Here is a 54,953-nt window from a genome sequence, read left to right as displayed (position 1 = left end):
ATCGCCCGGGTGGACCCCGTCACCGCGCTGGGAGAGAACCGATGACCACCACCACGACCCGCACCGGGCTCGACCTCACCGACGTCACGCTGACGTTCGGCGACGGCGACACCCAGGTCACCGCGCTCGACCACGTCGACCTCACGGTCACCCCCGGCGAGATCGTCGCCGTCGTCGGGCCGTCCGGCGCCGGCAAGTCGAGCCTGCTGGCCGTCACCGGCGGCCTGACCCGCCCCACGTCGGGGTCCGTGGTCGTCGGCGGGACCGACCTCACGGCGCTGTCCGGCGCCGCCCTGGCGCGCTTCCGGCGCGAGAACCTCGGCTTCGTCTTCCAGTCCGGCAACCTCGTCCCGGCCCTCACGGCGATCGACCAGCTGCGGCTCGTCGAGAAGATCACCGGACGCCGCGCCGCGACCCCGCCCGAGCAGCTGCTCGCCGCCGTGGGCATGGCCGAGCACGCGGACCGGCGCCCCGGGAGGCTGTCCGGCGGTGAGCGGCAGCGCGTCGGCATCGCACGGGCCCTCGTCGCCTCACCGTCCGTGCTGCTCGTCGACGAGCCGACCGCCGCGCTCGACCGCCGGCGCAGTCATGAGATCGTCGAGCTGCTCGCGCGGCAGACCCACGAGTTCGCCGTCGCGACGGTCATGGTCACCCACGACCACGACGTGCTCGAGCACTGCGACCGCGTGCTCGAGATGGTGGACGGTCGACTCAGCGCCGTCTGAGCCCGGAGGAGGGCAGGTGCCCCGGATCACGGCCCGGTCGGTGCCCGAGCACCGCGAGGCGCAGCGGCGCGCGATCCTCGACGCGACGCGCGCGCTGCTGACCGCCCGCCCGGACGTCGAGCCGACGTTCGCGGACGTCGCCGCCCGGGCGGGCCTGTCGCGACCGAGCATCTACCACTACTTCCCCACGCGGGACGACCTGTTCCAGGCCGTCGTGGTGGAGACGCTGCCGCGGTGGCGTGAGGCGGTCACGGCCGCGACCGCCGCGCAGGACGAGCCGATGGCTCGCGTCGCCGCGTACGCGGACGCGAGCCTGACGCTCGTCGCGCAGGGCGAGCACGCCGTCATCAGCGCGCTCGCGTCGTTCAGCCCGCGCGCGTTCGCCGACCCGTGGGTCGCCCGGATGCACGGCGAGATGGTCGAGCCGCTGGTCGCGGCGCTGCGCGACGCCGGGGTCGAGCACCCCGAGACGCTCGCGGAGCTCGTGAACGCCGTGGTGCACAAGGCCGGGGCGATGGTCGAGGCCGGGGCCGACGTGGCGCTGGTGCGCGGTGCCGTGCGCAGCCTGCTGGCGCCGCTCCTCCCGCAGGGCCCGCAGGTCTGAGCACGCCGGCACGCCGGCGCGGGACGGACGTCCTCGCCCCGGCGCCCCGGACCGCGGGACGCTGCTGCGATGGACGTGCTCACCACCGACCGCCTCACGCTGCGGCCCTTCCGGGTCGACGACGGACCCGCGCTGCACGCGTACCTCGGTGACCCGCAGGTCGTGCGGTTCGAGCCGTACGACGCCCCGACCCCCGCGCAGTGCGAGCTGCTGGCGCGGGAGCGGTCGGCCGACGACCGGTTCGTCGCGGTGTGCCGCGACGACGTGCTCGTCGGGAACCTCTACCTGGCGCCGACGGGCCAGCCGCGGACGTTCGAGCTCGGGGTCGTCCTGCACCCCGCGCACGGCGGCCGGGGGTACGCCACCGAGGCGGCGCGTGCCCTGCTGGACCGCGTGTTCGCCGCCGGTGCGCACCGCGTCGTCGCCGGCTGCGACCCGCGCAACGCGCCGTCGTGGCGCCTCCTGGAGCGGCTGGGCATGCGTCGCGAGGCGCACCTGCTCCGGGCGGTGACGTTCCGCTCCGGGCCGGACGGCCGGCCGCTGTGGCACGACGCCTACCGGTACGCGGTGCTCGCGGACGAGTGGCGGGCACGCGCGGACGGGGAACAGACCGGCCCCCGGTGACCGTTGCGCCCCTCATGCGTGCCATCACCTACGACCGCTACGGCGGCAGCGACGTCCTGCAGCTCACCGACCGGCCGGAGCCCAGGCTGGGCCCCGACAGCGTGCTCGTGCGGGCGCGCGCCGCGTCCGTCAACCCCGTCGACTGGAAGGTCCGGGCCGGCTACCTCGACGCCCTGATGGACGTCCAGTTCCCCGTGGTGCCGGGCTGGGACGTCGCGGGCGTCGTCGAGCGTGTCGGGCAGGACGCCACCGAGTTCGAGGTCGGCGACGAGGTCTACGGGTACGTGCGTCGCGACTGGGTCCACGGCGGCACGTTCGCCGAGCTCGTCGCCGCGCCCGTGCGCACCCTGGCCCGCAAGCCCGCGTCGCTGACGTTCGAGGAGGCCGCAGCGGTACCGCTCGCCGGGCTGACGGCGTACCAGTCCATCGAGCGCGCGGGCGTGCACGCCGGGCAGACGGTGCTCGTGCACGCCGCTGCGGGCGGCGTCGGGCAGTTCGCCGTGCAGATCCTGCGGGCGCGCGGGGCGCGCGTCGTCGGGACCGCGTCGGCGCGCAACCACGACCACCTGCGCGGCCTGGGAGCCGAGCCGGTCGAGTACGGCGACGGCCTCGTCGACCGGGTGCGGGCGCTGGCACCCGACGGCGTCGACGTCGTCCTCGACTACGGCGCGGACGACCTCGTGGGCACCACGCGGGCGCTCCTGGCCGACGGTGGCACGGTCGCCTCGATCGTCGAGGCCGCCGCCCGCACCGAGCTCGGCGGGCACCTCGTGTGGGTGCGGCCCAGCACCGCGGACCTCGACGCGCTCACGCGGCTGATCGACGACGGCGCCGTGAAGGTCGACGTGGCGCAGGTGTTCGACCTCGCCGACACCGCCGCCGCGCACGACCTGGTCGCCGAGGGGCACGTGCGGGGGAAGGTCGTCGTCCGGGTGTGACGTCGTCGAGCGCGGCGATCGAAGGACTGGAGAAATCTGTCGACTGTCGATAGATTCCTCCCGTCCACCGATCGAGGAGTGCCGATGCGCCACCTCACCGTCCTCGCCCTGCGCGTCGTCGTCGTGCTCGCGCTCGCCGGGTCGCTGGCCGTCCAGGTCGTCCTGGCCCCGCTGCTGTGGGTCGACCTGGAGGAGGCGCCGCCCGGCGTCCGGGCGCCGGTCGTCGCGATCTTCGTGCTGGGCCTGGTCACCCTGCAGGTCTGCGCGGTGTGCGTGTGGCGCCTGCTGACGATGGTCCGGCGCGAGGAGGTCTTCACGCCCGCCGCGTTCCGGTGGGTCGACGTGATCGTCGGCGCGATCGCCGCCGCCGCGGTGCTCGCGCTTGCGCTGGGGGTGGTGCTGGCGCCGGGGGAGGCGGTCGCGCCCGGCGTGGTCCTGCTCATCGGGGGTGCGGCGCTCGTGCTCGGGGGCATCGCGCTCGTCGTCCTGCTGCTGCGCCTGCTGCTCGCGCAGGCGGTCGACCGCGACACCGAGGCCCGGCAGCTGCGCGACGAGCTCGACGAGGTGATCTGATGCCGATCGTCGTCGACGTCGACGTCATGCTCGCGCGGCGCAAGATGTCCGTCGGGACCCTCGCCGAGCGCGTCGGCATCACCCCCGCCAACCTCGCGGTCCTCAAGAACGGCCGCGCCAAGGCCGTCCGGTTCACGACGCTCGCGGCGCTGTGCGAGGTGCTCGAGTGCCAGCCGGGCGACCTGCTGCGCTGGGAGCCGGACGGCGAGCCGGACGCGCCGGACCCGGCGTAGCGGCGCCCCGGTACCCTCGCCGCGAACGCCGAGGGGGCACCGATGGTCGACTACACGACGCCGCGGGCGTACCAGCGCAGCACCGGCAGGTTCTTCACGGTGCTGCACCGGCGCGCTGCCGACCACGCGTCCGCAGCGGCACCCCACGGCGGCCGCGTGCTCGACGTCGGCTGCGGTCCCGGGATGCTCGTGCGGACGCTCGCGCGCCGGCGTCCCGACCTGCACGTCGACGGCCTGGACGTCACCCCGCAGATGGTGGAGCACGCGCGGGCCGTCCTCGCGCGCGCCGGGGTGGCGGGCCGCGCGGCCGTCGTCGTCGGCGACGCGGCCGCCCTGCCCTACCCGGACGCGTCGTTCGACGTGGTGACGTCCACCATGAGCTTCCACCACTGGTCCCCGCTGGACCGGGCCGTCCGCGAGGTGCTGCGCGTACTGCGCCCGCGGCCGACGTCCCGGGGTGGACGAGCGAGCGTGTGCTGGTGCGCGGCGTCGTGCTGCCGTCCGTGCTCTACCGGGGGGTGCGGCTGCGGCGCGTCACGTCGTGACCAGCACCTGCCTGTGGTCGTCGCGCACGACGGCGCGCGGGGTGTCCGTCACGTCCAGCTCGACGTGCAGGCGGTGGGCGCCGTCCGCGGACGTCGCGGTGTAGCGGTAGCGCGTGTTGGTCAGCTCGTCGGTGGTGGTGCGGGCGTGGTGCAGCCACGCGTGGCGGCGCCGCAGCGCGATCAGCTCCTGGTGCAGCGCCAGCACGTGCCGCTCGTCGTCGCCCAGGTCGTCGGGGGTGGCGGGCAGCGGGGGCCGCACGGCGTCGTCGCCACCCTCACGGTCCTCCTTGAGGCCCGTCCAGCCCAGCTCGTCGCCGTAGTACACCGACGGCACGCCGGCCACGGTCATGAGGACGACCAGCGCGAGCGCCCCCGCCTGCGGGCCGACGCGCGTGGCGACGCGCGTGACGTCGTGGTTGCCGACGAACGTCTGCGGCACGAACGCCTCGAGCAGCGCGTCGTGCCGCTGCAGCGCGTGGTCGAGCTCCCAGAAGTTGCGGTCGAGCAGGCTGCTCCACACGGCCTTCCACAGCTCGTACTGGGTGACGGCGTCCATGCCGGACGCCGCGACGACGCCCGTGTAGTCGCCGTGGATGACCTCGCCCACGATCCACGCGTCGGGGTGGTGCGCACGCACGGCGGGCAGCACGCGCGCCCAGAACTCCGGCGGTACCGCGTACGCGGCGTCCAGGCGCCAGCCGTCCGCGCCGCGCGTCAGCCAGTGGGACATGACGTCCGCGACGTAGGCGGCCACCGCGGGGTCGTCGTGGTTGAGCGCGACGAGCGCGCGGTGCCCCTCGAAGTCGGCGGTGCGCGGGCCGTCGGGGTGGTCCCAGTCGACGCGGACGAAGCCCGCGCGCGGCCCGTCGGGCCCCTCGGCGAGCACCTGCGTGACCAGCGGGTGCTCCGCGCCGACGTGGTTGAACACGCCGTCGAGCAGCACCCGCAGCCCACGCTCGTGCGCGGCGGCGAGGAACCGCTCGAGGTCGTCGTCCGTGCCCAGGCGCGGGTCGACGCGGAAGTGGTCCGTGGTGTCGTACCCGTGCGTCGACGACGCGAACACCGGGCCCAGCAGCACGCCGTTGGTGCCGAGGCGCACGACGTGGTCGAGCCAGGGGAGCAGGTGGTCGAGGCGCCTGGGCGGGTCGTCGGTGTCGGGGGTGCGGATCGGCGCTCCGACCGCCCCCAGGGGGTAGACGTGCCACCAGATCGCGTGCTCGGTCCATGCCGCGCTCATGCCGCCTCCGTCGCTCGTCCGCCGGCGCCGCCGCACCCGCCCACCCGACCCTAGCCCGCGGGCCGGATCGCTCTCTCACGACCGGGGGTGGGGTGCGGGGCGAGCTGGATCGCTCTCTCACGGTCAGAGGGCAATCCCGCCCACCCCCCGGGGTGAGAGGGCAATCCCGCCCACCCCCCCGGGGTGAGAGGGCAATCCCGCCCACCCCCCGGGGTGAGAGGGCGATCCGGCCCGCCCCCCGGGCGTGAGAGGGCGATCCGGCCCACCGCCCCCGGGGGGTGAGAGAGCAATCGAGCCCACCGCCCCCGGGGGTGGGGTGCCGGATTGCTCTCTCACGCCCAGAGGAGAAGGCGATCCAGCCCGTCCCCCGGGGGTGAGAGGGCGATCCGGCCCACCCCCAGGGGTGAGAGTGCGGTCAGTCGCCGAGGCCTGTCCCGACCTGGCGGGCGGCCTCGACCCACGCGTGGTCCGGGGGGACCAGCTTGACCTTGCCGGCCACGTCGGCGAGCGGCACGGGGACGGCGTCGTCGCCGCGGGCCGCGACCATGACGCCGAACTCGCCGCGGCTGACGAGGTTGGCCGCGGCCGCGCCCAGGCGCGTCGCGAGCAGCCGGTCCGCCGCGCACGGCGTGCCCCCGCGCTGCACGTACCCGAGGATCGTCACGCGGGTCTCCAGGCCGGTGGCGGCCTCGAGCTCGCGCGCGAGCTTGAACGTGTGCTCGCGCTGCGCGTCCTCGACGTGGGCCAGGTGCTTCCTGGCGGCGCGCCGCGACTCCGGGGTCTTCGCGGACTTCACCAGCAGCTGCGCGGCCTGGTAGTCGGCGGTGTCCTCGACGTCCCGCGCGCCCTCGGCGACGGCGACGACCGAGAACGACGAGCCGCGGGCCGTCCGCCGGCGGATCGTGTCCGCGACCGACTCGATCGTGTACGGGATCTCGGGGATGAGGATGATGTCGGCGCCGCCGGCGATGCCCGCCGCGAGCGTCAGCCAGCCGGCGTTGTGCCCCATGATCTCGGTGAGGATGATGCGGTGGTGGCTGTGCGCGGTCGAGTGCACGCGGTCGACGGCCTCGGTGGCGATCTCGGTGGCCGTCGCGAACCCGAAGGTCGTGTCGGTCTCGGCGATGTCGTTGTCGATCGTCTTGGGCAGGTGGATGACGTTGAGGCCGGCGTCGACCAGGCGCATCGCGTTCTTCGCCGTCCCGCCGCCGCCGAGCATGATGAGCGCGTCCAGCCCGAGGGCCTGGTAGTTCTCGACGACGGTCGGCACCATGTCCTGCGGCTCGCCGCCGTCGACCGCGTACCGGTGGACCTTGTCGCGGCTCGTCCCCAGGATCGTCCCGCCGATCGTGAGGATCCCGGACAGCGCCTTGCCGTCGAGCTCGACGTACCGGTTCTCCACCAGCCCCGTGACCCCGTCGCGGAACCCGATGAGCTCCATGCCGTGGTGCCCGATCGCGGTCTTGCCGAACCCGCGGATCGCGGCGTTCAGGCCGGGGCTGTCGCCGCCCGCCGTGAGGATCCCGACCCGCTTCGCCGTGGTCTTGGCCATGCCCGCCTCCGGTGCCCGTGACCGGCGGGGGCCGGCCGTCTGGGCACAGTGTCGTGGGCGGGCGCACCGGCGCACAATCTCGTCGGACGTCGTCGCCGCGCGGTGACGTCCCAGGTCGTCGGCGTGCGCCGGGTCGCGGGACCCGCCGGCCGGCTCAGCCGCGTCGCCGCGAGCGGGCGACGTACGCCTCGCCGCGCGGGCTCAGGGCGTAGCCGACCTCGAAGCTCTGCGTCAGGTCGAGGGCCTTGAGCTTGCGGACGTCGAGCTTGAACGGGTCGCGCTCGCGGCCCAGCTCGGCGGCCAGGTCGGGGGCGCGCACGTGCGGGCGGCGGCGGATGACGTCGAGGGTCGCGGCCGTCCACGGTACGTGGGTGGCAGCGCGGTCGAGACGGTCCAGGCGCGCGTCGATCGCGGCGACGTCGTCGTCGGTGAGGTCGGCGGACTCCCGCAGCGCGATGCGCGGGTCGGGCCCGGCCCAGGCCAGGCCGACGCGGTGGACGGGCCAGGCAGCGGTGTCGGGTGCGTCGGCCCCGCGGTCGGGGGCGGGCGCGCGCCCGTACCGTGCCCGGCTGCGGCGGCGTGCGACGGCACCGGGGTCGAGCAGCGCCCGCAGCGCGGCGGCGTCGGGCAGCCCGGCGGCGCGGGCGTCGGCGTCGGTGAGGGCGGCGGGGTCGACGACGTCGACGGACGTGACCTCGACGACGCCCGCGGACGTCCGGAACCGTGCGCCGGGCTGCACGTCGGCGTGCTGCCAGCGGCGGAACGCGAGCGTCACGGTGCCGTCGGCGACGCCCGCGGCGACCTGGGGTGGCAGGAGCACGCGTCCAGCGTGGCGGGTCGGGGGCGTCGCGTCGAGGGGTGGACGGGGAGCCGTGCGCCAGGTAGCGTATAAGTACCAACTTATACGAACGACGGAGGCGTGATGACCCGGATCGACGCACTGGAGCAGGTCGGGCTCGTGGCACGCGAGCTGCGCCGCGGCGAACGAGACGGCGCCCCGACCAAGGTCGTCGTCGCCCGGCGCACCTACCGCGCCGAGCCGGCCGACGTGTGGGACGCGCTCACCGACGCCGAGCGGCTGCCGCGCTGGTTCGCGCCCGTCACCGGCGACCTGCACGTGGGTGGGCGCTACCAGGTCGAGGGCAACGCGGGCGGCGTCGTCGAGGAGTGCGACGCCCCCCGGCGGTTCTCGCTGACGTGGGAGATGGGCGACCAGGTCAGCTGGGTCGAGGTCCTCCTGGCGCCCGCCGACGGCGGCACCGACCTCACGCTGTCGCACGAGGCCGTCGTCGACCCCCAGTTCTGGGAGCAGTTCGGCCCCGGGGCCGTCGGCGTCGGGTGGGACCTCGCGCTGTGGGGGCTCGCGGCGCACCTCGCCACGGGGGAGGCGATCGCGCGCGAGATCGGCGAGGCCTGGCCGACGACCCCCGAGGGCCGCGCGTTCATCGAGCACGCCGCGACGGGGTGGGCGCAGGCCGACGCCGCCGACGGGCGCGAGGCCGCGTCGGCGGCCGCTGCGGGGGCGCGCACCACCGCGTTCTACACGGGCGACCCCGCCCCCGAGGGATGAGCGCGGCCCGCGCGCCGCGCCCGTCGCCCGACGCGACACCCGACCCGGCCGCCCGCGCGGACGGGGCCGCCCACGGGCGCCCCGTCCCCGTGGACGTCGTGCTCGCGGCGCTCGCGGAACCCGTGCGCCGGCGGCTCGTCGAGCACCTCGGCCGCGCCGAGCGGGCCGCCGGCGAGCTGGTCGCGGCAGCCCGCGAGGAGTTCGGCATCTCCCAGCCGGCGACGTCCCAGCACCTGCGCGTGCTCCGCGAGGCGGGCGTCGTCGTCGTCCGGGCCGACGGGCCGCGGCGGCTCTACCGGGTGGACGTCGCCGCGCTGGACGTCGTCGAGGACTGGCTCGCCGGGTTCCTCGACCCGTTCGCCCAGCCGCTCGACGCCCTGGCCACCGAGCTGGCCCGGGGGAGGCGCGCGCGGCGCGCGGGGGCAGGGGAGGAGTCCGCGGTGACCTCGGCCTGACGGTCGGCGACCGGCGGGCGGTCCGTCCGCAGCCGCTGGTCGGCCAGGTCAGGGCCCGAGGAGCGCGGCGGGGATGACGGCGATCCCGTCGGCCCGTCGGTAGGCCGCAGGCCCCGTCGTGATGACGGCCGCGTCGACGAGGTCGTCGCCCACGTGCTCCCGCAGCCAGTGGAGGTGGCGGACGTCCTGGTCGTCGGCGACGGGAGCGAGCTTGATCTCGAGGGCCACCATCCTCCCGTCGTCACGGGTGACGATGAGGTCCACCTCGTGCTCCCCACGATGCGTACGGAGGTGGCTGACAGCCGCACCGGCGGCGTCGGCGTAGGTCCGGACGCCCAGGGTCACGAGGCTCTCGAAGAGCGCACCGAGGAGGGTGCCGTCGCGCGGGACGGGTGCACCGTCGGGATTCGGCGACGTGAGCAACGCTCCGGCGCCCACGCCGAGGAGCCGAGCAGCCAACGCGGGGTCGGCCAGATGGTGCTTGGGCGCCTGGCCGAGCGAGGTCATGGGGGAGCGGGTGCCGGCCCAGGCCGGGACGGGGTCGAGCAGCCACATCCGTTCGAGTGTGTCGCGGTAGGCCATGGTCGTCGTCTTCGCCGGCTTGTCGGACTGGCCGGGCGTCGAGGCGTCGAGGACTGCGCTGTACGAGGCCGTCGTCGACGTCGCAGCGGCGTAGGCCCGCAACCAGGCGCGGAGCGTCCGGGGGCGGCGCACCACGTGGCCGACCTCGGCGAAGTCGTGCTCGACGACGGCGTCGAGGTACCCGTCGAGTGCGGCGGATCGCGCGTGAGCGGGGACGGCGCGGACGCCCGGCAGGCCCCCGGTCACGATCTCCTCGGCGTAGTCGGCCAGTCCGACCGTGGTCGTCGCGCTGATCGGCGGGCGGGAGCCGGACAGGAGATCGGCGAGAGACACCTCCGGTGCCGGAAGGCCCCTCTCGGCGAGCGTCATGGGCCGCATCCGTAGGCGGACGATCCGCCCGGCACCCGTGTGCGTGGGTGCCGAGGTCGGCGTGGCGGAACCCGTCAGCAGGTAGGACCCCGGCCCGGCGCCTCTGTCGACCGCGCGCCTGACCTGGTCCCACACGTCGGGGAACAGCTGCCACTCGTCGATGAGTACCGGCGGGGGGAGCCGGGTGATGCGTTCACGGTCGGCTCCGAGCAGCACACGCTCCGTCGGGTCGTCCAGGGCGAGGACCGTCGTGGCCCGGCGCGACGCCGTCGCGGTCTTGCCCACCGCCTTCGGGCCGTCGATGACGACAGCGGGGAGGCCCGTCAGCAGGCGGTCGAGCTGCTGGTCGAGGACGCGGGGTATGTACGCCATGCGTCGACACTACCGTTCCGCATCGTCAAACACGACCATTTCGCGATCGCAAACACTACCGTTTCGCGATGTCACACCCTACTGTTCTGCGATCCACCAGCCGAGGTGGCCCATCGCCCACGTGTCCCGTAGGGGACGGCGACGGGCCACGCGACGTCCGCCGTCCTGCCCGCGACCGTCCACGTCAGTCCCGTCGCCGGGTCGTGCCGCGAGGGTCTGGACGCACGCCACGTGCGCACGGGACCCTGGGGGTGATGCGTCCGGCGTCGACGCCGGACGGCGCGACCAGCAGGGGGCTCGCGATGACCACGTCCACGACCGTCGGCACCATCCCCGTCGTCCGCGGCGCGCCCGTCGTCGGCAGCGTCGCCCAGCTCGCGCGCGACCCCGCCGCGTTCTTCGTGCGGTGCTACCGCGAGCACGGCCCGGTGTTCCGCGTGCGGGCGCTGCGCCGCACGCTCACCGTGCTCGCCGGCCCCGAGCTCGCACGCTGGATGGGCTCGCGCGAGGGGCGCGAGAACCTGCGCTCCGCCGAGGTGTGGCAGGGGCTCGTCGACGAGTACGGCGCGACGCGCACCCTCACCGGCGTCGACGGCCCCGAGCACCGGCGGCTGCGTGAGGTCATGCGGCGCGGGTACTCCCGCGAGGCCCTCGACGGGCGCCTCGACGAGCTCGTCGCGATCACCGACGACTGCCTCGACCGCGCGTGGCGGCCGGGCGCCTCGGTGCCGCTCGTCGAGGCGCTGCAGTTCCTCGTCACCAGCCAGCTCGGCACCCTGCTGACCGGCACGGTGCCGACCGAGTACGTGCGCGACATCCGCACGACGATCCTCTACATCCTCAACGCGCTCGTCACGCGCCAGCGCCCGCAGGTCGTGCTGCGCAACCCCGTGTACCGGCGCTCGCGGGCGCGGGTCCAGGAGCTCGGCGAGGAGATGATCCGCGCGCACCGGGCGCGGGGGCCGCGCGCCGACGGCCGGCGCACGCTGGTCGACGACATCATGGACGCCCACGACGCCGACCCCGGGCTGCTGGCGGAGAACGACCTGGTGCTGGCACTCACGGGGCCGTACGTCGCGGGGCTCGACACGGTCGCCAACACGCTCGGGTGCCTGGTGCACGCCGTCCTGGCCCACCCCGACGTGCTCGCGCGCATCCGGGCCGAGGCCGACGAGGTCTTCGCCTCCGGGCCGCTCACCGAGGCGTCCCTCGAGCGCCTCACCGCGACCGACGGCGCGGTCATGGAGACCATGCGCCTGTACCCGATCGCCGTCGCGCAGCCGCGTGTCGCGAACCGCGACTTCGAGTACGCCGGGCACCTGGTCCGTGAGGGCGAGCCGGTCTACTGCGCGATCACCGTGCCGCACTTCCTGCCCGAGTTCTTCCCCGACCCCCTGCGGTTCGACATCGACCGCTACGGGCCCGACCGCCGCGAGCACGTGCCCCCCGGCGCGTACGCCCCGTTCGGCAAGGGCCCGCACACCTGCCTCGGCAAGGGCATCGCGGACGTCCTCATGACGCTCACCGCGGCGCGCCTCTTCCACCGCCTCGACCTCGAGCTCGGACCTCGCGACGCGGTGCTGCGGCGCCGGGCGGCCCCGACCCCGGGGCCGGTGGCGAGCGTGCGCGTGCGGGTCGTGGGGGAGCGGCGGGCGAGCGCGGCCGCGCGGTGAGCGCCGGGCGCGCGACAATCCGGTGTGCGCGCCCTCCTCGCCGTCCTGCTCGCGGCCCTGTGCTTCGGCACCACGGGGACCGCCCAGGCCCTCGGGCCGCAGGTGGACCCCGTGGTGCTGGGCGCGGCGCGGATCGCCGTGGGCGGCCTCGCGCTCGCGGTGGTCGCCGCGCTCGTCGCGCGCCGGCGCCCGTCGACGTCGGACGGTGGCGCGCCCCGGCCAGGCGCGGCCGGGACCTCGCGCGCCCTGCACCCGCGCGCCCTGCACCCTCCCACCCTGCACCCTCCCACCCTGCACCCGCGCACCCTGCACCCGCGCACCGCCGCCGCGGTCGCTCTGGGTGCGCTCGGCGTGCTGGCCTACCAGCCCGCGTTCTTCCTCGGCACGGCCCGCAACGGCGTGGCCGTCGGCACGGTCGTCGCGCTGGGCTCCGCGCCGGTGCTCACGGGCCTGGCGACGTGGGCGGTGCGCCGGGTGCGCCCCGGCGCGCCGTGGCTGGTCGCGACGGCCCTGGCGACGGCCGGCGTCACCGTGCTCGGCCTCGCGCCCGGGGCGTCGGCGGGTGGCGCGACGACGGGCGGGCTCGACGTCGTCGGCGTGCTCGCCTCGCTCGGCGCCGGAGCCGCGTACGCGACGTACACGCTCGCGGGGGCCGCCCTCATCGACGCGGGCTGGACGTCGACCACGAGCATGGGCGCCCTCTTCGGGGTCGCGGGGCTGCTGGCCGTCGGGGTGCTGGTCGTCGTCGGCACCGCCGGCCTGACGACCCCGGCGGGCGTCGCGACCGTCCTGTGGCTGGGCCTGGTGACCACGACGCTCGCGTACGTCCTGTTCGGGTACGGGCTGGCGCGGCTGGGTGCCCCGACGGTCGCGACGCTGACCCTCGCCGAGCCGCTGACCGCGACGGTCCTGGGCCTGGTGGTCCTCGGCGAGCGGCTGTCCGCCGGTGCGTTGACCGGGCTCGTCGTGCTGGCCGCCGGGCTCGTCGTGCTGGCCGCCGCCACGCGCCCGCGGCCCGGCGTCAGGGCAGCAGGGCCGTCCGAGCCGCCAGCAGCAGCACCACGAGCGCCCCGACGACCGACGTCCACCGCCGACCCCGCGGACCGGTGAGCCGCGTCCCCGCCCAGGCGCCCGCGCTGCCCAGCAGCAGCTGCCACGACGCCGACGCCACGAACGCCGCGACGACGAACGCCACCCGCTGGGCGGGCGCGGTGAGCGTGGTCGCCGCCGACCCGGACGTCAGGGCGACGAAGTACACGACGGTCGCCGGGTTCACGGCCGTCGCGGCCAGGACGAGCGCGAACGCGCGGCCCGGGGTCATCGCCCGGCCCGTGACGGCGGGGTCCGGCGCGACCTCGCGGGCCGTCGCGGGGCGCAGCAGCAGCAGCGCGACGACGACCAGCACCGCCGCGGCCGCCCACCGCACCGGCCCGGCCGCGCGCACCAGCACGGGGGCGAGCGCCGACCCGAGCACCACCGCGGCCGTCGCGTACAGCCCGTCGACGACGGCCGCGCCCAGCCCGCCGGCGCACCCGACCCGCCGGCCGTGGCGCGCGCCCAGCAGCACCAGCAGCACGCCGACGGCCCCGACGGGCAGGGCGATGCCGTACCCGGCCAGCAGGCCGGCGACCACTGCGGGCCCCAGGTCGCCGGTCACGGGGTCGGGGCGCAGGTCAGGGGGGTGGGACGACCGCAGCGCATGCCTGGACCCTAGCGACGTCGCGCGCCCCTAGGGTGTGACCGAGTACCCGCCCGAGGCCCCAGAGGACACGACCCGTGACGACCGACAGCACGCCCGCCCCCGGCCCTGCCCCGACGCCGACGGCGAGCGGCGACGCACCTCCCGCGGGCCCCACCGCCTACGGTGCCGCGCCGGTGTTCGGGGCCCCCGCGGCCCCCGGCGACGAGGGCACCCGCGCGCTGCAGCACGACGCCCGCCGCCCGCCGCGCTGGTGGGGCAAGGGCCTGGCCATGGCCGTCGTGGCCGTGTTCGTCGGGATCTTCGCGTGGGACGCGATCGGTGCGCTGCAGAGCCTGCTGGTCAACCTGCTCATCGCCTTCTTCATCGCGCTCGCGCTCGAGCCGATCGTCGTGTGGCTGGTGCGGCACGGGTGGAAGCGCGGTGGGGCGGCCGCGTTCGCGCTGCTCGGCGGCCTCGCGCTCACGCTGGTGGTGCTCGCGCTGTTCGGCAACCTGTTCGTCCAGCAGCTGGTGCAGCTGGTCGGCAACGTGCCGGACCTGTACGCGTCCGCGCAGACGATGGTGCAGGAGCGCTTCGGCGCGCAGCTCCCCGACCAGGAGGAGCTGCTGCAGCAGGCCGCCGAGCAGTGGGGGTCGGAGGTCGCGTCCGGTGCGCTGCTGGTCGGCACGACGATCCTGGGTGGGGTCTTCGCGGCCCTGACGATCCTGCTCGTGACGTACTACCTGCTGGCGGCCGGGCCGCGGTTCCGCGCGTCGATCTGCCGCTGGCTCACGCCGCACCGCCAGCAGGAGGTCCTGCGGCTGTGGGAGGTCACGCAGGTCAAGGTCTCGGACTTCATCAACACCCGCATCGTCCTGGCGGCGATCGCGACGGCGACGACGTTCGCGTTCCTCGCGGTCCTCGGCACCCCGTACTCGCTGCCGCTGGCGCTGTTCACCGGCGTCGTCTCGCAGTTCGTCCCCACGATCGGCACGTACCTGGGGGGTGCGCTGCCGGTGGCGGTCGCGCTGACGTCCCAGGGGGTCCCGCAGGCGCTGGGGGTGCTCGCCTTCATCGTCGGCTACCAGCAGGTCGAGAACCTGTGGCTGGCCCCCAAGGTCTCGGCGCGCGCGCTGGAGATGAACGCGGCGGTGTCGTTCGTCGTCGTGCTCGCCTTCGGTGCGGTGTTCGGCGCGCTGGGTGCGTTCCTCGCGCTGCCGATCGCCGCCACGATCCAGGCGGTCGCGAACACGTACGTGCAGCGCCACGAGCTGGTCGCGTCGCACATGCTGCAGGACCCGGGGCCGGCGAGCGCCGGCGCGGGTGGCGACCCCGCGGGCCGCGGCGACGTGGACAAGGCGCGCGCGGCGGCCGCCGAGGTCGACCAGCGGCGTGAGGACGGCGTCTGACGGCCCGTGCGGCTCAGCGCGCGGGCGCGTGCAGCAGGGCGAGGACCTCGCGCAGGCGTGCCGCGTCCAGCTGACCGGGTGCGCTCGCCGCACCGACGGCGCCGAACGTCATCGCCGAGCCGAACACGCCGCCCGCCAGGCGTGTGACCAGGCCCAGCGCGCCCATCGCCACGGTCACGACGGGGCGGTCGGCGTCGCGGGCGACCGTGCGCGTCGCGCTCAGCAGGGCGAGGACGTCGTCGGGGTCGTGCGGCATGACGGCGACCTTGCAGACGTCGGCGCCGACGGCGCGCTGACGCCGCAGCACCGCGACGATCTCGTCGGCCGGCGGGGTCCGGGCGAAGTCGTGGTGCGACACGACGACGGCGAGCCCGGCGGCGTGCGCGCGATCCACGAGGCCCGTGACGTCCGGGGTCGCGAGCTCGACGTCCACGGCGTCGGCGCCGTCGGGCCCGGCCCCCGCGACGACCGCGTCGACCACGGTGGCGTACGCGGCGTCGTCCGCGGCCTGCGCCCCGCCCTCGCGCTGCGAGCGGAACGTCGCCAGCAGGGGCACGTCGGCGGGCAGCGCGGCGCGCACGGCGGTCACCGCCGCGCGCACCACGGCCGGGTCGCCGGCGGACCCGGCGACGTGGTCCAGGCGCAGCTCGACGACGTCCGCGGCGCCGGCGGGCAGGGACCGGGCCGCTGCGGCAGCCGCGGCGGGCGTCGTCGCCACCACGGGGACGCAGACCTGCGGGGTGCCCGCGCCCAGGGTCGCCCCGCGCAGCCGGAGCACGCCGTCGCTCGTCGTCATGCGCCGATTCTCGCCGCACCGCGGCGTCGGTGCGTCGTGCGTCCGCCGGGAGCGCCCGCTCAGGAGGTCGGCCGGGCGGGGAACGACGCCCACACGTGCTTGCCGGTCGCGTCGGACCACCAGCCGACGTCGCTCGCGAGGCGCCGGGCGATCTGCAGGCCGAACCCGCCCTCGCCGGGCTCGCGGCCCTCGGCGAGGAACGGGGCGTGCGTCGCGTCGCCGTCGGACACGACGACGAGCACCTCGTTCCCGTCGAGCAGCAGCTGCACGTGAGCCGGCGCCCGGCCGTGCGCGAGGGCGTTGGTCGCGAGCTCGGAGGTCACCAGGACGATGTTGTCCGGCAGGCCGTCGTCGTCCGGCGCCGGTGCGACGGAGGCGGCCAGCTGGTCGCGCAGGTCGCTGCGCAGCGCCCTCAGCTCGGCGGCCTGCTCGAGCACCCACCGCCGCACCTGCACGTGGTCGGTCGACGGCCGCGCGGCGGGCAGGGCGCGTCCGAGCACGGTGGGCGACAGGGCGTCGTCGGGGGGGAGAGCCGCGGGTGGGAGGGGTGCGCTGCCGCACGGGGAGCTGCCTCCCCCGGGGCTCGAGGGCGACGTGAGCTGCTGCTCGTCGCTCATGTCCCGCCCCCTTCCTCCTGGTGCGTCCCGCTGCGCCCCGGCTCGTCGCGCGTCCCCCTGGCCCGGCGTCCTCGGCCACCGTAGGCGCCTGCGGGGAATACCACCACAGCGGGCGTGTCGCGCCGCGGGTGGAGGTGGACGGCCGTCCAGGCGGTGCGGGGCGGCGTGTCGGTGGCCGCCGGTAGCGTCGGCACGGGCTGCCGCGCCGGTGGCCGGGCGGAGGGAGCGGTCGTGAGGCTCGGTGTCGTGGGCAGCTTCGGGACGGTGCACGAGGTGGTCGACCTGGCGGTCGAGGCCGAGGGTCACGGCTGGGACGGCTTCTTCACCTGGGACGGCGTGGACCTCGGCGGGATGGACGCCTGGGACCCGTGGGCCGTGCTGGCGGCAGCGGCCGTGCGCACCGAGCGGGTGACGCTCGGCGCCCTGGTCTTCGCTCTGCCGCGCCGCCGGCCGTGGGTGTTCGCCAAGCAGGCGGTGACGGTCGACCACCTCTCGGGCGGGCGGCTGGTCCTGCCCGTGGGGCTGGGGGTGCCGACGGACCGTGCGGTGTCCGGCGTCAGCGGGGAGGCCGCGACGCTCCGGGAGCGCGCGGAGCGGCTCGACGACGCGCTCGCCGTCCTCGAGCGGTCGTTCACCGGGGACCGGTTCGACGTCGACGGCGGGCACCTGCGCGTCGACGGCCTGCAGCTGCGTCCCGTCCCCGTGACCCGCCCCGACGGGCGGTCGCGCATCCCCGTGTGGGTCGTCGGGTCCTTCCCGTCCGCGCGGTCGATGGGCCGCGCCGTCCGGTACGACGGCGTCGTGCCGCAGCACCGTGGCGAGCGTGCCGAGCAGCCGCTCGACCCGCAGGACGTCGCGGACGTCGTCGCCTGGGTGCGTGAGCACCGCCCGGCGGACGCCGGCCCCTTCGACGTGGTCCTGCACGGCGCCCTGCCCGCCGACCGGGGCGCGGCGCGCGAGCACGTGGCGGCGCTCGCGGAGGCCGGGGCGACCTGGTTCGTCGACGCCCTGTGGGACCCCGCCACCGCGACCCCCGAGGCGCTGCTGGCGCGGGTGCGGCAGGGTCCGCCGGTGCCGTGACGGGCGGCGGGGTGCCGGCGACGGACCGGGCGCCGCGGAGGTCAGACGGCGGGTCGGGTCATCGGGTAGATGTGCGGACCTGCGGGGGCCAGGGGGACCGGGGTGTGGGCCTCGGTGTACCCGCGCATCTGGTAGTAGCCGACGTTGACCTCGTTGGTGGTCTCCAGGTACGACCGACCGCGCTGCGCATCGAGGTCCGCGAGGAACCGGCGCATGAGCACGCTCCCACGGCCCTCGCGCTGCAGGTCCGGGCGGACCCCGAACGCCTCGACGTACCAGCAGTCGGCCGGGACGCCGCGGGACGTCAGCTCACCGAAGCGGATGATCCCCGCGCTGTGCTCACGCGTGCGCACCGCGATCCGCGCGATCCGGCCAGCCTGGCGCACCCAGCGCGCGAGCGACATCGGGTACGTCCCCGGCGGGTAGATCGCCAGGACGCCGGTCACCTGGCCGTCGAGCGTGGTGGCCAGGACGCGTCCGTGCCGCAGGCCGTCGGCGAGCGTCATGCGGTACACCTCGCGCAGCTCGCGCTCGCGGCGGGCGCGGACGGGGAACAGGTGCGCGTAGCCCGGATCGTCCGCGAGGGCGGCCGCGAGAACCGCGGCGGCCTGCGAGCGGTCGCGCGGGTCGAGCCGCCCGACCGTGTCGGGCGGGTCGACGCGTTGCGTCCCCGGTGGCCGTCCCCCAGCGTCCATGGGGGCATCGTGACCCGGACGTGCGTCCAGATGCAACCGGTACGCGGGGTTTTCAGCCGCTCCCCGTCCGGGTTGCCCCGGGACGCCACGCGGACCGGGCGCGACCTGCGTGGGGAGGACGGGTGAAGATCCCCCCCGAACCGGCCCGCGAGGGCCTACCGAGGTGACAGGCTCGGCACGTCTCCCGCGCCACCACGCCACGACGTCGTGCGCGCCTGCGCCGCTCCGGTCGGCCGCGACGCGGGGACCGCGACAGGAGGACACGACGGTGCGTGCGGCACGAGCGGCGGGGCGGGCCCCTGCCCGGCAGTGGATGGCGACGGGCGTGCTGGTCGCCCTGGCGGCGACGGCGCTCACGGCATGCAGCGCTGGCGCCCCGGACGCCCGCCCGGCGGCCGAGGCCCTCGCCCGCGCCCTCGAGACGGGTGACTTCGACGCCGTGCCCCTCACGGCGGACGCCCCTGCGCCCGCCGCCCTCGCCGCCACCCGGGCCGAGGTCGTCGAGGGCCTCGGGGAGCAGGCGGCGGCCACCGTCGAGGTCGGCGAGGTGACCCTCGCCGACGACGAGCTGACCGCGACCGCAGGGCTCACCGTCACCTGGGACGTGCCGTGGACGGACGAGGCCTGGACGTACGCCACGACCGCGCAGCTGGTCCGTGACGAGGACGACGACGAGCAGCCGTGGCGCGCGCGCTGGACGCTGCCGCTGCTCGCCCCCGACCTGGTGCCCGGCGAGCAGCTGACGGTGACCCGGCGGCCGGCCGCCCGCGGCGTCGTCCTCGGCCAGGGGGACGTCCCGCTCGTCGAGGACCGACCCGTCGCGCGCATCGGGCTGGACAAGGCCCACGTGGCCGAGGGCGGTCTCGACGCCGACGCCGCGGCGCGCGCCCTCGCCGACGCCCTCGGCACCGACCCCGAGGCGTACGCGCAGCGCGTCGCCGCCGCAGGCCCCCGGGCCTTCGTCGAGGCCATCGTCGTGCGTTCCGGGGACCCGGCGTACGACGTGCCCGCGCTCGACGCCCTGCCCGGGGTGGGCGTGGTGCCCGACGTGCTGCCGCTCGCGGTGACCCGCACCTTCGCGCGGGCGATCCTCGGGACCGTCGGCGACGCGACCGCGGAGATCGTCGAGGCGTCGGAGGGTGAGGTCGTCGCGGGTGACAAGGCGGGCCTGTCGGGGCTGCAGCGGCAGTACGACGCGCAGCTGCGCGGCACACCGGGCGTCGTCGTGGCGGCCGTCGGCGCCGAGACCGGCGCCCAGCGCGTGCTGCTGACGGTCGACGCCGTGCCGGGGCAGCCGCTGCGCACCACCCTCGACGCGACCCTGCAGCAGCGCGCCGAGGACGTCCTCGGCGGCCTCGAGCCCGCGGCGGCCATCGTCGCGGTGCGCCCCTCGACGGGGGAGGTCCTGGCGGCCGCGAACGGTCCGGGCAGCGGCGGGCTGTCGACGGCGACCGTCGGGCAGTACGCGCCCGGCTCGACGTTCAAGGTGGTCAGCGCGCTGGCGTACCTGCGCGGCGGCCTGACGCCGGACTCGACGGTGAGCTGCCTGCCCTCGCTCACGGTCGACGGCCGGACCTTCCAGAACTTCCCGGGCTACCCGGCGGCCGCCCTGGGCGACGTCCCGTTGCGCACCGCCTTCGCGAACTCCTGCAACACCGCGTTCATCGGCGCCCGTGACCTGGCCGCCGACGGTGCGCTGCTCGCCGCGGCCCGCTCCCTCGGCCTGGAGCCGGCGGTCGACCTCGGCTTCCCGGCGTTCCTCGGCACCGTGCCGGACGGAGCATCGGGCACCGCGCACGCGGCGTCGGTCATCGGTCAGGGGGCGGTCCTGGCCTCCCCGCTCGGCATGGCCACCGTCGCGGCGTCGGTCGGGGCGGGGCGCACGGTCGTCCCGTACCTGGTGACGCCCCCCGAGCAGGCCACGGACGACCCGGACGACGCGGACGCGGACGCGGCGACCGACGACGCGGACGGGGCCGACCTGCCACCGGCCGCACCGCTGACGGCCGACGAGGCCGCCGCCCTGCAGTCGATGATGCGGGCCGTCGTCACCGAGGGTGGGGCGACCCTGCTGGCCGACGTGCCCGGCGAGCCGGTCCTCGCCAAGACCGGCACCGCGCAGTTCGGGCAGGACTCCGACCTGCGCAACCACGCCTGGATGATCGCCGTCCAGGGCGACCTGGCGGTCGCGGTGTTCGTCGGTGAGGGAGACTACGGTTCCACGACGGCCGGTCCGCTGCTGCAGGCGTTCCTGGCCGGTTGACCGGCCGGGTCCGCCCCGGGGGACGCTGACGTCAGGAGCGACGATGACCGCACGCCACGTGCCCGGGGGGCCGGGCTGGCTGCGCCCGCTGCCGGGGACGGGTCTGACCGTGAGCGCGCTCGCGCTCGGCGGCAGCCCGCTGGGCAGCATGCCGGAGAACTACGGGCAGGAGGTCTCGCCCGAGCGCGGCATCGACACCGTGCGGGCGGCGCTGCACAGCGACATCCGGTTCCTCGACACGTCCAACGGGTACTCCGGAGGGGAGAGCGAGCGTCGGATCGGTGCGGCCCTGACGGCCGCGGGCGGCGTCCCGGACGGGTACGTGATCGCGACCAAGGTCGACCCCGAGGGGTCCGACTACTCGGGTGAGCGCGTGCGCCGCTCGGTCCTGGAGTCGCGGGAGCGCCTGGGCCTGGACCACCTGCCGCTCGTGCACCTGCACGACCCGGAGTTCCACGAGTTCGACGACCTCACGGGCCCGGACGGGGCCGTGGAGGCCCTCGTGGAGCTCCGCGAGTCGGGTGCGGTGGGAGCGATCGGGCTGGCCGGCGGCCGCGTGCAGGAGATCGCGCGCTACCTCGCGCTCGGAGTGTTCGACGTCCTCCTCGTGCACAACCGCTGGACCCTCGTCGACCGGTCCGCCGGTGCGATCATCGCCGAGGCGCGTGCCCAGGGCATGGGCGTGCTCAACGCGGCCGTCTACGGCGGCGGGATCCTGGCGCACCAGCACGGCGGGCCGACCAGCTACGGCTACCGGCCGGCGCCCCCGCAGGTGCTCGCCGCGGTCGAGGCGATGCGGGCCGCGTGCGCCGACCACGGCACGGACCTGGGGACGGCGGCGCTGCAGTTCTCGCTGCGGGACGACCGGTTCGCGTCGACGATCGTGGGGATGTCCCGCCCCGAGCGCGTCACGCAGACGCTCGCCGCGGCCGCCGCCCCGCTGCCCGACGCCCTGTTCGACGACCTCGAGACGCTGCTCCCGCCGCCCGGCTCCTGGCTCGACGCGCCGTTCGAGGGCTGAGGGGCCGGTCGGGCGGCGTGCCTCGCCCCGGCGGGCATCGATTACCGTTCACCGACGAGGTGGACGTGCGCGCCGCCCGTCGGGGACGGAGCGAGGATGAGCGACGAGGCGAGCGGTGCGGCCCCGGTGCCGGGCCTCGGAACACCCGCAACCGCATCGACGGTCGACCACGACGCGTGCGCGGACGAGCCGATCCGCGTCCCCGGGTCGGTGCAGCCCCACGGCGTGCTGCTGGCCGTCTCGGAGCCCGAGCTGGTGGTGCGGCACGCGTCGACCAACGTCGTCGGGCTGACCGGGCACGACGTGGACGCGGTGCTGGGGTCGTCCCTCGCGGACGTCCTCGGGCAGTCCGCAGCGCGGGCGGTCCGTGCGCACGTGCGCACGTTCGGTGACCTGCGGACCCGCAACCCGCTGGGGCTGGAGGTGCAGGGCCCCGCGGGCCCGGTCGCCGTCGACGCGATCCTGCACCGTGTCGCGGTGGGCGCCGGCACGATGCTCGTCGTCGAGCTCGAGACGGCCGAGGGGCCGCGCCCGTTCTCCTTCCCCAACACGTACCAGGCCGTGCGCGGCGCGCTGGAGGGGCTCAACCGGGCGGTCACGCTCGAGGAGCTGTACGAGGCGGCGGCGCGGGAGGTGCGCACCCTGACCGGGTTCGACCGGGTCATGGTCTACCGCTTCGACGCCGACTACAACGGCGAGGTCGTCGCGGAGGACCGGCGGCCCGACCTCAACTCGTTCCTCGGGCTGCACTACCCCGCCTCGGACATCCCGCCGCAGGCCCGGGCGCTGTACGAGACCAGCTGGGTGCGGATCATCGCCGACGCCCGGTACACGCCGGCCCCGATCGTCCCGGCGTTCGACGAGGTGTCCGGTGAGCCGCTGGACCTGACGCACGCGGTGCTGCGCAGCGTCTCGCCCGTCCACCTCGAGTACCTCGGCAACATGGGCGTGCGCGCCTCGATGTCGATCTCGCTGCTGCGCGACGGCCGGCTGTGGGGCCTGATCGCGTGCCACCACTACGCAGGTCCGCACCGGGTGCCGTACGGCGTGCGGGCGGCCGCCGAGTTCCTCGGCTCGGCGCTCTCGCTGCGCTTGGTGGCGCGGGCGCAGGACCGTGAGCTGGAGCGCGAGCTGCAGGCGCAGGCGGTGGTCGGGCACGTCCTGCGGGCGGCACGGGACCCGGACCGCGGGCTCGCGCAGGCGCTCGTCCGCGACGAGCCGGGCCTGCTGTCGGTCGTCCCCGCGCACGGCCTGGTGGTCGTGGCGGACGGGCAGACCGTGACGGCGGGCGACGCCGACGTCGACGTGGCGGCGCTGCGCTCGTGGGTGCTGGCGCAGCCCGAGGGGGTGACCGCCCGCACCGGGCTGGGGGCGAGCGACCCGACGCTGGCGGCGGCGCTGCCCGACGTGGCGGGCCTGCTGGCCGTGCGCCTGCCCGACGACCAGGTGATCGTCTGGCTGCGGCACGAGCACGTGCGCGACGTCTACTGGGGAGGGGACCCGCAGAACGCGGCCGTCGCGCGCCGCGAGGGCGACGTCGTGCGGCTGAGCCCCCGGGCGTCGTTCGAGCGCTGGCGCGAGGAGGTGCGCGGCCGCAGCGAGCCCTGGGCCGCGGAGCACGTGCGCGCGGTCGAGGACCTGCGCAGCCGGCTGCTCGAGGTCATCATCGAGCGCAACCGCTGGCAGATGGCCGCCGCCCACACCGTGCAGCTCTCCCTGCTGCCGCGGCACCTGCCGACGGTGCCGGGCTGGTCCCTGCAGGCGAGGTACGTTCCGGCGGCGGGCGGGCGGGTCGGCGGCGACTGGTACGACGCGCTCGAGCTGCCCGACGGCCGGCTGGCCGTGGTGGTCGGCGACGTGGCGGGGCACGGCATCGGTGCGGCGGCGGCGATGGGCCAGCTGCGCAACGGGCTGCGGGCGTACCTCCTGCGGTGCGCGGACGTCCGCGAGGCGCTGGTCGACCTGGACGAGCTCGCGCGGCGCACCATGCCGGAGGACATGGCGACGGTGGTCGTGGTGGTGGTGGACCCGCTGACGGGCGCCGCCACGATGGGGGCGGCGGGTCACCCGCGTCCGCTGGCGCTGGCGCCCGACGGTGCGGCCGAGCTGGTCGCGATGCGGGTGGACCGCCCGGTCGGGGTCGGCTCGGGCGACCCGCGGGTCGTGGACCTGCACCTGGAGCCGGGTGGTGGGATCGTGCTGTACAGCGACGGCCTGGTCGACTCGCGGACCACGGCGCTGGCGGAGGGCATCGACCGGCTGATCCGGCACTTCGACCGCCCCGACCCGACGGTGCCGGTCGACATCGACGAGGTCGTGGCGGACTGCTCGGACCCCGACTCGAAGGACGACATGACGCTGCTGCTGCTGTGCCGGGACGTCGACCTGCCCCCGGGTGCGCGCCCGTGAGCGTCCGGCGGGCGGCGGCCCGCGCGTTCTGGCGGGTGAGCCGGTGGAGGCTGCGGACCGAGCGCGTCCCGCGGGACGGCGCGGGGATCCTCATCGGCGCACCGCACACGTCCAACTGGGACTTCGTCCTCATGCTGGCGATCGCGTGGGAGGCCGAGCTGCCGTTCCGGTGGCTCGGCAAGCACACGCTGTTCCAGGGCCCGGCGGGACCGCTGATGCGCGCGCTGGGCGGGATCCCCGTGGACCGGCGCGACCCGGCGGGTCTGGTGGACGACATCGTGGCGCGCATGGCGGCGGGTGAGCGGTTCTACCTCGTCGTGACGCCCGAGGGCACGCGGTCGGGCTCGGGCTGGAAGTCGGGGTTCTACCGCATCGCACGCGCGGTGGACCTCCCGGTGACGCTGGGCTACGTGGACCGCACGACGATGACGGCGGGCCTGGGCCCGACCCTGACGCTGACCGGTGACATGCGCGCGGACATGGACGTCGTGCGCGCGTTCTACGCCGACAAGTCCGGGTTCGTCCCGGCGCGGCGCACCGAGCCGCGGCTGCGGGACGAGGGCGCTCCGGATGCGGTGGAGCCGGACCCGACCTAGCGTCGTGTCACCGACGAAGGGAGCTCTCATGGGTCTGGACGACAAGGTCAAGAACTCCGCGCAGGAGGCCGGCGGCAAGGCCAAGGAGGCGCTCGGCAAGGCGACGGGCGACGAGGAGCGCGAGGCCGAGGGCAAGGCCGACCAGTCCTCGGCCAACCTCAAGCAGGCCGGCGAGAACGTGAAGGACGCCTTCCGCTGACGCCTCGGCGAGCGACGACCGGGCGCCGGTGGCGCTCGCAGCACCCCCGTGCCGAGGACGGCGCGGGGGTGCTGCGCTCTCGGGGGGACGTCCGTCCGTCACCCGGTCGGCCGCGTCGGGAGCGCCGACGGCGCCGACACGCCCGGCCGGGGGTCCCGCAGATACCCGCCGTCCGGGTGAATTGGGCTCCTGTCCAAGACAAGTGACCCACATCACTTCCGTTCCGCGTGAGAGCCGTCTAATGTCGGACTTGTCAGCGAAACGGCAAACCCTCCGCGAGGGGGGGACGCAAAGCCACGGGACCCACGGGGTCAGCCGGGCTACCGAACGAAGGGCCCCGTCATGGACCAGCGCAACTCGGCCGCAGAGCCGCACGAGGTTCGCCCCCAGGTCATCCCGGTCGCCCGTTGGGCCGCCATCGCCGCCCGCCTCGAGGCGTCGGTCCTGGTGCCTGCTCAGCGCGACGCTCTCGCCGCCTGACGCACCCCCCAGACTCGCAGAACGGTCCCTGTCGTCTCCCCCGGTGGCAGGGGCCGTTCTGCGTGACCTTCCGGCTCAGAGCTCGCCGACGCGCGTGAGATAGCGCATCGCGAGCCAGCCGAGCGGGATCCGCAGCCAGAACGTCAGCACGCGGAAGAGCAGCGCGATCGTCCCGGCGACACCGAGGTTGATGCCGACGACGGTCGACAGGCCCAGTGCCAGCGCGGTGTCGACGGTCCCGATGCCACCGGGCGTCGGGATCACGGAGCCGGCGGTGTTGCCGGTGAGGTACACCAGCGCGACCTGCACCAGCGACGCCTCCTGGCCGAGGGCCGCGAGCGCCGCCTCGAACGCCAGCACGTACCCCATCGTCATGAGGACGTTGCCGCCGAGCGCGAGCGCGAGCCGCCAGGGCTGCCCGATGACCTCGATGAGCCGGGGCAGGGTCTGGCGGACCGTCGGCCCCACCGTGCGCTGCGCCCACGTCCGCACGCCGGGGAACAGCAGCGCGACGCCGACGCCGGCCGCCGCCACCGCGAGCACGATCAGCACGGCCGGCGAGACCGGGGACGACGTGGGGGAGCCCACGCCCGCCGTCACGGTCAGCACGAGCAGCAGCAGCAGGGTCGTGACGAACTGGCTGACCTGGACCAGCGCGACGGTGGCGCCCGCGAGCGTCGCGCTCACGCCGCGCCGCGTCAGCATGCGCAGGTTGAGGGCGGCCGGCCCGATCCCGGCGGGGGCGGCCAGCGCGACGAAGGTCGCGGCGGTCTGGACGAGCGTGGCCCGCCAGACCGTCAGCCGCACCGGGGAGAACGCGACGAACGTCAGCGCGGCGCCCACGAGCGTGAGCAGCCCCAGCCCGGCGGCGAGGGCCGAGTAGCGCCAGTCGCTGTCCGCCAGCACGGGGCCGATCTGGGAGACGTTGACGTACGTGAGCACGACGAACACCGCGACGATCGTCAGCACGATCGTCATCAGGGTGCGCGCCCCGAACCGGACGAGCTGCTCGGGCTGGACGTCGGCCTCCGGCAGGCGGGCGACCAGCGCGGACCGCAGCTCGGCGAGGACCTCCTTGTGCACGCGCATCTCGTCGCGCGTGCGCCGGGGCAGGGCCACGGTCTGCAGCAGCGGGCCGATGGCCTCGATGTCGGCAGCGGGCAGCATCTCGGCGGCGGAGCGCACGGCGCGGGCGGCGCCCACGCGCAGGGCGAGCAGGGCGATGAGCTGCATGGTGTCCATGCGGCGCGCGAGGTCCGACGACGCGACGTCCCCCTGCTCCCAGCCGGTGATCCACACCCGCGGCCCGGCGGGTCGCTGCTCGACCAGGATGACGTCGGAGGTCAGTGCTCGGTGGGCGATGCCCGCGGCGTGCGCGAGGCTCAGCTGGGCCCAGATGGCGTGCAGCACGTCGTCGTCGATGTCGTCGGTCTCGACGTCGGACAGCGGGACCGCGGCGTCGGTGCCCTCCTGCAGCAGCAGCATCGAGTCCTCGGCCTCGGCGATGCTCAGCAGCTGGGGCGTGCGGACGCCGGCGGCGCGGGCGGCGTAGGCGAGCAGGGCGGCGCGCTCGGTGGCCTGGCGCAGCGACAGCGCCGAGCGACCCTCGAGCCCACGCAGCCGCAGGCTGCGCCAGAGCCGGGTGATCATGCCGACGACCTGGCGGTCACCGTCGAAGACCAGCAGGTCGAGGTGGCGGCCGTCGTCGGTCGCGACGTCGTAGACGCGGTCGCCGGACGCGCGCACGAGCGCGCGCTGCGCGGGCGCGCCGGCGGGCAGCTGTGCCAGGGCGGTGAGGGTCGCCGGGGTGCGGTCGGCCTCGAGCACGGGGTCGGGGACCCGCACGACGGTGGCGGGCTCGACCCCGGCGCGCCGGATCCCGGCGAGCAGCGCGTCACCGTAGGCGCGCTCGGGGTCGACGCCGCCGAGGTACCGCACGCCCAGCCCGGCGACCCGGCCGACCAGCAGGGCCAGGCCCAGGCCGGCGAGGGACACGGCGGCGGTGATGAGGACGACGCCGGTCGTGATCCACAGCAGGTTCCACGACCACGCGACGCTGCGTCGTCGGCTGCGCGGCCCGGCGACGGTCAGCAGCGCGGTGAGCATCGCGATGTACTCGGGGATCGTGAGCGTCCACTGGCCGCCCAGGCGCACCGACATCCCCTGGACCAGCTCGGCGGAGCCGAACGCGAGGAACGTCCAGTGCAGCGCGGCGACCAGCAGCATCGCGCCGGCGGCGGCGACCACGGACTGCAGCAGCTGGCGGCCGAGCCGACGCAGCGCGAGCTCGGTGAGCACGGCGATCGGCACCACCACGGTGGTGAACCCGACGAGCACGTTGACGGGGACGAACAGGATGCGCCGCAGCAGGGTGGCGAACCCCTGGACGTCCTCCGCGACGCCCGTCGTGGTGTTCTGGGCGTAGGTCGCCAGGACGACGACGACGACGGCGAGCAGCGTGGTCAGCGTAGCGCCGAGCAGGTCGCTGGGGCGGTGCAGGCGGGCTGGCCGGACGTCCTGCACGTCGACCCGGGAGCGCACGGCACGCACGGAGCCCGTGGGGGTGAGCAGCGCCGCGGGCGTCGCGGCGGCGGCGCCCGTGGTCCGCGCGCGCGTGTCGTCGGGGTCGTCGACGGCACCGTCCGGCGCAGGCGTCGACGAGGTGGACATGATGGCGAGTGTAGGCAGGACGCTGCGCGCGCCTCGTCCTCCTCACGGTGGGTCGTGCGGTCCGCGCCCTCCGCCCCGGGAGTCAACACCTGTTGACATGCCGAGGCCAGCGGGTCAACATGTGTTGACGTCAGGACATCGATCGAGGAGCACCGATGACCCAGGAGGAGGCCGACATGTCCGTTCTGGTCGCCCGCGCCGAGGACGACGACCCGCTGGGTGCCCTCCTCGCGCTGTCCCACCTGCGCCGCGAGGTCGCGCGCCGCGAGGCCGTCGCCGTCCGCCGCGCCCGCGCCGCCGGCGTCCCGTGGGTCGCGATCGCCGCGATGCTCGGCGTCAGCAAGCAGGCCGTCCACCGCCGGTACGGCGGTCGACGCCGCGAGGCCTGACCAGCCCGTTCGCCGCGCCGTGCGTGACGGTGCGCGCTACGTTCGTCGCAGGGGTGTCGCCGCGCGGTCCCGCGCCGTGCCGCTCCCGGCAGCAGGTCTGCCCGGCGAGGAGGCGCACATGGTCGACGAGATCTCCACCCAGGTGGCACGCACGCTCAGCAGGCTCTGGTGGCTGCCCGTGCTGCGCGGGCTCCTGCTGCTGATCCTCGGGCTGCTGCTCATGGCGCAGCCGACCGCCTCGGTCCAGGCCATCGTCTGGCTGTTCGGCATCTTCGCCGTCGTCGACGGCGTGGTCGCGCTCGTCCACGGGCTCGCGGACCGCGGTGTCCCCGGGTGGACGTGGTGGGTGGTCGAGGGTCTGGCCGGCGTCGCGGTCGGTGCGGCCGTCGTGCTGTGGCCGGGGCCGACCGTCCGCGTCCTGTTCTTCCTGTTCGCCGCCTGGCTGCTGGTCCTCGGCGTCGTGTCGATCCTCGGGGCCGTCGCGATGTCGCGCTCGCGCGGCGCGGGGTGGCACTGGCCGCTCGCGTTCGGGCTGGTGTGCACGCTGTTCGCGCTGCTGCTCATCGCTCGCCCGCAGGGCTCGCTCGCGGTCTTCGGCGTCCTGCTCGGGCTGTTCGCGTTCGTCGGGGGAGCGCTCAACGTCGTCAGCGGCTTCGCGGTGCGGCAGGTCGCGCGCGACCTGGCGAGCGACCCCGCCGCCTGACCCGCGTCACGTGACGCCGATCGCCTCGAGCCACGCGTCGGGCAGGCTGGCGTAGCCGACGAACGCCACGATGTCGAGCACGGTGTGCGCGACGACGAGCGGCATGACGCGGCGCCGTCGCCGGTAGTACTCGGCGAACACGACGCCCATGACGACGTTGCCGAAGAACGGCCCCCACCCCTGGTACAGGTGGTAGGAGCCGCGCAGCAGCGCGCTCGCCGCGATGATCGCCGGTGTGCTCCACCGCAGCTCGCGCAGGCGCTCCATGAGGTAGCCGACGGCGACGACCTCCTCGATCAGCGCGTTCTGCAGCGCGGCGAGGATCAGCACCGGGACCGTCCACCACGCGTCGTTCAGCGCCGAGGCCTGCACCTCGACCGTGATGCCCACGGCACGGCCCACCGCCCACAGCCCGAGCCCGGGGATCCCGATGACCGCCGCCAGGCCCACCCCGACGCCCAGGTCGCGCCACGGACGCGCCCGGTCGAGCCCGATGCGACGCACGGCGGAGCGGCCGTTCGCGGACAGCAGGTACAGCGCGAGCGCGACGGGCAGCACCGCGAACCCGATCGCCAGCAGCTGGTACGTGAGGTCGAGGTACGGGCGCGGCGACCGGCTCGGGTTGAGCGCGACCGTCTGCTCGGCGAGCGGCGTGCCCGCGGTCAGCATGGCGACCAGGGAGACCACGGCGTACACCGCGGCCTTGCCCAGCGACAGGCCGAGCACGATCCAGATCTCGGTGGTCAGCCGGCGCCGCACGGCCCGGTCGCCGGGCGGGGGAGCGGCGGGGTCTCGCGCGTCGCCTGAGCTGTCCACCCGGGCAGCGTAGAGGGCGGTCCCCCAGGTGTTGACCTCCGACCTGCCCGCGGGCAACCTGTCCACGCACCTGCGCCGCTCCGAGGGAGCACAGGAATGACGACGTCCACCCCGCCTCCCGTGCTCGTCGAGCACGTCACCCGACGCTTCGGCGCGGTCACCGCCCTCGCGGACGTGAGCCTGCGCGTCGACGCCGGGGAGGTCGTCGGCCTGCTCGGCCCGAACGGCGCCGGCAAGACGACGCTGCTGTCCCTCGTCGCGGGCCTGCGGACCCCCGACGAGGGGACGGTCCGCGTCTTCGGCGGCGACCCGCGCGATCCTGCCTCCCGCACGTCGCTGGGCACCACCCCGCAGGAGACGGGCCTGCCCGAGACGCTGCGGGTGCGCGAGGTCGTCGACTTCGTCGCCGGGCACTACGCCGACCCCATGCCGCGCGCCGAGCTCCTGGCGCGCTTCGGCCTCACCGACCTGGGCGAGCGGCAGACGGGCGCGCTGTCCGGCGGGCAGAAGCGCCGGCTCGCCGTCGCGCTCTCGCTCGTCGGCCGCCCGCGCCTGGTCCTGCTCGACGAGCCGACCACCGGGCTGGACGTCGAGGCGCGGCACGTCCTGTGGCAGGCCCTGCGCGACTACCACGCCGACGGGGCCACGGTCATCGTCACGAGCCACTACCTCGAGGAGATCGAGGCGCTCGCCGAGCGCGTCGTGGTGGTCGGGAACGGCACGGTGCTCGCCGACGACAGCCTCGCGCGCGTGCTCGACCTCGTCGCGGTGCGGCGGGTCTCGTTCACCCTCGCGTCCGGCGGGCCCGCCGGCCTGGTCGGCCTGCCCGGCGTCCAGGACGTCCTCGAGGCGGCCGACGCCCCGAGCGGCGCGCGCGTCACGCTCCTCGCGTCCGACGCCGACGCGGCCGTCCGCGCCCTGGTCGAGCGCGGCGTCCCGTTCGCCGACCTCGAGGTCCGCGGCGCGTCGCTCGAGGAGGCGTTCCTCTCCCTCACGCGAGACGACGCCCCGGTCGCCGCGCCAGCCGGGCCCGGTGTGGTCCGGTGACCGTCACGCCCCCGCCGGCCACCGCCGACCTGCGCCCGTGGGTCGCGCTGGTGCGGCTGCACGCGCGCTACCAGTTCCTCGAGACCGTCCGCGTGCCCATCGCCGTCATCGGCAACCTGCTGTTCCCCGGGCTCGCGCTGCTGTTCTTCGTCGTCCCGCAGGGCGCGATCACCACCGACCCGCTCGCGTCGACCGCCGCGATCGCGCAGCTCGGCACCTTCGCGGTCATGTCCGCCTGCCTCTTCACCCACGGCGCGGGCGTCGCCGAGGACCGCGCGCAGCCGTTCGACACGTTCGTGCGGACCCTGCCCGCGCGGCCCGGTCCGCGGCTGGCCGGGCGCGTCGTCAACGGGCTGCTGTGGGCGTACCTGGCGCTGACGCCGCTCGTGCTCATCGGGGTGCTGCTGACGTCCGCGACGCTCACCGTGCCGCGCGCCCTGGGTGCCGTGGCGATGGTCGCGCTGGTGGCGGTGCCGTTCACCCTGCTCGGCATGGCGATCGGGTACGCGATGTCGACCAAGGCGGCGCTCGCGGTGGTGCAGTGCGTGCTGTTCCCGCTCGCGTTCGCCGGCGGCCTGTTCATGCCGCCCGAGATGTTCCCCGGCTGGCTCGACGCGATCTCGCAGGGCCTGCCGTCCCGCGCGGCCCGCGACCTCGTCGTCCAGGTCACCACCGGCATCGAGGGCGGCGCGCTCGCCCTGCCGGTCCTGCTGGCCTGGACCGCGGTGTTCGCGGCGCTCGCGGTCGCGGCCGTCCGCCGTGACGAGGGTCGCCGCTTCCGCTGACGGACGCCCGCTCCATCCCCGGAGCCCGGACGGGTCAGGGGGTGGAGCGGGGCCGCCCCCGGCGGGGCGGGGCGGCAGCCGTGTCGGGCATGCGGCCGGCGTCCTTCAGCGCGCGGCGCAGCAGCAGGTCGATCTGGGCGTTCACGCTGCGCAGGTCGTCGGCGGCCCACTTGGCCAGGGCGTCGTGCACCGCCGGGTCCAGCCGCAGCAGCACCTGCCGCCGCTCGCGCCGCGCTGGTGCCCCGTCCTCGCCCCCCACGGGTCCCGCCTCCGTCACGCGTACAGCGAGCCGGTGTTGACGACGGGCGTCGCGCGGGACTCCCCGCAGAGCACGACGAGCAGGTTGGACACCATGGCCGCGCGGCGCTCGTCGTCGAGCGTGACGACGCCGTCGGCCTCCAGCCGGCTCAGCGCGCCCTCGACCATCGACACCGCGCCCTCGACGATCCGCTCGCGGGCCGCGATGATCGCGCCGGCCTGCTGGCGCTGCAGCATGGCCTGGGCGATCTCGGGGGCGTAGGCGAGGTTGGAGATGCGGGCCTCGACGACCTCGAGGCCGGCGATGACGACGCGGGCGGCGACCTCGGCGGCGATCTCGGCGGAGACGACGTCGGTCGCGCCGCGCAGCGAGTTCTCGCCGTCGTCGGCGTGGTCGTACGGGTGGGACATGGCGACGTGCCGCAGTGCGGACTCGGACTGCACGCGCACGAAGTCGGCGTAGTCCTCGACGGCGAAGGTGGCCTTGGCGGTGTCCGCGACCTGCCAGACGACGATCGAGGCGATGTTGATCGGGTTGCCGTCGGCGTCGTTGACCTTGAGCTCGCTGGTCTCGAAGTTGCGGACGCGCACGGAGACGTTCTTGCGGGTCGTCAGCGGGACGGTCAGGACCAGGCCGGTGCGGCGGACCGTGCCGACGTACCGGCCGAAGAGCTGGACGACCCGCGTCTGCCCGGGGCTGATGACGGCGAGCCCGCTGAGCAGCACGACGCCGAGGACGAGGAGGACGACGCCGAGGATCCCCCACACGTGCTCGTCCGTGCTGTCGGCCCGGGCGATCAGCGCGAACGCCCCGACGACTCCGGCGACCGCGACGAGGATCGCAAGAAGTGCCCCGGCGGCGCCGGTGGCCCAGGCGTCGCGCTCGGCGACGTCGACGCGGGCGCCGGCGTGCCCGACCGGGCGTCCGCTGGGGTCGCCGCCGACGGACTCCTGCGGCGGTGCGGTGTCGGGCATGGGGACCTCCTGGGGACGAGCGCTCGCGCGCTATCAATGTGATAGCAGATTAGCACGGTGGCGCCTCCCCGGTCGTCCGTCCGTGCCGGCCGTCAGGCGAAGCGCCGCAGCCGCAGGCTGTTGGTCACCACCAGCACCGACGAGAACGCCATCGCCGCCCCCGCGATCATCGGGTTCAGCAGGCCCAGGGCCGCCAGCGGGATGGCCGCGACGTTGTACGCGAACGCCCAGAACAGGTTCTGGCGGATGACGCGCAGCGTGCGGCGCGAGAGCCGGATCGCCTGCGGCGCCGACGCCAGGTCCCCGCGGACGAGGGTGAGGTCCGCGGCCTCGATGGCGGCGTCGGTCCCGGTGCCCATCGCCAGCCCCAGGTCCGCGGTCGCGAGGGCGGCCGCGTCGTTGACGCCGTCGCCCACCATCGCCACGCGCGCGCCGCCGGCCTGCAGCCGCTCGACGGCCGCGACCTTCTCGTCCGGCATCACCTGCGCGACGACGTCCTCGTCCGCGATGCCCACGGCCCGCGCGGCGGCCAGCGCCGCACCCCGGTTGTCGCCCGTGAGCAGGACGGGGCGCAGCCCCAGGGCGCGCAGCTCGCGCACCGCGTCGGCCGACGTGGGCGTGACGGGGTCGCGCAGGACCAGGACCCCGCGCGCCCGCCCGTCCCAGGCGGCGACGACGGCAGTCGCGCCGTCGTCCTCCGCGGCGGCGACCGCGGCCGCGACGTCGTCCGTGCGTACGCCCTGCTCGGCGAGCCAGCCGAGGCGGCCCACCAGCACGCGCCGCGCCAGGTCCAGACCGCTGTGCGCGGTGCGGACCACTCCGCTGACGCCCCGCCCGGCGTCCGCGCGGAACTCCCGCACCTCGTCGGCGCCGATCGCGACGCCGTCCGCCCCGAGGGCCACGTCGACCCGCGGGTCAGGCGCTGCCGCGGCGGGGCTGGATTGCTCTCTCGCGGCCGGGGTGGGGTGCGCGGCCGGGGTGGGGTGCGCGGCCGGGGTGGGGTGGGTGGCCGGGGTGGGGTGGGTGGCCGGGCTGGGGTGGGGGGTGGGGTGGTCGGCGATGGCGCGGCCGACGGGGTGCTCGGAGAGGCGCTCGACCGCGGCCGCGAGTCGCAGGACCTCGGCGGCGTCCTCACCTGCGGCGGGCACGACGTCGACCAGGGCCATGCGCCCGGCCGTGACGGTGCCGGTCTTGTCGAGCACCACGGTGTCGACGCGTCGCGTCTCCTCGAGGAGCTCCGGGCCCTTGATGAGGATGCCGAGCTGCGCACCGCGTCCCGTGCCGACGAGCAGCGCGGTCGGCGTGGCGAGGCCCAGCGCGCAGGGGCACGCGATGATCAGCACGGCCACGGCGGCCGTGAACGCCGCCTGCACGCCACCCCCGGTGACGAGCCACACCACGAGGGTCCCGAGGGCGATGGCCATGGCGATGGGCACGAACACCGCCGAGATCCGGTCCGCGAGCCGCTGCACGGGTGCCTTCCCGGTCTGCGCGCGCGCGACCAGCCGCCCGATCTGCGCCAGCCGGGTCTCCTCGCCGACGCGCGTGGCGCGGACCACGAGGTGGCCGGACGTGTTGATCGTCGCGCCGGTGACGTCGTCGCCCGGGCCGACGTCGACGGGCACGGGCTCGCCCGTGAGCAGCGAGGTGTCGACGGCGCTGGTGCCGGACACCACGACGCCGTCCGTCGCGATCTTCTCCCCGGGGCGCACGGCGAACTCGTCGCCCGCGGCGAGCCGGTCGACGGGTACGCGCCGCTCGACACGCCGACCGTCGGCGTCGGTCACGAGCAGTGCCACGTCCTTGGCGCCGAGGTCCAGCAGCGTGCGCAGCGCGTCACCGGCACGGCGGCGCGAGCGGTGCTCCGCGTACCGGCCGGCCAGCAGGAACGTCGTGACGACGGCGGCGACCTCGAGGTACAGCTCGGGCATCGACGCGCCGTGGCCGGCGCCGGCGGCGGGGAACAGCACGGGCGTCATGCGCATCCCGAGCTCACCCGCGCCGCCGAGCAGCAGCGCCCACAGCGACCAGGCGGTCGCGGCGACGACGCCCGTCGAGACCAGGGTGTCCATGGTCGAGGCGCCGTGGCGTGCCGCCCGGACGGCGGCGCGGTGGAAGGGCCACGCCGCCCACGTCGCGACGGGCAGCGCGAGGGCGGCGACCACCCACTGCCACCCGCGGAACTGCGTCGCCGGGACCATGCTCAGCACGACCACGGGCACGGTGAGGACCGCGGCCACGCGCAGGCGGCGCAGCAGGTCCGCCCCGCGGCGGTCGTCGGGAGCCGACGTGTCGTCGGCCGCGTCGTGCTCCATGCCGGCGTGCTGCATGCCGGACAGCGCGTGCTCGAGGTCGGCGCCGCCGTGCCCGGGTCCGCCGTGCTCGGCGCCGCCGTGCTCGGGCCCGCCGTCGTCGTCGACGCCGTGCGGTGCGTGCTCGTGCGGGCCGGTGGTCGGTGACCCGGGGCGCCGGACCGGCCGGGCGTCGTAGCCCGCGGCCTGGACGGCGGCGACCAGCGCCTCGACCGTGGGGGCGGGGCCGTCGTCCGTCGCGGCCACGTCGACGTGCGCGGTCTCGAGCGCGAGGTTGACCGTGGCGCGCGCACCGGGCACCCGGTTGAGGCGCTTCTCGACGCGTGCGACGCACGACGCGCACGTCATGCCCTCGATCGCGAGCTCGATGCCCGCCGCGGCCGTCCCGTCGGGCGGGCCGGTCCGCGGGGTCGCGTCGGTGCTCACAGCAGCGACCGGGTCGGGGTCACGGCGTACCCGGCCTCGACGACGGCGGCCTCGATGTCGGTCGACTCCAGGGGGGCGCCGGACGTGACGGTGACGGGCGACGAGCCGCCGGTGACGAGCTCGACGTCGACGCCGGTGACGCCGGGCAGGGCCGACAGCTCCTCGGTGACGGCGCGCACGCAGTGGCCGCAGGTCATGCCGTCGACGCGGAAGGTCGTGGTGCTCATGGTGGTGCTCCTTCGATCGGGGGTCAGCTGCGGACGAGCCGCGCGATGGCGGCGGAGGCCTCGCGCACCTTCTCGGCGCCGGCCTCGGGCGACTGCCGGGCGGCGTCCACGACGCAGTGCCCGAGGTGGTCCTCGACGAGGCCGAGGCCGACGGCCTGCAGGGCCTTGGTCACGGCGGCGATCTGGGTGAGCACGTCGATGCAGTAGACGTCCTCGTCGACCATCCGCGCGATGCCGCGCACCTGCCCCTCGACGCGCCGCAGCCGGCGCAGGTACTCGTCCTTGGCGGGCGTGTAGCCGTGGCCGGCCGCGGGGTCCGCCGGGTGCTCGTGCGGGGCGTCGACCGGCGGTGGGGGTGGTGGCGTCACGGTCATGCCCAACAGGGTACCCCCGGGGGGTATTCCGTCGCCGGGACGGGCCCGGCGCCGCGCCCTGCACCACGCACCGCGGGCGGCAGGGGAGAATCGGCGCATGCGGGTCTCGGCGAAGGCGGACTATGCGGTGCGGGCGTGCGCCGAGCTGGCGAGCAGGCCGGGGGGTGAGTCCGTCCCGAGCGAGGTCCTCGCCGAGGGCCAGGGCATCCCCACCAGCTTCCTCGAGCGGATCCTGGGCGACCTGCGCCGCGGCGGGGTCGTGGTCAGCGTGCGCGGCCGGTCCGGCGGGTACCTCCTGGCGCGGGGCGCGGACGAGATCACGGTGGCGGACGTCATCCGGGCGGTCGACGGGCCGCTGGTCACGGTCCGGGACGTGCGCCCGCCGGGGCTGACGTACGAGGGGTCGGCCACCGCCCTGCTCGACGTGTGGGTCGCGCTGCGGGCCTCGGTGCGCGACGTGCTCGACGTCGTCACGCTGGCCGACGTCGTCGGCGGCGACCTGCCCGAGGCCGTGCGCGCGCTCGCGGCGCGCGAGGACGCCTGGCAGAACCCCTGACCGTCGCTCTCGCGCGGCGCGCCGGCAGGCGGGACCGCGTCTCAGCATGCGAATGGTGCTTGTAACCCGAGCAGTCGGGTCGGAATTATCAGCGCAGCACGGACGCCGTCCCGTCCGCGCTCGTCGTCCGACCCGACCCGGCCCCGCGCCGGGCACGACCCGAGGTGGTCCCCGTGCCCACGATCGTCCTGCTCGCCCTCGTCGGGCTCGCCGCGCAGCTCGTCGACGGCAGCCTGGGCATGGCCTACGGCGTCACCTCGACGACGCTGCTGCTGGCCATCGGGACCAACCCCGCCGCCGCGTCGGCCACCGTGCACCTCGCGGAGATCGGCACGACCCTCGCCTCGGGCGCCGCGCACTGGAAGTTCGGCAACGTCGACTGGAAGGTCGTGCTGCGGATCGGGGTCCCCGGGGCCGTCGGCGCGTTCGCCGGGGCGACGTTCCTGTCGAACCTGTCCACGGACGCCGCCAAGCCCGTGATGTCGCTGGTGCTGCTCACCCTCGGGGTGTACCTGCTGGTCCGCTTCACGCTCCGGGGCCTGCGCACCGACCGGCAGCACCTGCCGCTGCGCAAGCGGTTCCTCGCCCCCCTCGGGCTGGTCGCCGGGTTCGTCGACGCGACCGGCGGGGGTGGCTGGGGCCCCGTCGGCACGCCCGCGCTGCTGGCCAGCGGCCGCATGGAGCCCCGCAAGGTCGTGGGGTCGATCGACACCTCCGAGTTCCTCGTCGCGATCGCCGCGAGCCTGGGCTTCCTGTTCGCGCTCGGCTCGCAGGGCATCGACTTCACCTGGGTCCTGGCGCTGCTCGTCGGCGGGCTCATCGCCGCGCCGATCGCCGCGTGGCTGGTCCGCAAGGTCCCGGGCCGGGTGCTCGGGTCGGCCGTCGGCGGCGTCATCGTGCTGACCAACACCCGCACGCTCCTGCGCTCCGACTGGGTCGGCGTGGGCGACACCTCCACCGAGGGCGTGGTCCTGGCGGTCATCGCGCTGGTGTGGATCGCCGCTGTCACGTGGTCGGTGCGGGCCTACCGCCACGACGTCGCCGCCGGTCGCGGGGACGTGGCGGCCGTGGGCCACGGCCCGGCCGAGCCCGCACCGGACGACGCCCCCGACCTGGTCGCGGCCGACGCCGAGCCGGGCGGCCCGCGGCGCTGACACCGCGCGCGTCCTCCCCACCGGGGACGCGGGACGGCGAACGGCGGGCCACCCCCCGGGTGGCCCGCCGTCGTGTCGTCAGCCCCGGTGCGCCCGGGGTCCGCTCACTGCTCCGGGCGCTCGGCCTCGGCGGCTGCCCGCGCCGCGTCCGGCAGCGCCTCGATGACGCGGTCCAGCACGCCCTCGTCGTGGGCGGCCGAGACGAACCACGCCTCGAACGGCGACGGCGGCGCCAGGACGCCCGCCGCGAGCAGCGCGTGGAAGAACGCCCCGTAGCGCCAGTGGTCCGACGCCTGCACGGCCGCGTAGTCCCGCGCCCCCTCGGCGGCCGCCTGCTCACCGAACACCACGCTGAACAGGCTGCCCGCCCACTGCAGCGCGTGCGGCACGCCGGCCTCGGCGAGCGCGCCGGTCACCGCGCGGCGCAGGTGCGCCGCCGCGGCGTCGACCCGCGCGTACACCTCGGCGTCCGCGAGCCGCAGCGTCGCCAGGCCCGCGGCCGTCGCGACCGGGTTCCCCGACAGGGTGCCCGCCTGGTACACCGGGCCCACGGGTGCCAGCTGCTCCATGATGTCGGCGCGGCCGGCGACCGCGGCGACCGGCAGGCCGCCGCCGATGACCTTGCCGAACGTCAGCAGGTCGGGCGCCCACTGCTCGGAGGCGCCCTCCAGTCCCCACCAGCCGGCGCGGCTGACGCGGAACCCCGTCATGACCTCGTCCTGGATGAGCACGGCGTCGTGGTGCTGGGTGATGCGGCGCAGCTCGCGGTTGAACCCCGGCAGCGGCGGCACGACGCCCATGTTCGCGGGCGCGGCCTCGGTGATGACCGCGGCGATGGACGTCCCGTGCTCGTCGAACACGGCCTGCAGCGCCTCGACGTCGTTGTAGGGGACGACGATCGTCTCGGCCGCGACGGCCGCGGTGACGCCGGCCGAGCCGGGCAGCCCGAGCGTCGCGACGCCCGAGCCGGCCTGCGCGAGCAGCGAGTCCACGTGACCGTGGTAGCAGCCGGCGAACTTCACGACCTTGTCCCGGCCGGTCCACGCGCGGGCCAGCCGCAGCGCCGTCATCACGGCCTCGGTGCCCGTCGAGACCAGGCGCACGCGCTCGGCGACGGGCACGCGCTCGCGGATCTCGTCGACCAGCTCGACCTCGGTCGTCGTCGGCGCACCGAAGCCCAGGCCGCGCGCGGCCGCCTGCTGCACCGCCTCGACGACCTGCGGGTGCGCGTGCCCGACGAGCGCCGGACCCCACGACCCCACGAGGTCCACGTAGTCGCGGCCCTCGACGTCGCGCACGTACGCGCCGGCCGCCGACGCCAGGAACAGCGGCGTGCCCCCGACGGCCCCGAAGGCGCGCACCGGGGAGTTGACGCCGCCGGGGATCACGGACGTGGCGTGCGCGAAGGCCTCCGCGCTGGTGGTCGCCCAGGCCGGGGCGTACCCCGACGCGACCGTGTCGTCCTCGACCTGCGTCATCACCGCTCCTCCGCCAGCCACCCGGCCAGCTCCGTCGCCCAGTACGTCAGGATGGCATCGGCACCCGCCCGCCGGATGCTGAGCACCGACTCGGTCACAGCACTCCGACGGGCGATCCACCCCTGCGCGGACGCCGCCTCGATCATGGCGTACTCACCGGACACCTGGTACGCCCAGACGGGCACCGGTGAGGTCGCGGCGACGTCCGCCAGCACGTCGAGGTACGACATCGCGGGCTTCACCATGACGACGTCGGCGCCCTCGGCCACGTCGATCGCGACCTCGCGCGCCGCCTCGCGGCGGTTCGCGGGGTCCATCTGGTAGGTCCGGCGGTCGCCGTCGAGCTGCGACTCCACGGCCTCGCGGAACGGCCCGTAGAACGCCGACGCGTACTTCGCGGCGTACGCGAGGACCGCGACCTCGTGGTGGCCGGCCGCGTCCAGCGCGTCGCGCACCACGCCCGTCTGGCCGTCCATCATGCCGCTGAGCCCGACCAGGTGAGCGCCCGCCTCGGCCTGCGCGAGCGCCATCGCCGCGTACCGCTCGAGGGTGGCGTCGTTGTCGACCATCCCCTGCGGGGTCAGGACCCCACAGTGCCCGTGGTCGGTGAACTCGTCGAGGCACAGGTCGGCCTGCACGACGAGCGCGTCGCCCACCTCGGCGACCACGTCGGCCACGGCCACGTTGAGGATGCCGTCCGGGTCGGTGGCCCCGGAACCGACGGCGTCGCGGTGCTCCGGGACGCCGAAGAGCATGATCCCGCCGATGCCGGCCTCGACCGCGCGCGCGGCCTCGTGGCGCAGCGAGTCGCGCGTGTGCTGCAGCACGCCGGGCATCGACGTCAGCGGGCGCGGCGCGTCGAGCCCCTCGCGGACGAACACGGGCAGCACCAGGTCCGCCGGGTGCAGGCGGGTCTGGGCGGTGAGGCGGCGCAGCGCCGGGGTGCGCCGCAGGCGGCGGGGCCGCAGGCGGCCGGGGCTGGTCACGGGGCGTCCTCCGCGGGGGTGGGGGGTGAGCCGGGCAGGGAGCCGGGTGGGGCGCCCGTGCGTGCGACGTGGTCGACGAGCGCGTCGACGAGGCCCGCGAGCGTCTGGCGGCCGGCGACCGCGTCGACGCGCAGGCCGAGCCGCTCGGCCTCGGCGTGGGTGCTGGGGCCGATGACGACGACCCGCGTGCCCGCCGGCGGCGGGCCGAGGTGGTCCAGCAGGGCGCGCACGCTGCTGGCCGACGTGAGGAGCGCGGCGTGGACGTCGCCGGCCGCCCAGGCGTCCGCGACCTGCGGGTCTACCGCACCGGCGGCGACGGTGCGGTAGACGACGAGGTCGTCGACCGACCACCCGGCGGAGGTCAGCCCGTCGGTGAGCGTGGCGGCGGCGAGGTCGCCGCGGGGGAAGAGCGCGCGGGGCGCGGGTGCCGGGTCGGGCGTGGCCGTGGTGGAGGCGACGAGCGCGGCGACGAGGTCGGCGGCCGTCGAGCGCACGGGTGGGACGACGTCCACGTGGACGCCGAGCGCCTGCAGCGCGCGCGCCGTGCCCGGGCCGACGGCGCCGACGCGGACGCCGGCGCGCTCCACGAGGGCCGCGAGCCCGTCGTCGTGCGCCCGGGCGCGCTCCGCCAGGACGGCGACCGCGGCCTGGCTGGTCACCGTGAGCCACGTGTACCAGCCGGCGCCGAGCGCGAGCAGGGCGTCGTCGAGGGGCGTCAGGTCCTCGACCGGGACCGTACGGACCAGCGGCACGACCACGGGCTCGGCCCCGGCGGCCACCAACGCCACCGCCGCCGGGCTCAGCCCTGCACCACCCCCCAGACCCAGACCCCCGTGGCCCCCCACCCCAGAGGCGTGAGAGAGCAATCCAGCCGCTGCCTGCGCCGGGTCCGTCGGGACCGCAGGGTCATCCCCACCCCCAGGGTCATCCCCACCCCCAGGATCCTCCCCACCCCCAGGGTCGTGAGAGTGCGATCCAGCCGTTGCGTGCGCCGGGTCCGTCGGGACCGCCGCGTCCCCACTACCCCGAAGGGCGTGAGAGTGCGATCCAGCCGCTGTGGCGTCCGCGCGCGGGCCCTCCTGCGGGCTGGATTGCTCTCTCACGCCCGGGGGGGTGGGGTCGAGCGGCGGGCGGGGGACCAGGACGCGCCAGCCGGCGAGGGGTCCGGCGGACGGGCCGAGAGCGCTGGTGCCCGGGTCGGTGGTGCCCGGGTCGGTGGGGTGGTGGGTCATCGGGCGGGCCCGACGGGTGCGAGGTCGGCGACGCCGGCGGCGAGGAGGTCGTCGGCGAGCCGGCGGCCCAGCGCGTCGGCCGCGCGGTCGTCGTCCGCGGGTCCCTGCGCGCTCAGGCGCAGCAAGCGGGAGCCGTCCGCGGCGGTGACGACGGCGTCGAGGAGCAGCGTGCCCGTCGCGTCGTCGAGCCGACCCCAGGCGCCGATGGGCGCGGCGCACCCGGCCTCCAGCCGGGCGAGCACGGCGCGCTCGGCGACGACGGCCCGGCGGGTGGGGGCGTGGTCGAGGGCCCGCAGCGCGTCGGCGAGGGGGGTGTCGCCGGACGCGTCGGCGGTGCGCACCTCGACGGCGAGCGCACCCTGCCCGGGTGCGGGTGCGAGGACGTCGGGGGCGAACCACTCGCTGACGGCGTCGAGGCGCCCGAGCCGCTCGAGCCCGGCGGCTGCCAGCACCACGGCGTCGAGGTCGCCCCGGGGGGCGTCCGTGGCGACGCCGGGGTGGGGAGCCTCGGGTCCGACGTGCGTGCCGCCCGCGACGGTCGTGGGGTCCAGGCCGCGCACGCGGCCGAGTCGCGTCCCGACGTTGCCGCGGATGTCGACGACGTCGAGGTCGGGACGTCGTGCGCGCAGCTGGGCGGCGCGCCGCGGCGACCCGGTGCCGACGCGCGCGCCGGCGGGCAGGGCCGCCAGGGTCAGGCCGTCGCGGGCGCACAGCGCGTCGCGCGCGTCGGCGCGGGGCGGGACCGCCGCGATCACCAGGCCGTCGGCCGGGCCCGTGGGCAGGTCCTTGAGGGAGTGGACCGCGACGTCGCAGCGTCCGTCGAGCAGGGCGTCGCGCAGCGCGGTGACGAAGACCCCGGTGCCGCCGAGGCTCGCGAGCGACGCGCGGACGCGGTCACCCTCGGTGCGCACCCGCACGGTCTCGACCGCGAGGTCGGCGAGCGCGGCGAGCGCGTCGGCGACGTGGCCGGTCTGGGTGAGGGCCAGGGCGCTCGCGCGCGTGCCGATCCGCACGTGCTGGGGCATGCGTCCAGTGTCGTCGCCGCGCGGGCGGATGTCGAAACCGGGGAGCGTCCGCGGGATCGTCGCAGGTGGCGGACGGAATTCTGCAGAAAATTGATCTGACAATGCGTCAGAATGCCGCGCGGACGGGGCGAGAATGTGATCCACGCCATGCCGGACCTGACAATTCTGACGCCCTGTCAGGTCGTCTGTCGAGCACGTCAGGGCGCGTCGGGCTCCGGGACGTCGAGCAGGGACGCCGCCGCCGTGCGGGCGTCCGGCACCACCGACGCCAGGCCGTTGCCCGCCGCCCACGCCCCGCAGACCGCGACGCCCGGGAGCGCGTCGACCGCCGCCCGGACCGCGGCCACGGCGGTGCGGTGGGCGGCGCTGGGGCGCGGCAGGGACTGCGTCCACCGCACGACCGCCGACCCGCGCAGCGCGTCGCGGTGCAGCGGCACGCCCAGCAGCGTCGAGGCGTCCGCGAGGGCGAGGTCCACGAGCGCGTCACCGGTCGGCAGCGCACCGGCGTCCGTCGCGCCCGTCGCCGCGTCGGCCCCCGGCACGTCGGCCGGCCCCTCGCCCGCGCGCCCGTACGACAGCCGGACCACGTGCCGGCCCGGTCCGGCCGCGTCCGCGACCCACCCCCACTTGGCGGTCGCGTGCGTCAGCGCCTTGGCGCGCACGTCGGCCACGCCCGGGCCGGTCAGCACGCCGGTGCCCCGCGGTGCCGGGTCCAGCGCGGGCTCGTCGAGCACCAGGGTGACCAGGGTGACCGGGGCGCCGTCGTCGAGCCGGACGTCGCGCAGCCGCGCACCGTCGAGCCCGTCGAGCACGGCCGCCGCACCCGGCGTCGCCAGGACGAGCCGCTGCGTGCGCAGGTCCCGCGACGGGCGCGGGGGACGGCCGCGGTCCTGCGTGCCGACGACGAACGTGCCGTCGGACGCCCGCGTCACGGACTCCGCCCGCGTGCGCGTCAGCAGCACGCCACCGTGGGCCGTGACGTCGGCGACGAGCGCGTCGACGAGCCGGTGCATGCCGCCCCGGACGCCCTCGACCGCCGTGCCCGCGGGTGCCGACGCGCGCAGCCGACGCACCGCACGTGCCAGCGACCCGCCGCTCGCGGCCACCGCCTCGCGCAGCCCGGGAGCCGCCGCGTCCACGGCGAGGTCGTCGGGGTCGGCCGCGTGCACGCCGCCGACCACGGGGTGCACCAGCCGGTCCACGACCGCCCGGCCCATGCGCGCCCGGACCAGCGCACCCAGGGTCGCGGCGTCCGCACCCACCCGCGCCGGCAGGACCAGGTCGAGCGCGGCCCGCAGCGCACCGGCCGTGCCGAGGGTCGCCCGCAGGTCCCGGGCCAGCGGGTACGCCGGCACGCCGAGCAGCCCGGTGCGCGGCAACGGACCGTCCCCGCTGGTCAGGTGCGTCCAGGCACCGCGCGGCTCGGGGGCGACCACGTCGTCGGCCAGGCCCAGGTCGGCCAGCAGGGCGGCCACCGACCCGTTGCGCGTCGCGTAGGAGTCGGCGCCCGCGTCGAGCCGCAGCCCGGCGACGTCGTGCCCGCGCACCGCCCCGCCGGGCGCGTCGCGCTCCTCCAGGACGAGCGTGCGCAGGCCCGCGCGCGCCAGCTCGCGCGCCGCGACGAGCCCGGCGACGCCCGCCCCGACGACGACCGCCTCCCACCCCGACGAGCCGGGGTCCGGTGCGGTCGCGGCGTCGTGGCTCACAGCGAGTGGACGAGCTGCACGAGCCGGGTCAGGACGGTCGGGTCCGTCTCGGGCGGCACGCCGTGGCCGAGGTTCACGACGTGCCCGGGTGCCGCCGCGCCGCGCCGCGCGACGTCGCGCACGTGCGCCTCGAGGACGTCCCACGGTGCGGCGAGCAGCGCCGGGTCGACGTTGCCCTGCAGCGGGGTCGAGCCACCGAGCCGGGCCGACGCCTCGTCGAGCGGGACGCGGTAGTCGACGCCCATGACGTCGGCGCCCGCGTCGCGCATGGCGACCAGCAGCTCGCCCGTCGCGACACCGAAGTGCACGGTCCGCACGCCCAGGGCGCGGGCCTGCGCCAGCACCCGGGCCGACGCGGGCGCGCAGTGCGCCGCGTAGTCGGCCAAGGACAGCGCCCCGGCCCACGAGTCGAAGAGCTGGGCGGCGCTGGCCCCGGCGGTGACCTGCGCGGCGAGGAACGCCCCGGTGACGTCCGCGGTCCAGTCCATGAGCGCGGTCCACGCGGCCGGGTCGGCGTGCATGAGGCGCCGCGCGGCGAGGTGGTCGCGTGACGGCCCGCCCTCGACGAGGTACGCGGCGAGCGTGAACGGCGCGCCGGCGAACCCGACGAGCGGCGTCCCGCCGAGCTGCGCAACGGTCCGCTCGACGCCCGCGGCGACCGGCGCCAGGCGCTCGGCGTCCAGCGGGCCCAGGTCCCGCAGCCGCGCGACGTCGTCGAGCGTGCGCACCGGTGAGGCGATGACCGGGCCCGTGCCCGGGACGATCTCCACGTCGACACCCGCCAGCTTGAGCGGCACGACGATGTCCGAGAAGAAGACCGCCGCGTCCACGCCGTGCCGGCGCACGGGCTGCAGCGTGATCTCGGAGGCCATGTCCGGGTCCAGGCACGAGTCGAGCATCGCCGTGCCGGCGCGCAGCTCGCGGTACTCGGGCAGGGAGCGTCCGGCCTGCCGCATGAACCACACCGGCAGGCGCTCGGGTCGGGACCCGGAATACGCCGTCACCAGCGCGGAATCGGTCGTGCGGCCGTCGCGGAGAGGATGGTGTGGGGGAAGACTCACACGATCGATTGTGCCGGACATTTCCCGGGATGATTCAATCGGGTCCCGTGGTGCTCCTGTCTCTCGTCGCGAGCCACCACTCCCTCGACCTGACCGTGCTGGAGCGTCTGCAGTCGGACGTCCACGCCGTCGGCAGGGAGCTCGTCGCCGCGACCAACGCCGTGACCGGTGCCGTCGTGCTCGCGACGTGCAACCGGTTCGAGCTGTACCTGGACGTGGACGACACCGCGCACACCCCCCGCGCCCGTCGCGCCGTCGCGCAGGCCGTCGCGTCGCGCTCGGGCTACAGCGCCGACGACGTGGCCCAGCACCTGCGGCCGCTGGTCGGTGCCGACGCCAGCGAGCACCTCTTCGCGGTCGCGTCGGGGCTGGAGTCGATGGTCGTGGGGGAGCGGGAGATCGCGGGCCAGGTCCGGCGGGCCCTGACCACGGCACGCCGCGACGGCACGACGACGTCCACGCTCGAGGCGCTCTTCCAGGCGGCGTCGCGGGCGTCCCGCGCCGTCGAGAAGTCGACGGGCCTGGGCTCGACGGGCCGCTCCGTGGTCGGTGTCGCGCTCGACCTCGCCGCACGCACCCTCCCGCAGGCCGACGGCGACGCCGACTGGGCGGCCGTCCGCTGCGTCCTGGTCGGCACCGGCTCGTACGCCGGTGCGAGCCTCGCGGCCCTCAAGGCCCGCGGCGTGGGGGACGTGCGGGTCTTCTCCCCGAGCGGGCGGGCGGGGCCGTTCGCGTCGGCGCGGGGCGTCACGGCGCTGCCGGCGGGCGCCGACCTGCTGGCGGAGGTGATGGCGGCCGACCTCGTGGTCGCGTGCTCCGGAGCCGCCGGCGCCGTGCTGGGCGTGGAGGCGCTCGCGGCGGTGCGGCGCGGCACCGACCGGCCGCTCACCGTGGTGGACCTGGCGCTGCGGCACGACGTCGACCCGGACGTGCGCTCGCTGCCCGGCGTCGCGCTGGTGTCCCTGCAGTCGGTGGCGGAGCACGCCCCGGCCGAGCACGCCGCGCTGGGGCACGCGCGCGACGTCGTGCTGCAGGCGGCCGAGGACTTCGAGGCGGACCGGCGGGTCCGGGACTGGGACCCGGCGGTCGTGGCGGAGCGGACCCGGGTGCTGGGGGGCCTCGAGGCGGCGCTGGCCGACCTGCCCGCGGCCGACGTCGACGGGGCCCTGGCGCGCTCGCTGCGGCGTCGCACGCGCGCGGCCCTGCACGGGCCGACGGTCGCGGCGCGGGCCGCGGCCCGGGTCGGGGACGCGGCGGGCTACGCACGGGCGCTGACCGAGCTGGCGGCCGTCGAGGTCCCCGACGTGCGGCCGACGACGGTCTGACCAGCGCCGTCGCAACGGGCCGCGGCTTCCGGAGGCGGACCTGCCGGGCCCGACGTAGCGTCGGCCGGGCACTGATTCCCGGAACGCAACGTCAGGAGACGACCATGGCCACGATCGACGAGACCGTCGACGTCGACGTCCCGGTCCGCACCGCGTACGACCAGTGGACCCAGTTCGAGGACTTCCCGCACTTCATGAGCGGCGTGGAGGAGGTCAAGCAGATCAGCGACACCCTGACCCGCTGGACCACGTCGATCGCGGGGGTCGAGCGGGAGTTCGACGCCGCGGTGCTCGAGCAGCAGCCCGACGTCGTCGTCGCCTGGGCGAGCGTGGACGGCACGACCCACGCCGGTCGCGTGACCTTCGAGCCGCTCGGCCCCGGGTCCACGCGCGTCACCACGCACATCGAGTGGACCCCCGAGTCGCTCGTCGAGAAGGTCGGTGCCGCTGTCGGCGCCGACGACCGTCAGGTCAAGAAGGACCTGCACCGCTTCAAGGAGTTCATCGAGGAGCGCCGCACCGAGACGGGCGCGTGGCGCGGGACCGTCCACGGCGGTCACCCCACCACCTGACGCAAGAGCCGGATCGACCTCTCACCCGTGGTGAGAGGTCGATCCGGCCCGGCCGTCCCCGCCCCGTGGGTGGTGAGCGGTCGATCGGTCACGCACGCGGGCTGGTGTCAGGTGCGCAGCTGCTGCGTCAGCCGGCCGGGGTCGGTCGTCGGCCGCTCGCACACGAAGCCGCGGCACACGTAGGCCGCGGGGCGCCCGTCGACCAGCGGGCGGTCGCGGAGCAGGGCCGGGGCGTCGTCGCCCAGGTGGCCCGGGTCCCCGACGGCGAGGACCAGGCCGGGGGCGGGCGCGCCGAGTGCGGCCCGGTGCAGCGCCCGCGTCGCCGGGTCGTCGGCCGGCCCGACGACGGCGACCTCGCGCGGCCCGTCGAGCAGCGCCTCGGCCGTCGCCAGCGCCCAGCCGGCGGCCCGCGGGTGCCGCCGCGACACCAGCAGCGGGACGCGCAGCGCGTCGAGCGCGGCCTCCCGCAGCTCGAGCGAGCCGGTCGCGGCCGCCAGCGTGGCGAGCGCCGCCGCGGCGGCCGGCTGTCCGGCGGGAGTGGGGCCGTCCGCGACGTCCTGCGGGCGGCGCAGCGCACCCAGGACGGGGTCGGTCTCGTCGTCGGCGGTGTCGTAGAAGCCCCCGTCGCCGTCGCCGTCGCCGAAGTGCGCGAGGACGGTCGCGAGGAGCCGCTGCGCCCGCGTCGTCCAGACGTGCTCGCCCGTGACCGCGGCGAGCGCGAGGTACCCCTCGGCGACGTCGGCGTAGTCCTCCAGCACGCCGGGTGCGCTGCCGGCTGTGCCGTCGCGGGACGTCCGCAGGAGCCGGTCGCCGTCCGGCGCGGCGCGGGTGTGCAGGTCGGCGAGCAGCTGGGCGCACCGCTGGGCGGCGTCGAGCCAATCGGGCCGGTCGAGCAGCGCACCGGCCTCGGCGAGGGCAGCGACGGCCAGCCCGTTCCAGGCGGAGACGACCTTGTCGTCGCGCGCCGGGCGGGGGCGGGTCTCGCGGGCGTCCCGCAGGCGGGCGCGGACGGACGCGAGCCGCGCCGGGTCGTCGGGGTCGTGGCGCAGCTGCAGCACGGACGTGCCGTGCTCGAACGTCCCCTCGGAGGTGACGCCCAGGACGTCCGCGGCCCAGGCGCCGTCGTCGTCGCCGAGCGCGTCGCGCAGCTGCGCGGGGGTCCACGCGTAGAAGGCGCCCTCGCGGCCCTCGCTGTCGGCGTCGAGCGCGGACGCGAACCCGCCGTCGTCGGTACGCAGGTCGCGCAGCAGCCAGTCGGCGGTCTCCTCGACGACGCGCCGGTGCTGCGGGTCCCCGGTCAGCCGCCACGCGTGCAGGTACACGCGCAGCAGCAGGGCGTTGTCGTAGAGCATCTTCTCGAAGTGCGGGACGGTCCACGTGGCGTCGACGGAGTACCGGGCGAACCCGCCGGCGAGCTGGTCGTACATGCCGCCGCGGGCCATCGCGTCGAGCGTCGAGAGTGCCATCGCCAGAGCGTCCTCGTCCCGGGTGCGCGCGTGGTGCCGCAGCAGCCACTCGACCACCATCGTCGGCGGGAACTTGGGCGCACCGCCGAAGCCGCCGTCGCGCTCGTCGAACGACGTCGACAGGGCGCCCAGCGCGCGGGCGACGACGCGCTCGTCGACGAGGTCACCCCCGGTCGGCCCGTCGCCGCCGCCGGACGCCGGGCGCTGTGCGAGAGCGGCGGCGATGGTGCCGGCGCTGGCCATGACGTCGTCACGGCGCGTCGTCCACGCCTGCGCGAGGGCCGTGAGCACCTCGGTGAACGACGCCATGGTCTGGACCCGCCGCGGCGGGAAGTACGTGCCGCAGAAGAAGGGCCGGCCGTCGGGGGTGGCGACCACCGTCATCGGCCAGCCGCCGCTGCCGGTCATCGCCTGCGTGGCAGCCATGTACACCGCGTCGACGTCGGGGCGCTCCTCACGGTCCACCTTCACGCACACGAAGTGCTCGTTCATGAGAGCGGCCGTGGCCGGGTCCTCGAACGACTCGTGCGCCATCACGTGGCACCAGTGGCACGCGGCGTAGCCGACCGAGATCAGCACGGGCACGTCGCGGCGGCGGGCCTCGGCGAAGGCGGCGTCGCCCCACTCCCACCAGTCGACGGGGTTGTCCGCGTGCTGCAGCAGGTAAGGGCTGGTGGCGCGGGCGAGTCGGTTCGGCACTCCCCCAGCCTGGGTCAGGACGGGCGGGTGGGCGACCGGGCGGGTGTGCCCGGTGCGTGCGGCGGGCACGAAAAAGCGCACCGGGCCTGGTCGGGGGGGAGGACCAGGCCCGGTGCGGTCTGTGGGTCGGCCGCGAGGCCGACCGGGACCGGGGCTCTCCGTGGAGTGCCGCTCGGGTTCGTGCCGGTATGTCTAGGGATGCTACGCGAACGCGGCGCCCCGTGGGTGAAAATTCACCGATCAGATCTTACGAGTGTGCCCAGTGACGCTGCTGCGCCGCAGGACCTGGTGCCCACGTGTGGGGGACGACCTGGTTGGTCTCGATGTCGGTCAGCTCGGCGGCGTACACGATGGCCTCGTAGACCCCGGCCTCGACCCGGTCGAGGTGCAGGCGCTCGGCGCGCTCGATGTCGTCGCCCAGGTGGGAGATGCGCGCCACGACGTACCGCTGCGCGTCCTGCCACTGGTCGACCACGCGCACCGACAGACCGTTCCAGCGGGCCGTCAGGTCGAGCTCGAACAGCTCGCTGACGTCCTCGCGGGCCACGCGCCGGTACCAGCGGCCCGACGGCGACTGGTGGAACCCGGTCTCGGCGAGCGGCGGGTTGGCCAACGCCAGCACGACCGTGTGCCCGCCGTCGACCACGTCGGCCTCGAGGTAGGCACCGTGCCACTTGGCGACGGGGCCGACGCAGCGCGACAGCGAGGCCAGCGCCGGGCGCGGTGCGCCGAGCTGCGTGACGGTCCAGCCGGTCCCCACGTCGCCGTAGCGCGCGAGGAGGGTCGACGTGCCGTCGTCGTGCACGCGGATCAGCTCCGCGCCCGGGGGGATGCGCGAGTGGCGCAGCCACCACAGCGGCACGATGTACCCCGGGACGTCGCGGTACTGCAGCTGCGGGGAGGACTCGAAGCGCAGGATGTCGATGGACCGGTCGTAGGGGCTGAACGGCGAGCCGGGGTAGCCCAGGCCGTGCACCTCGAAGAGCTGGGCCGGCGTGGTCGCGAACGCGACGTCCTCGGCGCGGACCACGTAACCGGCGATGCGGTCGTGACCCTGCGTGAGGTGAGCGCGCGCCAGCGACGGGGTGATCGCCTTCTGCATCAGTGTCACGTGAGGGCTTCCTTGCCGGATCGGACGGACGGGGAGGATTCCGACGACGCCGACGATTCTGTCCCGATCCAGGGCACATGTCCAGGTATCGAAACGTATCGACAGGAACCGCTCCCACTCCGGAGCGAGCAGTTAGGCTGAACGGGTGACGCAACCGGGGGACGTTCCCACCTGATCCGGACGAACCGGACGACAGGCTACTCCAGGTGGGCGACGAGCGAGGCCGCCAGGCCGGTGTACGAGCCCGGCGAGAGGTTTCGCAGGCGCTCGGTGACGTCCTGCGGCAGCCCGAGCGAGTCGACGAAGGCGCGCATGTCGTCCGCCGTCAGCCGCTGGCCGCGCGTGAGCTCCTTGAGACGCTCGTACGGGTTGTCCATGCCGGCCACGCCCGCGACGGACGCGGCGCGCATCGCCGACTGCACGGCCTCGCCCAGGACCTCCCAGTTGGCGTCGAGCTCGCGCGCCAGCATCGCGGTGTCCACGGACAGCGCGCGCAGGCCGCGGCGCACGTTGTCGATCGCGAGCAGCGAGTGGCCGAACGCCGGGCCGATGTTGCGCTGCGTCGTGGAGTCCGTGAGGTCGCGCTGCAGGCGGCTGGTGACCAGCGTGGACGCGAGCGTGTCGAGCAGCGCGCACGAGATCTCGAGGTTCGCCTCGGCGTTCTCGAACCGGATGGGGTTGACCTTGTGCGGCATCGTCGACGACCCCGTCGCCCCCGCCACGGGGATCTGCGTGAACACGCCCCGGCTGATGTAGGTCCACACGTCGGTGGCCAGGTTGTGCAGCACCCGGTTGTAGCGGGCGACGTCCGCGTAGAGCTCGGCCTGCCAGTCGTGCGACTCGATCTGCGTGGTCAGCGGGTTCCACGTCAGGCCCAGGTGCTCGACGAAGGTGCGCGAGACCACCTGCCAGTCCGCGTCCGGCACTGCGGCCAGGTGCGCGCCGTACGTGCCCGTCGCGCCGTTGAGCTTGCCGAGGTACTCGTCCGACGCGATGCGGCGCAGCTGCCGGCGCAGCCGGTGGGCCAGCACCGCGAGCTCCTTGCCGAGCGTCGTCGGCGTCGCGGGCTGCCCGTGCGTCAGCGCGAGCATGGGGACGGCCGCGTGCTCGGCCGCCAGGGCCGCGACCTCGTCGGCCAGCTCGACCGCCGCCGGGAACCACACCTGCGACACCGCGCCGCGGACCATCAGCGCGTACGAGAGGTTGTTGACGTCCTCGCTCGTGAGCGCGAAGTGGACCAGCTCGTTGACCCGCGGCAGCACGGTGTCCGCGCGCAGCGCGTCCGGGGCGGCGGCGAGGCGGCGCTTGAGGAAGTACTCGACGGCCTTCACGTCGTGGACGGTCGTGCGCTCGATCTCCGCGAGCTCCGCGACCTCGTCCGCACCGAACGTCGCGACGACGTCCCGCAGGTACTGCTGCTCGTCGGGTGCCAGCTCCGGCGCGCCCGGGACCACCGCGTGGGACGTCAGGTGGATGACCCACTCGACCTCGACCTCGACGCGCGCCCGGTTCAGCGCCGCCTCCGAGAGGTGGTCGACCAGCGGGGCGACGGCCGGGCGGTAGCGACCGTCGAGCGGGCCGAGGGCGATGGCGGGGGTGACGTCGGCGAGGGGGACGCGGGTGGCGGGGGCGTCGTCGAGCGGCATGGAAGCAGTGTCCCAGAGGGTGCGGGGGTGGTGTGCGGGGCGTCCGGGGCCGCTGGGAAGCGAGGACCGCCCCGGCTCGCTGGGGCGTCGTGGACGTTGGACCCGTTGCAGCGGTTTGCGACGCAGGCGACGTTCGCGTGGGTGGACGGGGTGTGGGCGAGCTCGGCCGAGCAGGTCATCCACTACGACGGTGATGGTGATGAGCCGGGGTGGATCGTGGAGGACGCGACCCAGCCGGAGGAGGTCACGCGGTGGGTGGAGGGTGCTGATGGTCAGGTCGCGGTGAAGACCTCGGCGACCGGGGATCGGGTGCTGCAGCTGGTGGATCTGCACGGGGACGTGGTTGGGACGGTGCCGATCGGTGAGGGTGCGCAGCGGGCGTCGTGGCAGGAGCTGAGGTTCGTGTCGTACGACGAGTTCGGTGCCCCGCAGCCGTTGAGTGGTGCGGCGTCGGCGAACGCGCCGCCGCGGTACGGGTGGTTGGGTGCGGCGCAGCGCTCGGTGGACACCCCGGCTGGTGTGGTGCTGATGGGGGTGCGGCTGTACCACCCGGGTGTCGGGCGGTTCTTGCAGGTCGACCCGGTGCCTGGGGGTAGTGCGAACCAGTACGACTACTGCAATGCCGATCCGGTGAACTGCACGGACCTGTCCGGGACGATCGCCTGGGGCAAGGTGCTGGGGGTCGTGGCGGCGGTCGGGGAGGTCGCCTCGTTCATCCCCGGGCCCGTCGGGGCCGCGGCGGCGGGTGTCTCGGCGGTGGCGTATGCGGCGAACGGGAACAAGGGCAAGGCCCTACTGATGGGGGTCACCGCGGCCGCGACTCTCGTGGGCGCCGGGTTCGCGGTTCGTGCCGTTAACCAAGCGCTGAAGGCGCGTTATGCGACCCGCCTGTCGCGGGTGTACAACGGAGGGAAGGCCCGTGTTCGGGTTCCAGTGAGCCAGACGAAGCGGTTTGACATCGACCTGCATGGAAAGGCGCACTTCGACAAAACGAGACAGCAGTCGATCAAGACTCCACACCTGGTGCGCTCAAGGGTTCATCCCAAGGATCCGAGACCAATTCCGGGCTTTACAAGGGAGCGGCGAACACGCAACGCCTCTTGGGTCTCCCTGATTAGGACACATCGCTACCTAAGGAGTGCGCGGTGATCGAGTTCGTCGGCATCGACGCTCAGGCATCGAAGAAGGTCGCACCTTATATAGTGTCCGATGGCGAGGTCATAGATCTTCGCTACGCGTACTGGATTGATAGATTGTCCGTCTGTCTCTCAGCGCGTTCGCTCAGCGTCTTTTTCAGGAGCGACATCGACTCAAGCGCGGACCGCGTCATGGTGCTGGAGGGAATTCGAGAATTCATGTTCCCCAACGAGCATTTCTCCGATTCTGAGGAAACTTTGCCGCTGTCCGGACCGGCGGGTTTCGATTTCCTTGACATCGCGGGCGGCGATCGCGAGCACGAGGGCGGGAGTGTCAATATCGCCCTTGACGGCGTTAATCTGATAGTCGATCCCGCGACCGTGACGTTGAGGCGCCGTCACCTCTGTGATGAGGCGATCTCGGTCCCGGAGGCATCCAGGGGTGTCACGATGGGATCGCTTCTCGACGCCGTGCACCTGGATTTCTCTTTATCACGTGTGGTCCTGGAGTTGTCTGGTGTAGGGGGCGGATCCGTCGTGATCGACCGAGCGTCCTCCATTTCCTGGGAAGGCATGACTGAACTGCGCGATCCGGGAAGGGCTGAACAGCGGATCGTCCGCGCGGCACGCCGCACCGTTGTCGAGAGCGAGGTGACGCAGTTAGTGGATACGCCAGCCTGGAGGATCTTCGTCACGAGCGGTGTCACCACGTAGTGCATGATCAGAACGCCGATCGGTGCGGCGGCCGCGAACTGGGTGGACGACGGCGATGCCGTCGACCGACGGGTCGGGGGCCGCGACCACGGGGTACTTCGTGAACGATCTGGTGGCCTCGCAGGAGGTGCCGGGGGTGGAGCGGGCGTCGTGGTCGTTGGATCCGTTGCAGCGGTTTGCGACGCAGGCGACGTTCGCGTACGACGAGTTCGGTGCCCCGCAGCCGTTGAGTGGTGCGGCGTCGATCTCGACAAAGCTGGGTGATCGGTGACGGGGCGCAGGGGCCCGCTGGGATCGGGGTGCGGGCGGCGTTCAAGGCGACGTCGAGGTGTCACGGCAAGCGAAGCGCCGTGGGTGCTCGAGCAGATGATCTCCGATCGATTCATCCCGACGATGCGGCTGAATGGGCGATTAGGCTGATAGAACTCGACGAGGATGTAGGTGCGCTCGACGGTTGTCTTTACGAACTTGTGGAGGCGATTTCTCTGGCCGAGATTCAGCCCGAGGAATTCGACGGCCCGGTGTATCGTCGACAAGATTTCGAGAACTGGCTGCGACGGTACCGCGAGTGCGTGCAATCGAACACCGCCTCATCCGGCGCATAGGAGGCGTCAGCTGCTCGTCAGAGAAGATCGCGGAGTGTTGAGCCCGTGGCGCTAGTGGCGCGTCTCTGAAGTCTTCTTCGGGTTGGCCTTCGTGAGGACTTCGTCTGCGGTCTTGGTCCAGACGAACGGGTGGGAGCGGTCGTTCCAGCCGTCGATGAAGGCGCGGATCTTGGCGTTGAGGTCCTTGACGGAGGTGAAGGT

General features: G+C 75.3%; 55 protein-coding genes, 2 pseudogenes and 1 riboswitch (1 of these 58 running past the window's edge). Of the genes and pseudogenes, 32 read left to right on the top strand and 25 right to left on the bottom strand.

Features of this window, described 5'->3' with window-relative positions:
* The 8 genes and pseudogenes from Cph01nite_RS15550 to Cph01nite_RS19335 all read left to right on the top strand — a co-directional run.
* On the top strand, positions 1 to 45 hold the 3' end of the coding sequence (locus Cph01nite_RS15550; protein WP_203675602.1) for an FtsX-like permease family protein. Its footprint begins 1,086 nt before the window's first position; the window shows 45 of its 1,131 coding nt (coding positions 1,087-1,131); its start codon lies off the left edge, out of view; the stop codon is at positions 43 to 45.
* Positions 42 to 725, top strand: a complete 684-nt coding sequence (locus tag Cph01nite_RS15545) for an ABC transporter ATP-binding protein (RefSeq protein ID WP_203675601.1) — start codon at positions 42 to 44, stop codon at positions 723 to 725. Before Cph01nite_RS15550 ends, Cph01nite_RS15545 begins: the two co-directional genes overlap by 4 nt.
* A 16-nt stretch (positions 726 to 741) precedes the next feature.
* Complete coding sequence (locus Cph01nite_RS15540; RefSeq protein WP_203675600.1) at positions 742 to 1,329, top strand: TetR/AcrR family transcriptional regulator; 588 nt, start codon at positions 742 to 744, stop codon at positions 1,327 to 1,329.
* A gap of 69 nt (positions 1,330 to 1,398) precedes the next feature.
* On the top strand, positions 1,399 to 1,953 hold the full coding sequence (locus tag Cph01nite_RS15535) for a GNAT family N-acetyltransferase (RefSeq protein ID WP_203675599.1): 555 nt from the start codon (positions 1,399 to 1,401) through the stop codon (positions 1,951 to 1,953).
* A 14-nt stretch (positions 1,954 to 1,967) separates the two neighbouring features.
* Positions 1,968 to 2,891 carry an NADP-dependent oxidoreductase gene (locus Cph01nite_RS15530; RefSeq protein WP_203675598.1) on the top strand — a complete coding sequence of 308 codons (924 nt, stop codon included), beginning with the start codon at positions 1,968 to 1,970 and terminating at the stop codon, positions 2,889 to 2,891.
* A gap of 84 nt (positions 2,892 to 2,975) precedes the next feature.
* Entirely contained in the window at positions 2,976 to 3,464 is a 489-nt protein-coding gene (locus tag Cph01nite_RS15525; protein WP_203675597.1) for a DUF2975 domain-containing protein, read from the top strand.
* A complete protein-coding gene (locus tag Cph01nite_RS15520; protein WP_203675596.1) occupies positions 3,464 to 3,697 on the top strand; it encodes a helix-turn-helix domain-containing protein in 234 nt (77 codons plus the stop codon). Before Cph01nite_RS15525 ends, Cph01nite_RS15520 begins: the two co-directional genes overlap by 1 nt.
* A gap of 42 nt (positions 3,698 to 3,739) precedes the next feature.
* A pseudogene (locus Cph01nite_RS19335) lies at positions 3,740 to 4,129 on the top strand (class I SAM-dependent methyltransferase); the annotation flags it as partial.
* Between the two features lie 102 nt (positions 4,130 to 4,231).
* Here the strand turns inward: Cph01nite_RS19335 and Cph01nite_RS15510 are convergent.
* From Cph01nite_RS15510 to Cph01nite_RS15500, 3 genes are all read right to left on the bottom strand, one after another.
* A complete protein-coding gene (locus tag Cph01nite_RS15510; protein WP_203675595.1) occupies positions 4,232 to 5,479 on the bottom strand; it encodes an alpha-amylase family protein in 1,248 nt (415 codons plus the stop codon).
* 415 nt (positions 5,480 to 5,894) lie between these two features.
* Positions 5,895 to 7,031 (bottom strand): ATP-dependent 6-phosphofructokinase, encoded by a 1,137-nt coding sequence (locus Cph01nite_RS15505; RefSeq protein ID WP_203675594.1) that lies wholly within the window; start codon positions 7,029 to 7,031, stop codon positions 5,895 to 5,897.
* Between the two features lie 154 nt (positions 7,032 to 7,185).
* Positions 7,186 to 7,851 (bottom strand): hypothetical protein, encoded by a 666-nt coding sequence (locus tag Cph01nite_RS15500; RefSeq protein ID WP_203675593.1) that lies wholly within the window; start codon positions 7,849 to 7,851, stop codon positions 7,186 to 7,188.
* A gap of 102 nt (positions 7,852 to 7,953) precedes the next feature.
* Between Cph01nite_RS15500 and Cph01nite_RS15495 the strand changes: the two genes are divergently transcribed.
* Positions 7,954 to 8,601, top strand: a complete 648-nt coding sequence (locus Cph01nite_RS15495; protein WP_203675592.1) for an SRPBCC family protein — start codon at positions 7,954 to 7,956, stop codon at positions 8,599 to 8,601.
* On the top strand, positions 8,598 to 9,056 hold the full coding sequence (locus tag Cph01nite_RS15490) for an ArsR/SmtB family transcription factor (protein ID WP_203675591.1): 459 nt from the start codon (positions 8,598 to 8,600) through the stop codon (positions 9,054 to 9,056). The genes Cph01nite_RS15495 and Cph01nite_RS15490 overlap by 4 nt, the downstream gene beginning before the upstream one ends.
* 48 nt (positions 9,057 to 9,104) lie before the next feature.
* Here the strand turns inward: Cph01nite_RS15490 and Cph01nite_RS15485 are convergent, their stop codons facing one another.
* The gene (locus Cph01nite_RS15485; RefSeq protein ID WP_203675590.1) at positions 9,105 to 10,379 is read right to left on the bottom strand and encodes an ATP-binding protein; all 1,275 of its coding nucleotides are present in this window, start codon (positions 10,377 to 10,379) and stop codon (positions 9,105 to 9,107) included.
* A 302-nt stretch (positions 10,380 to 10,681) separates the two neighbouring features.
* Between Cph01nite_RS15485 and Cph01nite_RS15480 the strand changes: the two genes are divergently transcribed.
* Together Cph01nite_RS15480 and Cph01nite_RS15475 are read left to right on the top strand one after the other, a co-directional pair.
* Positions 10,682 to 12,052 carry a cytochrome P450 gene (locus tag Cph01nite_RS15480; protein ID WP_203675589.1) on the top strand — a complete coding sequence of 457 codons (1,371 nt, stop codon included), beginning with the start codon at positions 10,682 to 10,684 and terminating at the stop codon, positions 12,050 to 12,052.
* 24 nt (positions 12,053 to 12,076) lie between these two features.
* A complete protein-coding gene (locus tag Cph01nite_RS15475; protein ID WP_203675588.1) occupies positions 12,077 to 13,162 on the top strand; it encodes a DMT family transporter in 1,086 nt (361 codons plus the stop codon).
* Here Cph01nite_RS15475 and Cph01nite_RS15470 read toward each other — a convergent pair.
* Complete coding sequence (locus tag Cph01nite_RS15470; protein ID WP_203675587.1) at positions 13,074 to 13,709, bottom strand: LysE family transporter; 636 nt, start codon at positions 13,707 to 13,709, stop codon at positions 13,074 to 13,076. The genes Cph01nite_RS15475 and Cph01nite_RS15470 overlap by 89 nt on opposite strands.
* Positions 13,710 to 13,828: 119 nt before the next feature.
* Between Cph01nite_RS15470 and Cph01nite_RS15465 the strand changes: the two genes are divergently transcribed.
* Positions 13,829 to 15,142: an AI-2E family transporter gene (locus Cph01nite_RS15465; protein WP_239069300.1), complete on the top strand. Its 1,314-nt coding sequence runs from the start codon at positions 13,829 to 13,831 to the stop codon at positions 15,140 to 15,142.
* Between the two features lie 13 nt (positions 15,143 to 15,155).
* Here Cph01nite_RS15465 and aroD read toward each other — a convergent pair whose 3' ends face one another.
* Together aroD and Cph01nite_RS15455 are read right to left on the bottom strand one after the other, a co-directional pair.
* Positions 15,156 to 15,938 (bottom strand): type I 3-dehydroquinate dehydratase, encoded by a 783-nt coding sequence (gene aroD, locus Cph01nite_RS15460; RefSeq protein ID WP_203675586.1) that lies wholly within the window; start codon positions 15,936 to 15,938, stop codon positions 15,156 to 15,158.
* A 59-nt stretch (positions 15,939 to 15,997) separates the two neighbouring features.
* Positions 15,998 to 16,555, bottom strand: coding sequence for an ATP-binding protein (locus Cph01nite_RS15455; protein WP_203675585.1), 558 nt, complete (start codon positions 16,553 to 16,555; stop codon positions 15,998 to 16,000).
* 231 nt (positions 16,556 to 16,786) lie between these two features.
* Here Cph01nite_RS15455 and Cph01nite_RS15450 point away from each other — a divergent pair, with 231 nt between their 5' ends.
* Positions 16,787 to 17,635, top strand: coding sequence for an LLM class flavin-dependent oxidoreductase (locus Cph01nite_RS15450; RefSeq protein WP_203675584.1), 849 nt, complete (start codon positions 16,787 to 16,789; stop codon positions 17,633 to 17,635).
* Positions 17,636 to 17,676: 41 nt separating this feature from the next.
* Here Cph01nite_RS15450 and Cph01nite_RS15445 read toward each other — a convergent pair whose 3' ends face one another.
* Positions 17,677 to 18,330 (bottom strand): GNAT family N-acetyltransferase, encoded by a 654-nt coding sequence (locus Cph01nite_RS15445; protein ID WP_203675583.1) that lies wholly within the window; start codon positions 18,328 to 18,330, stop codon positions 17,677 to 17,679.
* A 268-nt stretch (positions 18,331 to 18,598) separates the two neighbouring features.
* Here Cph01nite_RS15445 and Cph01nite_RS15440 point away from each other — a divergent pair, with 268 nt between their 5' ends.
* The 6 genes from Cph01nite_RS15440 (at position 18,599) to Cph01nite_RS15415 (ending at position 25,298) form a co-directional block, all read left to right on the top strand.
* The gene (locus tag Cph01nite_RS15440; protein WP_308439446.1) at positions 18,599 to 20,593 is read left to right on the top strand and encodes a penicillin-binding transpeptidase domain-containing protein; all 1,995 of its coding nucleotides are present in this window, start codon (positions 18,599 to 18,601) and stop codon (positions 20,591 to 20,593) included.
* 43 nt (positions 20,594 to 20,636) lie between these two features.
* Positions 20,637 to 21,614, top strand: a complete 978-nt coding sequence (locus Cph01nite_RS15435; protein ID WP_203675582.1) for an aldo/keto reductase — start codon at positions 20,637 to 20,639, stop codon at positions 21,612 to 21,614.
* A 96-nt stretch (positions 21,615 to 21,710) separates the two neighbouring features.
* The gene (locus Cph01nite_RS15430) at positions 21,711 to 24,023 is read left to right on the top strand and encodes a SpoIIE family protein phosphatase (RefSeq protein WP_203675581.1); all 2,313 of its coding nucleotides are present in this window, start codon (positions 21,711 to 21,713) and stop codon (positions 24,021 to 24,023) included.
* On the top strand, positions 24,020 to 24,619 hold the full coding sequence (locus tag Cph01nite_RS15425; RefSeq protein ID WP_203675580.1) for a 1-acyl-sn-glycerol-3-phosphate acyltransferase: 600 nt from the start codon (positions 24,020 to 24,022) through the stop codon (positions 24,617 to 24,619). The genes Cph01nite_RS15430 and Cph01nite_RS15425 overlap by 4 nt, the downstream gene beginning before the upstream one ends.
* Before the next feature lie 28 nt (positions 24,620 to 24,647).
* Positions 24,648 to 24,818, top strand: coding sequence for a CsbD family protein (locus tag Cph01nite_RS15420; protein ID WP_203675579.1), 171 nt, complete (start codon positions 24,648 to 24,650; stop codon positions 24,816 to 24,818).
* Between the two features lie 253 nt (positions 24,819 to 25,071).
* Positions 25,072 to 25,146, top strand: a riboswitch (cyclic di-GMP riboswitch).
* A gap of 14 nt (positions 25,147 to 25,160) precedes the next feature.
* Complete coding sequence (locus tag Cph01nite_RS15415) at positions 25,161 to 25,298, top strand: hypothetical protein (RefSeq protein ID WP_203675578.1); 138 nt, start codon at positions 25,161 to 25,163, stop codon at positions 25,296 to 25,298.
* Positions 25,299 to 25,373: 75 nt separating this feature from the next.
* Here the strand turns inward: Cph01nite_RS15415 and Cph01nite_RS15410 are convergent, their stop codons facing one another.
* Complete coding sequence (locus Cph01nite_RS15410; protein WP_203675577.1) at positions 25,374 to 27,968, bottom strand: lysylphosphatidylglycerol synthase transmembrane domain-containing protein; 2,595 nt, start codon at positions 27,966 to 27,968, stop codon at positions 25,374 to 25,376.
* 155 nt (positions 27,969 to 28,123) lie between these two features.
* Here Cph01nite_RS15410 and Cph01nite_RS15405 point away from each other — a divergent pair, with 155 nt between their 5' ends.
* Both Cph01nite_RS15405 and Cph01nite_RS15400 read left to right on the top strand, forming a co-directional pair.
* Complete coding sequence (locus tag Cph01nite_RS15405; protein WP_239069299.1) at positions 28,124 to 28,357, top strand: hypothetical protein; 234 nt, start codon at positions 28,124 to 28,126, stop codon at positions 28,355 to 28,357.
* Between the two features lie 118 nt (positions 28,358 to 28,475).
* The gene (locus Cph01nite_RS15400; RefSeq protein ID WP_203675576.1) at positions 28,476 to 29,060 is read left to right on the top strand and encodes an HdeD family acid-resistance protein; all 585 of its coding nucleotides are present in this window, start codon (positions 28,476 to 28,478) and stop codon (positions 29,058 to 29,060) included.
* 6 nt (positions 29,061 to 29,066) lie between these two features.
* Here the strand turns inward: Cph01nite_RS15400 and Cph01nite_RS15395 are convergent, their stop codons facing one another.
* Positions 29,067 to 29,876 (bottom strand): CPBP family intramembrane glutamic endopeptidase, encoded by an 810-nt coding sequence (locus tag Cph01nite_RS15395; protein WP_203675575.1) that lies wholly within the window; start codon positions 29,874 to 29,876, stop codon positions 29,067 to 29,069.
* A 96-nt stretch (positions 29,877 to 29,972) separates the two neighbouring features.
* Here Cph01nite_RS15395 and Cph01nite_RS15390 point away from each other — a divergent pair, with 96 nt between their 5' ends.
* Both Cph01nite_RS15390 and Cph01nite_RS15385 read left to right on the top strand, forming a co-directional pair.
* Positions 29,973 to 30,923 carry an ABC transporter ATP-binding protein gene (locus Cph01nite_RS15390; protein WP_203675574.1) on the top strand — a complete coding sequence of 317 codons (951 nt, stop codon included), beginning with the start codon at positions 29,973 to 29,975 and terminating at the stop codon, positions 30,921 to 30,923.
* Positions 30,920 to 31,708: an ABC transporter permease gene (locus tag Cph01nite_RS15385; RefSeq protein ID WP_203675573.1), complete on the top strand. Its 789-nt coding sequence runs from the start codon at positions 30,920 to 30,922 to the stop codon at positions 31,706 to 31,708. Before Cph01nite_RS15390 ends, Cph01nite_RS15385 begins: the two co-directional genes overlap by 4 nt.
* Before the next feature lie 34 nt (positions 31,709 to 31,742).
* Here the strand turns inward: Cph01nite_RS15385 and Cph01nite_RS15380 are convergent, their stop codons facing one another.
* From Cph01nite_RS15380 to Cph01nite_RS15360, 5 genes are all read right to left on the bottom strand, one after another.
* Positions 31,743 to 31,967, bottom strand: a complete 225-nt coding sequence (locus Cph01nite_RS15380) for a type II toxin-antitoxin system antitoxin (protein WP_203675572.1) — start codon at positions 31,965 to 31,967, stop codon at positions 31,743 to 31,745.
* A gap of 14 nt (positions 31,968 to 31,981) precedes the next feature.
* Positions 31,982 to 32,941 (bottom strand): SPFH domain-containing protein, encoded by a 960-nt coding sequence (locus Cph01nite_RS15375; protein ID WP_203675571.1) that lies wholly within the window; start codon positions 32,939 to 32,941, stop codon positions 31,982 to 31,984.
* A 92-nt stretch (positions 32,942 to 33,033) separates the two neighbouring features.
* A complete protein-coding gene (locus Cph01nite_RS15370) occupies positions 33,034 to 35,679 on the bottom strand; it encodes a heavy metal translocating P-type ATPase (protein ID WP_203675570.1) in 2,646 nt (881 codons plus the stop codon).
* Positions 35,676 to 35,906: a heavy-metal-associated domain-containing protein gene (locus tag Cph01nite_RS15365; RefSeq protein ID WP_203675569.1), complete on the bottom strand. Its 231-nt coding sequence runs from the start codon at positions 35,904 to 35,906 to the stop codon at positions 35,676 to 35,678. Before Cph01nite_RS15365 ends, Cph01nite_RS15370 begins: the two co-directional genes overlap by 4 nt.
* Positions 35,907 to 35,929: 23 nt before the next feature.
* Positions 35,930 to 36,280: a metal-sensitive transcriptional regulator gene (locus Cph01nite_RS15360; RefSeq protein WP_239069298.1), complete on the bottom strand. Its 351-nt coding sequence runs from the start codon at positions 36,278 to 36,280 to the stop codon at positions 35,930 to 35,932.
* A gap of 97 nt (positions 36,281 to 36,377) precedes the next feature.
* On the opposite strand from Cph01nite_RS15360, the gene Cph01nite_RS15355 reads away from it, so the two are divergent.
* Positions 36,378 to 36,836 carry an RrF2 family transcriptional regulator gene (locus Cph01nite_RS15355; protein ID WP_203675568.1) on the top strand — a complete coding sequence of 153 codons (459 nt, stop codon included), beginning with the start codon at positions 36,378 to 36,380 and terminating at the stop codon, positions 36,834 to 36,836.
* Between the two features lie 173 nt (positions 36,837 to 37,009).
* Positions 37,010 to 37,990 (top strand): sulfite exporter TauE/SafE family protein, encoded by a 981-nt coding sequence (locus Cph01nite_RS15350; protein WP_203675567.1) that lies wholly within the window; start codon positions 37,010 to 37,012, stop codon positions 37,988 to 37,990.
* 104 nt (positions 37,991 to 38,094) lie between these two features.
* Here Cph01nite_RS15350 and hemL read toward each other — a convergent pair whose 3' ends face one another.
* The 6 genes from hemL to hemE form a co-directional block, all read right to left on the bottom strand.
* On the bottom strand, positions 38,095 to 39,468 hold the full coding sequence (gene hemL, locus Cph01nite_RS15345) for a glutamate-1-semialdehyde 2,1-aminomutase (protein WP_203675566.1): 1,374 nt from the start codon (positions 39,466 to 39,468) through the stop codon (positions 38,095 to 38,097).
* A complete protein-coding gene (hemB, locus tag Cph01nite_RS15340; protein WP_203675565.1) occupies positions 39,468 to 40,454 on the bottom strand; it encodes a porphobilinogen synthase in 987 nt (328 codons plus the stop codon). Before hemB ends, hemL begins: the two co-directional genes overlap by 1 nt.
* A complete protein-coding gene (locus Cph01nite_RS15335) occupies positions 40,451 to 41,233 on the bottom strand; it encodes a uroporphyrinogen-III synthase (RefSeq protein WP_203675564.1) in 783 nt (260 codons plus the stop codon). Before Cph01nite_RS15335 ends, hemB begins: the two co-directional genes overlap by 4 nt.
* A 449-nt stretch (positions 41,234 to 41,682) precedes the next feature.
* Entirely contained in the window at positions 41,683 to 42,711 is a 1,029-nt protein-coding gene (gene hemC, locus Cph01nite_RS15330; RefSeq protein WP_203675563.1) for a hydroxymethylbilane synthase, read from the bottom strand.
* A gap of 197 nt (positions 42,712 to 42,908) precedes the next feature.
* Positions 42,909 to 44,417: a protoporphyrinogen/coproporphyrinogen oxidase gene (locus Cph01nite_RS15325; RefSeq protein WP_203675562.1), complete on the bottom strand. Its 1,509-nt coding sequence runs from the start codon at positions 44,415 to 44,417 to the stop codon at positions 42,909 to 42,911.
* Positions 44,414 to 45,499, bottom strand: coding sequence for a uroporphyrinogen decarboxylase (gene hemE, locus Cph01nite_RS15320; RefSeq protein ID WP_239069297.1), 1,086 nt, complete (start codon positions 45,497 to 45,499; stop codon positions 44,414 to 44,416). Before hemE ends, Cph01nite_RS15325 begins: the two co-directional genes overlap by 4 nt.
* 26 nt (positions 45,500 to 45,525) lie before the next feature.
* On the opposite strand from hemE, the gene Cph01nite_RS15315 reads away from it, so the two are divergent.
* Both Cph01nite_RS15315 and Cph01nite_RS15310 read left to right on the top strand, forming a co-directional pair.
* Positions 45,526 to 46,803, top strand: a complete 1,278-nt coding sequence (locus Cph01nite_RS15315) for a glutamyl-tRNA reductase (RefSeq protein WP_203675560.1) — start codon at positions 45,526 to 45,528, stop codon at positions 46,801 to 46,803.
* A 104-nt stretch (positions 46,804 to 46,907) separates the two neighbouring features.
* Complete coding sequence (locus tag Cph01nite_RS15310) at positions 46,908 to 47,375, top strand: SRPBCC family protein (RefSeq protein ID WP_203675559.1); 468 nt, start codon at positions 46,908 to 46,910, stop codon at positions 47,373 to 47,375.
* Between the two features lie 107 nt (positions 47,376 to 47,482).
* Here Cph01nite_RS15310 and Cph01nite_RS15305 read toward each other — a convergent pair whose 3' ends face one another.
* From Cph01nite_RS15305 to purB, 3 genes are all read right to left on the bottom strand, one after another.
* Positions 47,483 to 49,540 carry a thioredoxin domain-containing protein gene (locus Cph01nite_RS15305; RefSeq protein ID WP_203675558.1) on the bottom strand — a complete coding sequence of 686 codons (2,058 nt, stop codon included), beginning with the start codon at positions 49,538 to 49,540 and terminating at the stop codon, positions 47,483 to 47,485.
* Between the two features lie 247 nt (positions 49,541 to 49,787).
* Positions 49,788 to 50,642, bottom strand: a complete 855-nt coding sequence (locus tag Cph01nite_RS15300; protein ID WP_239069302.1) for a UCP033725 family protein — start codon at positions 50,640 to 50,642, stop codon at positions 49,788 to 49,790.
* 206 nt (positions 50,643 to 50,848) lie between these two features.
* The gene (purB, locus tag Cph01nite_RS15295; protein WP_203675556.1) at positions 50,849 to 52,297 is read right to left on the bottom strand and encodes an adenylosuccinate lyase; all 1,449 of its coding nucleotides are present in this window, start codon (positions 52,295 to 52,297) and stop codon (positions 50,849 to 50,851) included.
* A 96-nt stretch (positions 52,298 to 52,393) separates the two neighbouring features.
* Between purB and Cph01nite_RS15290 the strand changes: the two genes are divergently transcribed.
* The 4 genes from Cph01nite_RS15290 to Cph01nite_RS15275 are packed head-to-tail and all read left to right on the top strand — an operon-like array spanning position 52,394 to position 54,752.
* On the top strand, positions 52,394 to 53,446 hold the full coding sequence (locus tag Cph01nite_RS15290) for an RHS repeat-associated core domain-containing protein (protein ID WP_203675555.1): 1,053 nt from the start codon (positions 52,394 to 52,396) through the stop codon (positions 53,444 to 53,446).
* Positions 53,443 to 54,147: a hypothetical protein gene (locus tag Cph01nite_RS15285; RefSeq protein WP_203675554.1), complete on the top strand. Its 705-nt coding sequence runs from the start codon at positions 53,443 to 53,445 to the stop codon at positions 54,145 to 54,147. The genes Cph01nite_RS15290 and Cph01nite_RS15285 overlap by 4 nt, the downstream gene beginning before the upstream one ends.
* Before the next feature lie 55 nt (positions 54,148 to 54,202).
* Complete coding sequence (locus tag Cph01nite_RS15280) at positions 54,203 to 54,418, top strand: hypothetical protein (protein WP_203675553.1); 216 nt, start codon at positions 54,203 to 54,205, stop codon at positions 54,416 to 54,418.
* Positions 54,408 to 54,752, top strand: a complete 345-nt coding sequence (locus Cph01nite_RS15275; RefSeq protein ID WP_203675552.1) for a hypothetical protein — start codon at positions 54,408 to 54,410, stop codon at positions 54,750 to 54,752. The genes Cph01nite_RS15280 and Cph01nite_RS15275 overlap by 11 nt, the downstream gene beginning before the upstream one ends.
* Before the next feature lie 51 nt (positions 54,753 to 54,803).
* Here Cph01nite_RS15275 and Cph01nite_RS19120 read toward each other — a convergent pair.
* A pseudogene (locus tag Cph01nite_RS19120) lies at positions 54,804 to 54,953 on the bottom strand (IS630 family transposase); the annotation flags it as partial.

This window comes from Cellulomonas phragmiteti, assembly GCF_016862775.1.
Classification (GTDB): domain Bacteria; phylum Actinomycetota; class Actinomycetes; order Actinomycetales; family Cellulomonadaceae; genus Cellulomonas; species Cellulomonas phragmiteti.
The sequence above is the reverse complement of the archived record's forward strand: the minus strand, read 5'-3'. Positions and strand labels throughout refer to the sequence as shown.

Coding starts and splice junctions, on each gene's coding strand:
- Cph01nite_RS15545 (WP_203675601.1), top strand. CDS start 42: ATGACCACCACCACGACCCGCACCGGGCTCGACCTCACCGACGTCACG.
- Cph01nite_RS15535 (WP_203675599.1), top strand. CDS start 1,399: ATGGACGTGCTCACCACCGACCGCCTCACGCTGCGGCCCTTCCGGGTC.
- Cph01nite_RS15530 (WP_203675598.1), top strand. CDS start 1,968: ATGCGTGCCATCACCTACGACCGCTACGGCGGCAGCGACGTCCTGCAG.
- Cph01nite_RS15525 (WP_203675597.1), top strand. CDS start 2,976: ATGCGCCACCTCACCGTCCTCGCCCTGCGCGTCGTCGTCGTGCTCGCG.
- Cph01nite_RS15520 (WP_203675596.1), top strand. CDS start 3,464: ATGCCGATCGTCGTCGACGTCGACGTCATGCTCGCGCGGCGCAAGATG.
- Cph01nite_RS15510 (WP_203675595.1), bottom strand. CDS start 5,479: ATGAGCGCGGCATGGACCGAGCACGCGATCTGGTGGCACGTCTACCCC.
- Cph01nite_RS15505 (WP_203675594.1), bottom strand. CDS start 7,031: ATGGCCAAGACCACGGCGAAGCGGGTCGGGATCCTCACGGCGGGCGGC.
- Cph01nite_RS15495 (WP_203675592.1), top strand. CDS start 7,954: ATGACCCGGATCGACGCACTGGAGCAGGTCGGGCTCGTGGCACGCGAG.
- Cph01nite_RS15490 (WP_203675591.1), top strand. CDS start 8,598: ATGAGCGCGGCCCGCGCGCCGCGCCCGTCGCCCGACGCGACACCCGAC.
- Cph01nite_RS15485 (WP_203675590.1), bottom strand. CDS start 10,379: ATGGCGTACATACCCCGCGTCCTCGACCAGCAGCTCGACCGCCTGCTG.
- Cph01nite_RS15480 (WP_203675589.1), top strand. CDS start 10,682: ATGACCACGTCCACGACCGTCGGCACCATCCCCGTCGTCCGCGGCGCG.
- aroD (WP_203675586.1), bottom strand. CDS start 15,938: ATGACGACGAGCGACGGCGTGCTCCGGCTGCGCGGGGCGACCCTGGGC.
- Cph01nite_RS15455 (WP_203675585.1), bottom strand. CDS start 16,555: ATGAGCGACGAGCAGCAGCTCACGTCGCCCTCGAGCCCCGGGGGAGGC.
- Cph01nite_RS15445 (WP_203675583.1), bottom strand. CDS start 18,330: ATGGACGCTGGGGGACGGCCACCGGGGACGCAACGCGTCGACCCGCCC.
- Cph01nite_RS15435 (WP_203675582.1), top strand. CDS start 20,637: ATGACCGCACGCCACGTGCCCGGGGGGCCGGGCTGGCTGCGCCCGCTG.
- Cph01nite_RS15430 (WP_203675581.1), top strand. CDS start 21,711: ATGAGCGACGAGGCGAGCGGTGCGGCCCCGGTGCCGGGCCTCGGAACA.
- Cph01nite_RS15420 (WP_203675579.1), top strand. CDS start 24,648: ATGGGTCTGGACGACAAGGTCAAGAACTCCGCGCAGGAGGCCGGCGGC.
- Cph01nite_RS15415 (WP_203675578.1), top strand. CDS start 25,161: ATGGACCAGCGCAACTCGGCCGCAGAGCCGCACGAGGTTCGCCCCCAG.
- Cph01nite_RS15410 (WP_203675577.1), bottom strand. CDS start 27,968: ATGTCCACCTCGTCGACGCCTGCGCCGGACGGTGCCGTCGACGACCCC.
- Cph01nite_RS15405 (WP_239069299.1), top strand. CDS start 28,124: ATGACCCAGGAGGAGGCCGACATGTCCGTTCTGGTCGCCCGCGCCGAG.
- Cph01nite_RS15400 (WP_203675576.1), top strand. CDS start 28,476: ATGGTCGACGAGATCTCCACCCAGGTGGCACGCACGCTCAGCAGGCTC.
- Cph01nite_RS15390 (WP_203675574.1), top strand. CDS start 29,973: ATGACGACGTCCACCCCGCCTCCCGTGCTCGTCGAGCACGTCACCCGA.
- Cph01nite_RS15375 (WP_203675571.1), bottom strand. CDS start 32,941: ATGCCCGACACCGCACCGCCGCAGGAGTCCGTCGGCGGCGACCCCAGC.
- Cph01nite_RS15365 (WP_203675569.1), bottom strand. CDS start 35,906: ATGAGCACCACGACCTTCCGCGTCGACGGCATGACCTGCGGCCACTGC.
- Cph01nite_RS15360 (WP_239069298.1), bottom strand. CDS start 36,280: ATGACCGTGACGCCACCACCCCCACCGCCGGTCGACGCCCCGCACGAG.
- Cph01nite_RS15355 (WP_203675568.1), top strand. CDS start 36,378: ATGCGGGTCTCGGCGAAGGCGGACTATGCGGTGCGGGCGTGCGCCGAG.
- hemL (WP_203675566.1), bottom strand. CDS start 39,468: ATGACGCAGGTCGAGGACGACACGGTCGCGTCGGGGTACGCCCCGGCC.
- hemC (WP_203675563.1), bottom strand. CDS start 42,711: ATGCCCCAGCACGTGCGGATCGGCACGCGCGCGAGCGCCCTGGCCCTC.
- hemE (WP_239069297.1), bottom strand. CDS start 45,499: ATGTCCGGCACAATCGATCGTGTGAGTCTTCCCCCACACCATCCTCTC.
- Cph01nite_RS15310 (WP_203675559.1), top strand. CDS start 46,908: ATGGCCACGATCGACGAGACCGTCGACGTCGACGTCCCGGTCCGCACC.
- Cph01nite_RS15300 (WP_239069302.1), bottom strand. CDS start 50,642: ATGCAGAAGGCGATCACCCCGTCGCTGGCGCGCGCTCACCTCACGCAG.
- purB (WP_203675556.1), bottom strand. CDS start 52,297: ATGCCGCTCGACGACGCCCCCGCCACCCGCGTCCCCCTCGCCGACGTC.
- Cph01nite_RS15280 (WP_203675553.1), top strand. CDS start 54,203: ATGCCGTCGACCGACGGGTCGGGGGCCGCGACCACGGGGTACTTCGTG.